Below are 54,508 nucleotides of genomic sequence, written 5' to 3' on the forward strand. Positions count from 1 at the left end.
ACATCGCCATCCTCGCCGGTGGCCAGGTCATCAGCGAGGAGGTCGGCCTCAAGCTCGACGCCGCGACCGTCGACATGCTGGGCCGCGCCCGCAAGGTCGTGGTGACCAAGGACGAGACCACCATCGTCGACGGTGCCGGTGACGCCGAGCAGATCCAGGGCCGGGTCAACCAGATCCGGGCCGAGATCGACAAGAGCGACTCCGACTACGACCGCGAGAAGCTGCAGGAGCGGCTGGCCAAGCTGGCCGGCGGCGTCGCGGTCATCAAGGTCGGCGCGGCCACCGAGGTCGAGCTCAAGGAGCGCAAGCACCGCATCGAGGACGCCGTTCGCAACGCGAAGGCGGCCGTCGAAGAGGGCATCGTCCCGGGTGGCGGCGTCGCGCTGGTGCAGGCCGGCAAGACCGCCTTCGACAAGCTCGACCTGGTCGGCGACGAGGCGACCGGTGCGAACATCGTCAAGGTCGCGCTGGACGCCCCGCTGCGGCAGATCGCCGTCAACGCCGGCCTTGAGGGCGGCGTCGTGGTGGAGAAGGTCCGTAACCTCGAAGCGGGTCACGGTCTGAACGCCGCCAACGGCGAGTACGTCGACCTGCTGGCCGCGGGCATCATCGACCCGGCCAAGGTGACGCGTTCGGCGCTGCAGAACGCCGCTTCCATCGCGGCGCTCTTCCTCACCACCGAGGCTGTTGTCGCGGACAAGCCGGAGAAGACCCCGGCTGCCCCGGCTGGCCCGGGTGGCGGGGACATGGACTTCTGAGTCCAGTTCCGACACCGAACGGGGCGGGCCGCTGACGCGGTCCGCCCCGTTCGTCGTCAGGTCGGCAGTGGGCGCTGGTTGCGCCGCTTGTGTGCCCGGCTGTACGGCGGGAGCAGCTGGATCGGTGCGTCCACCATCTCCTGCGACTCCTCGGCCACCGGCGGCTCGCCGTCGGTGGTCATCTCGGCCAGTTGCTCGGCGTCGCCGTAGTCGAGCCTGTCGAACGGCAGTTGGCCGGGGAGTTCACCCACCGGTTTCCAGGTGATCGGCGGGCCGTCCTCGGTCTGGTTGTCATCCGTGGTCATGGCTGCCTCCTCTACCGAAACGGTAGGGGGCGTCGTTGGCCGATGCGGGCGAATGGATCTATGTCCTGTTTGCCCCGGTTATCCCCCGGACAGGGTCCGCCGGTACAGGAAGAAGACCCGCTCGATCCGCGCACCCGCGCTGCCCGAGTAGAACGGCACCGGTCCTACCCAGCCGATCTGTGCCCGGTCCAGCCCCGCCGCCCGCTGGTCGCGCAGGCAGCGCCGCAACAGCACCCCACCGATGCCCGACCCCTCCGCGGCCGGTGCGGTGCCCATCGGCCCGAACCAGCTCGGCCGGGACGACCCGTACGCGGCGAAGCCGAGCACCTCGCCGTCCCGCTCCGCCAGGTGGCAACCGGCGTCGGCGCGCCCCACCGAACCGGCCAGCTCACCGTCCCACGTTCCGCCGAAGGTGGACCGGGCGAACGCGGCCAACGCTGGAAGGTCCGCCAGCTCCGCCCGGCGTACCGTGATGCCCTGGTCGGCCAGCCGCCGCTCCGTCGCCTCGGTGGACCGCAGTGCCGGCGACCCGTCGTACGACAGGTCCGCGGTCATGTTCCAGGCCGTCCGGTCCTGCTGGTAGCCCAGCGCGAGGGCGGCGCAGACCGCCGGCGTGTAGCGGACGTCGATCCCCGGCCACGCGTAGTACGGCGGGTTCCCGGCCAGCAGCACCTCGGTCGCCCCACGGTCGGCGAGCACCCGCTCGGCCCGCTGGAGCAGCGCCCGGCCGACGCCCCGACGCCGCTGGTCCGCGAGGACCGCGACCAGGTCGACGTGCCCGATCCCCGTCTCGACCGACGACACCGAGCAGATCAGCACCCCCACCAGGTCCGCACCTCGGTACGCGCCCAGCCCGACCACGGGCCGGTCGGCGGCAGCGGCCCGGGTCCAGAGCACGTCCACGATGGAAGCCGCCTCGGCGGAGTCCTCGGGCAGGTCGAGCGCCTGCTGGCAGAGCTGTACGACGCTGGTGACCAGGTCGGCGGTCAGCTCGGTGACGGTGATCTCGGCGTCCATGGTCGCCGACCCTAGATCACCGGATGTCGAGCCGCATCCTCGCCCGTGGGGCGACGATCACCCCTGGGCGGCGCGAACGGCGGCGTAGGCGTCGACCTCGCCGGCGCCGGTGACGTTCGCCGGAGCGCCGCAGGCGTCGGAGGGACTGTCGGAGCGATAGGTGGGCGTCACCTCAGTGGCGGTGTCCCGCAGGATCTGCCGGGTCCGGGTCACGTCGCCGACCAGCGCCGGGTTCGCCGACCACATCAGCGCGACCACCCCGGCCACCTGCGGCGTCGCCATCGACGTGCCGTCCAGCTCGGCGTACGTGCCGCCCGGCATGGCCGACACCACACCCACCCCCGGTGCCAGCACGTCCGGTTTACCCGAACCGCCCGGCACCGGCCCGCGCGACGAGAACTCGGCGACGCGCCGCTGGTCGTCCACCGCGCCCACTGTCAGCACATCCGGGTAAGGGGCGGGCGGATCGTCGATCGACGCGCACCACGGGCCGGTGTTACCAGCCGCGGCGACCACGAAGATCCCGGCGGCGTCGAGGGCGGCGGTGGCCGGCCGCAGAACGCGCTGGTCGCAACCCTCGATGGGCGGGCAGCCCCACGAGTTGGTCAGCACCTGCGGGGCGCGCTCCGGACGGCCGTCGGTGAACGGGTCGCCACCGGCCGGGAAGGGCGCCAACATGAACTGGAGACAGTCCAGGTAGTGCGCGGGGCTGCCGAGGTTGCGGTCCAGGTTCACGCAGCCCACCCACTGCGCGTCCGGGGCCACCCCGATGCCGTCCCGCCCGACCGCGCTGCCCACCGTGTGGGTGCCGTGCCCGCCCTGGTCGGTCGGGCTCCGGGTGTCGTCCCACGGGTCGAACCAGGAGTCGTCCCCACCACGGAACCCGGCTCGAAGCGCCGGATGGCCGCCGTCCACCCCCGAGTCGGAGCTGCCGACCACGATGCCCGCGCCGGTGACCCGAAGTTGGGACCACACCCGGTCGGCGCCGATCTGACGGATGTTCCACTCCGGGCCGGTCGGCTTGGGCAGGGTGCCCCGGCTCTGCCCGGCCGGGGCCGGCAACGGTCGCAGGCGCTGGCTGACCAGCACCCGCGCCACCTCCGGTCGGCGGGCGAGCCAGGCCCGCACCGCCGGGCCGCCGTCCACCTCGACCGCGTTGACCAGGTAGTACGACACCGGGTCGAGCCGCAGCCGGTTCAACCCCCGGAGCAGGTCGCCCTGGCTCTGCTCGGCGGTCGTCACCAGCCGCCGGTAGACCTCCGCCGCGCGGGCGTCCCGTCCGGCCCGGCCCGGCGCGGCGGCCGGGAGACCGCTCAGGTCGGCCTGCGTACGCAGCACCACGAACAGCCGCTCGCCGTAAAGGCCCGGCTGGCCGGGGCCGAGGTCGACCGCCCCGAACGCCACCAGCAGCACCACGGCCGCCAGCGCGGCCACCCGCCTGCTCGGGGTGCGGGCCGTCGGCCGGGCGAGCAGCACCGCGTACCCGATGGCGACCAGGACCGCGACGGCGAGCCCGACGCCGGCGGCGGCCGCCACCCAGAACGGGATGTCCCGGGTGCCGACCAGCAGCAGGCTGATCTCCTCCGGGTCGCTGAAGGCCAGCGGACCGAGCGCGACCAGGCCCACGAGCCAGCCGGTCGCCGCTCGGCCGGCGCGCACGGCCTCAGCCGGCTCGGCGGTGGGCCGCCGGGTCGCGGCCCGAGGCTCGGCCTCGGCCGGCTCGGCGGTGGGCCGCCAGGTCGCGGCCCAGAGCGCGGCCAGCGCGAAACCCACCGGCGGCAGGGTCAGCAGCGCGGGTAACTGCGCGCCGGACTGCCCGGTCCCGGCCGCGAGCAACAGCAACGCCACCCCGGCGACCAGACCGCCGACCAGCACCAGCCGAGCCGGCCGGGGTGGTCGCCCAACAGCGAACCGGGCCCAGAAGGGGGCGTCCAGCAGAGTCGCGGCGAGCACCCCGAGCGCGGCGGCCGCCGCCAGCGCGAGAGCGGTCTCCAGGAGGCCACCGAGCGCGCCCAGCCAGGCCCACGGCAGCAGCAGCGCCAGCCCGGCGGCCACCGCGAGCAGCGGCACCGGGCCGATACGGCGCGCGCGCCGTCCGACCGACTCGGCGCCTCGAGTGGCTTCGGGCGGGGTGGCGTCGCCGTCTCTGGCGGCCTCGGGCGGCGTGGTGTCGGCGCCTGCGGTGGCCTCGGGCCGCGTGGTGTCGCCGCTTCCGGTGGGTGCCGGGCTGCCGACCGAGCCAACCAGCCCGGGGTACGCCCACCGGCGCGCCGACCAGCGCACGGCGAGCGCGCTGAGGGACGCGGCGGCGGCCAGCGCGGCGAGGTACGCCTCATGGTGCACCGGCGGCACGGCCCGCAGCACTGTGAGCACGCCGAGCGCGATCGCCCCGATCAACCAGGCCCGCCCGGTGGCCCGGACCGCGCCCGACCGGGGCAGGACTGCCAGCAGGAGGGCGGGCGTGCCGGCCAGCACGACGGTGGCCAGGCCGAGCACCGGCCAGAGCCAGCCGAGCCGGTCCCGTCCGAAGCCCAGCAGCACCTGATCGGTGAGCCAGCCACCGGTCTGGGTGCCCACTGTGACCGCAACCGTCCAGCAGCCGACCAGGACGGCCGCGACCACCGGCCACGGGGAACTGCGATCGCTGGGGCCCTGGTACGCAGGTTGACCTTGCATCCGAGAACCTTACGACTAGGAGGAAGGGTTTCGACCCGACCGTCGGGTTCCGAGGCGTCGAGGAACCGTGCAGATGGGTCGGCCGGGATCGGGTGGCGGAACGTGTCGTGCGCTCCGGAGCAGGTAGGCGCGGTGCGGGGCGGGCGGCGAATGTCGACACGGTGGCTCGACGGTTACGGTGGACAGGTGCGCGACCCCAATGTCTCCCGATCCGTCGCCGGTCAGCTCTCACCGGTCCGCCGTGCGTCCGACCTGCGTCGACTGCGTGCCGAGCGCTTCGACGTGCTGGTCATCGGGGGCGGGGTGACCGGAGCCGGTGCCGCCCTGGACGCTGCGTCCCGTGGCCTGAAGGTGGCGCTGGTCGAGGCACGTGACCTTGCCGCCGGGACCTCCAGCCGGTCCAGCAAACTCATCCACGGTGGCCTGCGGTATCTGGAGCAGTTGGAGTTCCACCTGGTCCACGAGGCGCTCACCGAGCGCGGCCTGCTGGCCACCCGGCTCGCGCCGCACCTGGTACGCCCGGTGCCGATCATGGTGCCGCTGCCGCCCGGGCGGGGCCTGCGGGACCTGCCGGCCCGGGTCTTCCGGCGCTCGTACTACGGCGCCGGGGTGGCCGCGTACGACGCCTTCGCCGGGATTTTCGGCGGTGGTCGGGGAATGCCCCTGCACCGTCACCTGACCCGGGAAGGCGCCCGGCGGATCTTCCCGAGTCTGCGGGCCGACGCGCTGGCCGGGGCGATCCGCTACTACGACGGGCAGGTCGACGACGCCCGGCTGGTTGTCACACTGGCCCGCACCGCGGCCAGCCTCGGCGCCACAGTGGTGAGCAGTGCCCGCGCCGTCGGGCTGATCCGGCAGGCCCGCGAGGTGACCGGCGTCCGCGTCCGGGACCTGGAGGCGCCACCGGGATCGCCGGACGCGGAGTTCGAGGTGCAGGCCCGCACCGTCATCGCCGCCACCGGCGTGTGGAGCGACGACATGTCCCGGATGCTGAACGACGTCGGCCTGCGACCCGGCATCCGGGTACGCGCCTCCAAGGGGGTGCACCTGGTGGTGCCCCGCTCGGCGATCACCGGCGAGACGGGGCTCATCCTGCGTACGGCGAGTTCGGTGCTCTTCGTCATCCCCTGGGGCGGGCACTGGATCATCGGCACCACTGACACCGACTGGCGGCTGGACCGTTCCCACCCGGCCGCCTCGGCCCGCGACATCGACTACCTCCTCCAGCAGGTCAACACCGTGCTGGAACGGCCGCTGACCACCGCCGACATCGAGGGCGTGTACGCCGGGCTGCGTCCGCTGCTGGCCGGCGAGGCCGACTCGACCTCGAAGCTCTCCCGGGAGCACGCGGTCTTCGAGCCGATGCTCGGGCTGCTGCTGGTCGCCGGCGGCAAGTACACGACGTACCGGGTGATGGCGTCCGACGTGGTCGACCGGGCCGCGCGCCGACTCGGTGGCGCTCGCTCGTCGCGCACCGCCGACCTGCCTCTGCTCGGCGCCGACGGCTACCCGGCCATGTGGCGGGACCGGGCCGACCTGGCCCGCCGGCACGGCGTGCCGGTGGGCGTGGTGGAGCACCTGCTGGAGCGGTACGGCACCCTCACCCTGGACCTTCTGGCGCTGGTCGACGCCGATCCTCTGCTGGCGTCCCCGCTGGCTGGTGCTCCGGAGTATCTGGCGGCCGAGGTCGCGTACGCGGCGCGGGCCGAGGGCGCGTTGCACCTGGAGGACGTGCTGACCCGGCGGACCCGCATCTCGTTCGAGACCAGCCACCGGGGGCTGGAGTCGGCGGAGCACACCGCCGAGTTGATGGGGGCGGTGCTCGGTTGGGACGCGGCCACCCGGGCGCGGGAGGTCGAGCACTACCGGGTTCGGGTGGAGGCGGAGCGGCAGTCCCAGTTGATGCCGGACGACGCGACGGCGGACGCGGCCCGCCTCGGCGCTCCGGACGTCAGGGGTTACGCGGCCGACCGGGGCGACGACAACCAGGCGGAGCTGCGCTCGTCCGCTCGATGACGAATTGCGACGTTACCGATGGGTAACCATCGATACCGGCCCGGATGGTGGTTTCGGACGCTACCTACGGTGGGGTAGGTTTCCGCGCGTGCTAGCCCGCGCGCGCCCTCATCTGCTCCTACCCTTGCTCGCCGTCGCGCTCGCCGGTGCCCTGACCGGGTGCTCCCTCTTCGACGGAGACAAGCCGAGCACCCCGGTGGCGCAACCGACCCCTGGCACGGCGGGCGGCGGCTCGCAGCTGGAGATCCCCACCACCGTCGCCGCCGGTCAGGTCAGCCTGCTCCAGCGGCTCGGGGAGGACGGGCCGATGCGCACCCTGAGCGTCGAGCGGAACGGCGCGTGGCAGTGCGTCGACTGCGCCGGCGACGGCGTGACCTCCCGGGGCACCCTCGCACCGGAGCTGACCGAACGGCTCCAGGTGCTGCTCGCCAACCCGAAGCTGGCCGACGAGACCGATCAGGCCCGGCGGTACCGGACAACCTGCATCGACGCGCTGACGTCCAGCCTCATCACCTCGACCGGGCTGATCACCTCGCAGGACTGCCCGGGCGAGGAGCTCACGCCGGTCGCCGGGGAGATCCTGCTGCTGCTCACCCAGGCGACCCCGGCCGAGGTCAAGGGCTGACCGCAGCCGGTCAGAGCACCTTGCCCGGGTTGAGCAGGCCGGCCGGGTCGAGCGCCGACTTGATCGCCTGATGCACCCGGACACCGACCGGCCCGATCTCCCGGGCCAGCCAGTCCCGCTTGAGCAGCCCCACCCCGTGCTCGCCGGTGCACGTGCCGCCCAGGTCCAGGCCGAGCCGCATGATCTCGTCGAAGGCCCGCCGACCCCGCTCCACGCTCGCCGGGTCGGCCCGGTCGACAACGATGTTCGGGTGCATGTTGCCGTCCCCGGCGTGCCCCACCACGCCGATCGGCACCTCACACTCGGCCGCGATCCGGGCGACCCCGTCCAGGAGCGCGGCGAGCGCGCCGCGCGGCACCGCCACGTCGTCGATCACCAGACCGCCGATGCCGCCCGGGTAGGCGTCCGCCGCGAACTTCTCCATGGCCGGGTGGGCCAGCCGGCGAGCCTGGAGCAGCGCCGCCGCCTCCACCGCGTCGGTGGCCGCGTAGACCTCGTCGGCGCCGACGGCCTCGCACACCTCCGCCAGCACGGCCAGGTCGTCCGCCGCCCGGGAGCCGGTGTCGGCGGCGGCCAGCAACAGGGCCTGCGCGTCGGTCCGCAACCCCATCGGTCGGTACGCCTCGATCGCCCGCAGGTGGGTCTGGTCCAGTAACTCCAGCAGGCTGGGGGTGAGCCCGCGAGCCGCGATCTCGGCCACCGCCGCTCCGGCCGTGGCGGTGGATCCGAAGACCGCCACCAGGGTCAGTGAGTCAGCCGGGGCGGGGCGCAGCGCCACTGTCACCTCGGTGATCACGCCGAGGGTGCCCTCCGAACCGACGAACAGTCGGGTCAGGTCGTAGCCGGCCACCCCCTTGGCCGTACGCCGGCCGGTGCGCAGCACCTCACCGGAGGCGAGCACCACCTCCAGGCCGAGCACGTACTCGGTGGTCACTCCGTACTTCACACAGCACATGCCGCCGGCGTTGGTGGCCACGTTGCCGCCGATCGTCGACGACTGCCAGGAGCCGGGGTCCGGCGGGTACCAGAGGCCCTGTTTCGCCACCGCCCCGGCCAGGGCCGCGTTGACCACCCCCGGTTGGACCACGGCGATCCGGCTCACCGGGTCGATCTCCCGGATCTCGGTCATCGCGACGGTGCTGAGCACCACAGCGCCGTCCACCGCGTTCGCCGCGCCGGCCAGCCCGGTCCGCGCGCCCTGCGGCACCACCGGTACGCCGTGCCGCGCCGCCGCCTGGATCACGGCGACCACCTGCTCGGTGTCGCGCGGGCGGGTCACCACCAGCGGGACGCCGGCGGCGCACAGGTCGGCCTCGTCCCGCTGGTGCATGAGCAGCAGGTCCGGGTCGGTGAGCACGGCGTCGTCACCGAGCGCGGCGCGCAGGTCGTCGAGGAGCGCGGTGGGGGCCATGCAGCCGAGGTTAGGGCGGTACCGGGCGATCATCAACATGATCGACTGAGCGGGTTAACTTGGCACCATGCTCTACCTGGACCGGCCGGCCTGGCCGTGGCGCGGTCGGCTCTGGTCGCACCTGATCAGTGACGTCTCGTACGCCGAGCTGCACGTCTTCGCCGAGGCGCTCGGCGCGCCCCGACGCGGCTTCGACCGGGACCACTACGACATCCCGGCGGACCGGTTCGCGGCGGCGGTGTGGCTCGGTGCCCAGGTGGTGCCGAGCCGGGAGCTGGTCCGGTTACTCCGCGCCGCCGACCTGCGTCGGCCGAAGCACCTGGTCAACCCGCGTTCTCCGGTGCCCCGGTGAGGGTGGCCAGCTCGCGGCGCACATTGTCCCGGGCGGGCTCTTCCCACCGGCTCGCCAGCGGTGGCGACCGGAACAGCGCCGGCAGCGACAGCAGGCCGGTCAGCACGGCGGCCCGCCCAGCCCGGAAGGCCGGCTCCGGCACGTGGGCGTACTCCCGGCGGATCGCCGCCGCGTAACGCTCGTAGCTGGCCGGCGGCGCGGCCAGCACGGCCAGGTCCGCGTCGCAGAGCAGAACGCCGTCCCGGTCGCCCGGTGCCACAGCGTGCCCGGCGGTGAGCAGCACCAGCCGGCACACCTCGGCCACCGTGGGCCCCGGCACCCCGAGCCCGGTGAGCACGCTCTCGGCCAGAGCGGCGCTGTCCCGTTCGTTGGCGTCGCCGCTGGCACGGGGGTCGTAGACCGCGTCGTGGAACCAGGCCGCCAACCGGACCGCATCGGCCCGGGCAGCCAGGTCGGCGTGCTGGTCCACCACATCGAGCACCGCCGTCAGGTGGGCCACCGTGTGGTAGTGCCGATGCGGCTCCCGCCAGCGGGCGATCAACTGCTCGCCAGCCCTGGTGGTATCCAGCTCGGGCCCCGCGCCGGCACCCCGGGCCGCCGCCCGCCACCGGTCCAACAGATCAACCACCGCCCGAGTCTGCCGCATCCGCCCGCAACGCGCGGGAAGGGAGGGTTCAGCGGGGCCACCACGGGTAGTCGCGCCCATGGCCGTGGCCCGGGACAAGCGACAGCCGATGGTGCGACGCACCGCGCTGCGCGACGGTTTGGTGGACATCGACGGCGCACGGATCGCCGAGGCCACCGAACAACTGCGCCACCGCAGCCGGGCCACCCTGCACGATCGGCTGCACCGGGTACGGATGGCCGGCGGACTCGCGGTGCAGGCCGGGCTCGCCGCCGGGCTCGCGTACCTGATCTCGCACAAGGTGCTCGGCAACCCGCAACCGGTCTTCGCGCCGATCTCCGCGGTCGGCACCCTGGCCGCGTCGGTCGGTCAGCGGTTCCGCCGGACGGTGGAGCTGATCGTCGGGGTGGGGGTCGGGGTGGCCGTCGGCGACCTCCTGATCTACCTGCTCGGCACCGGGGCGTGGCAGCTCGGCCTGGTGGTCACCGTGGCGATCCTGCTCACCATCTTCGCCGGAGCGAGCGTGGCCATCGTCATCCAGGCGGCGGCCACGGCGGTGCTGATCGTGACGCTGAGCCCGTCGACCCAGAACCTGGAGATCCCCCGCTTCGTCGACGCGTTCCTCGGCGGTGGGATCGCGCTGCTGGTCACGGCGGTGCTGCTGCCACTGAACCCACTCCGGGTGATCAACCGGGCGGCTCGCCCCGCCCTGGACCTGCTCGCCGCCCAGCTCGACGCCACCGCCGACGGGCTGCGCAACCGGGACCGCGCCACCATCCAGGCCGCACTGGAGAGGCTGCGCAACAACAAGGAGGAGTTGGCCACGCTGGGCGAGGCGATCGAGGGGGCGAAGGAGACCGCCACCCTCTCCCCGGCCCGCTGGCACCGCCGCGACGAACTGACCCACTACGCCGAGGCGGCCGACCCGATCGACCGGGCGATGCGCAACAGCGGCACCCTGATCCGCCGGTCCGTCACGCTGGTCGAGGACGAGGAACCGGTACCCGATCCGATGCCGGACGCGATCGGTCACCTCGCCGAGTCGGTCCGGCTGCTCAAGCACGAGTTCGCCGCCGGTGAGGAGCCGGAGGAGGCCCGGGAGCGGTCGCTGCGGGCGGTCAGCGAGTCCAGCCGGGCGTACGGCGCCGGGGTGGGGTTCTCCGGCAGCGTGGTGATCGCCCAGATCCGGACGACAGCGAGCGACCTGCTTGTCGCCTCCGGCATCGAGCAGGAGGAGGCGAACCGGTGGATCCGCACCGCCTTCGGGGAGCAGGAGCGCCCGGTCGGTGAGCCCGCCGAGCCCGGCGAGACGCCGAAGCCACCCACCGCCCCGCCGGTCGGCTGAGCGGGAACGACCGCCGGGCGAGCCTCAGGCCAGCTCGGCCAGGGCCGCGAGCAGCCGGTCCACCTCGTCGGCCGTGCTGCCCAGCCCGATGCTGGCCCGCAGCGCGGTGGACGGCAGGTCCCGCCGGCCGGTACGCCCCGCCGCCTCGCCGAGCAGACGCCGGGCCAGGGGGTGGGCACAGAACAACCCGTCCCGTACGCCGATGTGGTGCTCGGCGGCCAGCCGGGTGGCCACCTCGGTGGAATCCCAGCCGGCCACCACGAACGAGACGATGCCGACCCGGGGCGCGTCCGGGCCGAAGGTGCGCAGCTCGACGACGTGCGGCAGGGCGGCGATGCCGGTCCGTAGCCGGGCCAGCAGGGCCTGCTCGTGGGCGGCCAGCGCGCCCTGGTCCGCCTCGTCGAGCGCCCTGCACACCGCCGCCAGCGCGACCGCTCCGAGCAGGTTCGGGGTGCCGCCCTCGTGTCGGGCCGGGCCGGTTGCCCAGGTCACGTCGTGGGTGGCCGGCCCGACGTGGCTGGTGGCGCCACCGCCGGCCAGGTAGGGCGGGGCGGCGTCCAGCCAGTCGGCGCGACCGATCAGCACGCCCGCGCCGAACGGCGCGTACAGCTTGTGGCCGGACACGGCCAGGTAGTCGACGTCGAGCGCGAGCAGGTCGACCGGGGCGTGCGGGGCGAGCTGCGCGGCGTCGAGCACGATCCGGGCACCGTGCCGGTGCGCCACCCGCGCCAGTTCGGCGACCGGCCATCGCTCACCCGTCACGTTGCTCGCACCGGTCACCGCTACCAGCACCGGCAACGCCGGGCTGCTGCCCCGGCGCAGCTCGGTGAGGGCGGCGGCGAGATCGCGTACCGCCCCGTCGGGGTCGCTGGGCACCGGCAGCCGCACCGACCCGCGCGGCCAGGGCAGCAGGTTGGCGTGGTGTTCGCCGGCGAACGTGACAACGGTGGTGCCGGCCGGCACGGCCCGTGCCAGCAGGTTGAGCGCGTCGGTGGTGTTGCGGGTGAAGATCACATGATCGTCGGCGCGAGCGCCGAAGAAGTCCCCGATCGTCTGCCGGGCCTGCTCGTAGGCGAGGGTGCAGCGCCGCGACAGCGCTCCCGCTCCGCGATGCACGCTGGCGTACCAGGGCAGCAGCTCTGCCACCGCGTCGGCTGCGGCCCGTGCGCACGGCGCAGTGGCCGCGTAGTCCAGGTTGATCTCGCCGGGCACGCCGAGGACGTCGAGCGACGCGGACGGCACGGTGGGCAGGCTGGGCAGCGAGGGTACGAGAGTGACGGACACGCCGGAACCTCCGGGGTCAGGGACCCCGGGTGCGACATCGGGACGGGGTCCGCGCTTGCCCAGCACACCGATCGGGCTGGGCCCGGTCATCACCCGGGGCACCCCACCGCGAACTCGACGAGGGTTGCCGGCCAGCAAGCCGGGGCTTGACGCTGGCGCTCGTGACCTGCCGGCAGCATAGCGGCTACCGATGCGACCGAACCAGCCGGCGGCGGATGGCTACGCTGACCGCATGGCCGACACCCCGCCCGGTTCACCGCTGCCGCCTGCGCCCGCCGCCCCGCCCGCGCCCGCCGGCCCTCCCATGGGTGCGACGCCGCGAATGCCGCTGCGCCGACTGGGCTGGCGGCGGTTCCTGGTGCTGGCCGGGGTGGTGCTGTTGATCGCGGCATGCGCGGTCTTCATGGTCTTCACGCTCGGCCAGTCGCTCGGTGCGCAGGCCCTGCTGATCGGGGTGGTCGCCGCCATTCTGCCGGTGCCGGTGCTGGTCGGCTGCTTCCTCTGGCTGGACCGGTACGAACCGGAGCCGTTGAAGTATCTGATCTTCTGCTTCGCCTGGGGGGCGTTCGTCTCCACCGCCGCCTCGCTCACCGTCAACGACTTCGCGGCCAACCGCTTCGCCGACTGGGGCCTGCCGTCGGCGCTCACCGGGGTACTGGTGGCGCCGTTCATCGAAGAGCTGACCAAGGCGCTGGGCCCGATCCTGCTGCTGGTGTTCCGCCGCCGCGAGTGGTCGGGGATCACCGACGGCCTGGTCTACTGCGGGCTCGCCGCGGTCGGCTTCGCGATGGTGGAGAACATCCTCTACCTGGGCGGGTTGGGCTACGCGTCCGGCGCCGACCGGTACGGCCCGGCCACCGGCATCCAGCAGGTCATCGCGATCTTCATCCTGCGGATCCTGCTGTTCGGGTTCGCCCATCCCCTCTTCACCTCGATGACCGGTGTGGGGTTGGGCATCGCCTCCCGGACGGCGGACCGGCGCATCCGGGTGCTCGCCCCGGTCGCCGGCCTGCTGCTGGCGATGATGCTGCACGGCACGTGGAACCTGCTGCCCACGCTGACCCAGGCCACCGGCGAGGCCATGATCATGCTGTACGGCTTCCTGGGCCTCATGGTGCCGGTCTTCTTCGGCACCGTGGGGCTGGCGCTGTGGCTGCGCGCCTGGGAGGGGCGACTCACCGAGCGGGTCCTGCCCGACTACGTACGCGCCGGCTGGCTCAGCCCGCCCGAGGTGGCCGCGCTGAGCAGTCTCGGCCGGCGGCACGCAGCCCGCAGTTGGGCGCGGCGGGTGGCCGGCGACGCCGGGGTGCGGGCGATGCGGGGTTACCAGTCCGCCGCCACCCGACTGGCCCTGCTGCGCGACGGAGCGCTGCGCGGCCTGGACCGCAAACCCGCCGACCAGGAGCGGACCGCCCGCGAGGAGCGGGAACTGCTGGACGCGATCACCGGATACCGGTCGTTCTTCGTGGGTCGGGACCCGCAGGCCCCGGCGGGGGTCTGGGACGGCAGCCGCTACCACCTGCGCTTCCCGGACGGCACCGAGCGCGCAGTGGACGCGCCGGACGAGCCGGTGGTGCCGATCCCGGTGGTGCTGGCTCCCGCCCCGGCCCCGATGGGTTACGCCCCGCCCGGTCGGCCCGGCCTGCGCCCGGCCTCTCCCTGGCCGCCAACGCACCCCTGACACCACCGGCTACCGCCCAACCGAAGCAGCGCGGCAAGGCAAGGCGGGGCTTGCTCGCCCCGCCCCCGCCCCCGCCCCCGCCCTCGCACGCGCCGATCTTGCAGTTTCGGTCGTCGAAAAGCGTGGAATGCCCTCTACGCCAGGACAGTAAGTGCGAGATCGCGGCCGACTCCGGTCGATCATGGAGTTGTGGTGCCTGGCTTGGCACTACTTGTGGACTTTGTCCGGCACCACAACTCCATGATCCGCGTGGCGTGGCGTGGCTGGGCGTCAGGTCATCAGCGAGGTTAGGAAATCACCGAGGCCCTGGAACATTGCGATCAGCGCTGCTCCGATCGCCCGGAACATCTGCGCGGCGCCGTCCGGCCGAAAGGCCATGAAGTAGATCAGGAACGCGACACTGCCCCAGGTCAAGAGCTTCTTCACGAATACCGGCATCGTCCCTCCCCAGGGCCACGGTCGCCGGATGGCTTCCCGTCGTGCGGCTGGGCAAACGGTGCGCGACGGGGCCTGATGGCCGAGGGAGGTGCGTCAGAGGTAGAGGCCGGTCGAGTCGTTTTCGATCCGCTCGGCGGCCACGGCGTGCACGTCCCGCTCCCGCAGCAGCACGTAACCGCGGCCGTGCAGCTCGACCTCGGAGCGCTCGTCCGGGTCGAAGAGCACCCGGTCGCCGGAGACGATGGCGCGCACGTTCGGCCCCACCCCGACCGCGGTGGCCCAGGCGAGGCGCTTGCCGACCGCTGCGGTGGCCGGAATGACGATGCCAGCGGTGGAGCGGCGTTCGCCCTCGCTGCCCTCCATCCGCACCAGCACGCGGTCGTGCAGCAGGCGGATCGGCAGGCCGGCGTCGAGATCGTTGTCGGCGGTCACGTCGCAGACGCTACCGTGTGGCCGAAGGTGGCCGGCCGGTGGTTACGCCGGAGGTGGTCGGGGCATTGTGTGGCGGAACCGCCCTACGGTGTCGGGAACGGACGTATGCTGTCCGACCTGTCGCCGTCGGCGGGCCGGGTTTTCTGCCAGGAGGTGCGCTTGAGCCGCTTCGAGCGGGTACGCGGGCGGCTTCGCCGCGCCTACCAGTCACGACAGGAGTCGGCGCCTGCCGACGAGGGCGCCGCGAGTGACGCGTTGACCGACGCGTCGGAGGCGGCGCGGGTGGCGTCGCCGGCCGTGCCGGGGCCGACCGCGCCGCCGAGCGCCACCGTCTACGGCGCGGAACCTCCGGCGGACCTGCACAGCTCCACCTCAAGCCGGGACGACGCCGACGTTCCGCACGGGCTGCGGATCGCCGCCGCGTGGTGTTGGCGACTGATCGTGATCGGCGTGGTGGCCTGGGCGCTGCTGCGGATCGTCGGCACGATCAAGATCGTGATCATTCCGCTGGCCATCGCGCTGCTGCTCTCCGCGCTGCTCGCGCCGGCGGTGGGCTGGCTGCTGCGAGTCCGGTTCCCCCGGTCTCTGGCGACCGCGGTGGTGCTGGTCGGCGGCCTGGCCGCGGTGATCGGCACGCTGACGCTGGTGGTCAACGAGTTCATTCGCGGCGTACCGGAACTGAGCGAGAAGTCGTCGGAGGGTGTCCGGCAGATCCAGAACTGGCTGAAGACGGGCCCACTGCACCTCTCCGACACCCAACTCGACCGCTACATCGACGAGGCGCAGGCCTGGATCAACGACAACACCTCGAAATTCACCAGTGGCGCGCTGAGCACCGCCGCGACGCTGGCCGAGGTGCTGACCGGCACGCTGCTGGTGCTCTTCGCGACGTTCTTCTTCCTGCGCGACGGCAACCGGATCTGGCGCTTCCTGGTCCGGCTGCTGCCGGTGGCCGCCCGGTGGAAGGTCGACGACGCGGGCCGCGCCTCCTGGCACACGCTCGGCGCCTACGTCCGCGCGACAGTGCTTGTCGCCTTCATCGACGCGGTCGGCATCGGCATCTTCCTGGTCGTCTTCGACATCCCGTTCGCCTTCCCGCTGGCCGCGCTGGTCTTCCTCGGCGCGTTCATCCCGATCGTCGGTGCGGCGCTCTCCGGTGGCGTGGCGGTGCTGGTGGCACTCGTCGACAGCGGCCCGGTCACCGCGTTGATCATCCTGGGCGCGGTGATCGGCGTGCAGCAGATCGAGGGGCACGTGCTCCAGCCGCTGATCATGGGCCGGGCGGTCGCCCTGCACCCGCTCGCGGTGATCATCGGTATCGCCGCCGGCGTCGTACTCGCGGGCATCACCGGCGCGCTGGTCTCCGTGCCGCTCATCGCGGTGCTGAACACCGCGGTCCGCCGGCTTGCCGCCCGCAGGGTGCCGGACACCCCGCCCGACGCCGTGGTCGTCGCCTCCCAGGCCCCCTAGGGCCGCGATCACGCAGGATCACGGAAAGAGTGGCCTCCCGCCAGCGGGAGACCACTCTTTCCTTGTTGTAGCGCGATCGTGGGCCGGCCAGAGCGGCCCGGCGCGGCGTGGCGAGGGTCAGGACTTGGCGAGGCGTTCCAGGGCGCCTCGGGCCACCTCTGGGCGGGTCGTGTACCAGAACGGGGGCAGCGAGCGGCGCAGGAACGGCCCGTAGCCCCGCGCCGTCTCCAGTCGGGAGTCGAGCACCGCGACCACGCCCTTGTCGCCGGTCGCCCGGATCAGCCGGCCCACGCCCTGCGCCAGCCTCACCGCCGCGATCGGCACGCTCACCGCCGCGAAGCCGGAGCCGCCGCCCGCGTCCACCGCCGCCGCGCGGGCCGCCGCCAGTGGTTCGTCCGGGCGGGGGAAGGGCAGCCGGTCGATGACGACGAGCTGACAGGCGTCGCCCGGCACGTCCACCCCCTGCCAGAGCGACATCACCCCGAACAGGCAGCTGGCGCGCTCCTCGCGGAAGCGACGCACCAGCAGCGGCAGCGCCTCCTCACCCTGGAGCAGGACCGGCAGGTCGGTCCGCGCACGCAACAGCTCCGCCGCCTGCTGCGCGGCCCGCCGGGAGGAGAAGAGCCCGAGAGTACGACCACCGAGCGCCTCGACCAGCCCGAGCAGTTCCTCCCCGGCAGCCTCGGGCAACCCGGAGACGCTGGGGCGGGGGAGGTGCGCAGCGACGTACAGGATGCCCTGCCGGGCGTAGTCGAACGGCGAACCGACGTCGAGTGACCGCCACCCGGGGCCCTCGGTGGCAGGGACGACGGCGTTCGGGGTGACCTCGCCGGCGAGGCGACGGCCGGGCGCTTCGGCAGCCGGCCGGCCGGGGCCGGTGCGGGCGGCCTGTGCGGCCGCGGCGGGGGTCGGCGGGGCGGGCGGTGGCGCGTCCAGTCCGAGGGCGCGGGCGACCGTGTCGAACCGGCCGCCCAGCGCCAGGGTCGCCGAGGTGGCCACGACGGTGCGTTCGTCGTACAGGTGGGTGGCGAGGGTGCCGGCCACCGACAGCGGCGCGACCACCAGCGCCCGGCGGTTGCCGCTGTCGTTCTTCTCCACCCAGGCCACGTCGTGGTCGCCCTCCTCCAGTAGCCGCTGCGCGGTGGTGGAGAGCTCGTCCAGGGCGGCCTTGGCCTGCTGCTTACGGACCGGGTCGGGGTCGTCGGCCTTGATGTCGCCGATCGCGTCCAGGGCGGAGCGGGTCGCCGCGTCGAGCAGCGTGCACGCCTCCCGCAGTGGCGTCGGCAGCCCCGCGGTGATCCGCCCGGCCGGCGCCTCGGCCAGCCCGACCGCCAGGGCGTCCCCGGCGGCGGTGAGCGCCTCGGCGGTCTCCGGGCGCAGCAGCGTACGGGCCCGCCGGGTGGTCCGGTCGATCAGCTCGGGCACCAGCTCCGCCTGGGCGGCGGAGGAGACCCGGTCGGCCAGCTCGTGCGCCTCGTCGACGATGAGCAGCTTGTGCGGCGGCACGATGTGCCGGTCGGCGAGCATGTCGACAGCGAGCAGGCTGTGGTTGGTCACCACGATGTCGGCCTCCCGGGCGCGGGCCCGCGACGCCTCGGCGAAGCACTCCTGCCCGAACGGGCAACGGGCCGCGCCGACGCACTCGCGGGCCGGCATCGACACCAGCCGCCAGGCCTGGTCCTCGACGCCCGGGTCCAGCTCGTCCCGGTCGCCGGTGGCGGTCTTCTCGGCCCAGTCGCGCAGCCGCTCGACCTGCTTGCCCAGCCGGCCCGCCTCACCGAGCCACTTCGTCCCGCCGCCGGGGCGCGCCGCGGGGGCGTCGAAGAGGGTGTCCTCCGGCTCCTCCTCGGTGGAGTTGTCCAGTCGGGCGAGGCAGAGGTAGTGATGGCGGCCCTTGAGCACGGCGAAGGTGGGCCGACGGCCGAGCACCGGCTCGACCGCGTCGGCGAGCCGGGGCAGGTCGTGGTCGACCAGCTGCGACTGCAACGCCAGGGTGGCAGTGGAGACCACCACCGGACCGTCCACAGTGAGCGCCGGCGCGAGGTACGCCAGCGACTTGCCGGTGCCGGTGCCGGCCTGCACGAGCAGATGCTCGCCGCCGGCCACGCACTCCTCGATCGCCGTGGTCATCTGCAGTTGGCCGGGGCGCTCCGCGCCGCCGGGCACCGCGCCGACCGCCGCCGCCAGCAGTTCGGTGCCACTGGGTCGGGCACCCCGCCGCCGGCCCTTGGCGCGGGCCGACGGGGTGGCGGAACCGGTGGCGGTGCGGGGCGGAGTCACCGTGCGACGGTACCCGGCGCCGCCGACACCGACCGCGCCCATCCGCCGCGTGGCGCGATGCCGACCGGGGCGGGGTGTCGCGGTCGACCCCGTCCGGTTACGGCCACGCTACGACGCGTTGGGCTGTATCGGTTAGGGTGCGAATCATGCCGAGCGACATGGTCCGAGTGATCTACCGCAAGTACGACGGCAGCGCCCACCGCGACTACCCGGCCCGTCGGCTCACCGAGGACGATCTCGGCGTCTGGCTCGGCGTGCCCGAGGGCACCGAGTCGGTCTACCACGGCCGGCCCTCGGTGGAGAAGATCCCGTTCGTGCTGTTGGTGCCACACCGCGCCTGGTGGACCGGCATGTTCAACCCCCCGCCCCGCACCAGCGAGGTCTACTGCGACATCACCACCCCGGCCCGCTGGGAGTCCGACGACACGGTCCACCTGATCGACCTGGACCTGGACGTCGTCAGGCGTCGGGCCACCGGCCTGGTGGAGCTGCTCGACGAGGACGAGTTCGCCGAGCACCGGGCCCGGTTCGGCTACCCGGACGACGTGGTGGCCGAGGCCGAGGCTGCGGCACAGCGGCTGCTGAGGGCGCTCGGCGACGGCACCGAGCCGTTCGCCACCGCGTACCGCAAGTGGTTGGCCCTGGTGGTCTGAGGCCGCACGGCCGGTCTGGCCGGCTCACCAGCGTGGCGGCCAGCCGTCGTCGGCGCCCAGTGGCGGCAGGTCGGTCAGTTTCTCCGGGTTGAGCTGGTTGTAGATGGCGCTGATCCGGCCCTGGTCGACAGCGAACGCGGTGACCAGGCGGATCGGTCGCCCGTCGCTGTGCGTGGTCTCCAGCTGGAGGCCGAGAATGCCGTCGACGAGCACGGGTCGAGCCAGCACCCGGCCGGTGTACCGGCCGGTCCGGCCGAACAGGCCGAGCGTGAGGCGAGCCACGGGGTCCGCGCCGAGCACCGGCCAGCGGGCGGCCGGGAAGTGCCCGCCCGAGTCGCCGACGAAGACCACGTCCGGCGCGAGCACCTGAAGCAGCTGATCCAACTCGCCGGACTCGGTGGCGGCGACGAACGCCTTGAGCACCCGACGCTGCTCGGCCGGGTCGGCGGTGTGCCGGGGGACGTCCGGCGAGGTGACCGCCCGCCGGGCCCGGGAGGCGAGCTGCCGGGCCGCCACCTCGGTGGTGCCGAGCACCCCCGCGACCCGGGCGAACGGCAGTGCGAACACGTCGTGCAGGACGAGGGCGACCCGTTGCTCCGGCGCGAGCCGCTCCAGCACCACCAGCAGCGCCGTGCCGACCTCGTCGGTGCGAACCGCCCGCTCCGCCGGGTCGGGCGCGTAGCCGTCGGCCGGGGGCCGGCCGCCCAATGGGCTCACCACCGGCTCCGGCAGCCACTGCCCCGGGTACGCCTCCCGGCGGACCCGGGCCGAGCGGAGCACGTCCAGGCAGATCCGAGCGCAGGTGGTGGTCAGCCAGGCGGACAGGTCCCTGATCTCGGCGCGGGCCGCCGGGTCGGCCAGCGCCCCGGCGTAGCGCAGCCAGGTCTCCTGTACGGCGTCCTCCGCCTCGCTGCGGCTGCCCAGCATCCGGTGGGCCACCGCGAGCAACCGGCCCCGCTCGGCCTCGAACTCCGTCGCCAGCTCCCGCACGACCCACCACCCCTTCCGGTCGGCGTCCCGGACTACATCCTCCCGCCGAGCGGGCTCGCCGGCTGCCCCGAGACGGCCCGGCAAACCGGTGCTCGCCGTCGGCGCAGGTCGGTCGGTGTCGATCGGCGGGCCAGGTTCGGAGGTGGGCCTCGGCGGGCGGAACGGCGGTGGGTGGGCGATGATCCGTGCATGAGCGCACCCCAGCAAGGGCAGGTCGTGGCACCCGAGGGCGGTTCCGTGCGGGACCTGCTGCGGGTCACCGCGCCGGTGGATCTCGGCGCGATCGACCCGCGGTCAATGCCCGGCCTACCGGAGCCCGCAGGCCGCGGCGAGCACCGTAAGACCTGGGCGCGGGAGCAGGTGGAACTGGTCGGCGAGGAGCTGGGCCGGCAGCAGGAGATGCTCTTCGCGATGGCCAAGACCGGGTCGGAGCGGCCGGCGCAGCGGGTGCTGCTGGTGCTCCAGGCCATGGACTGCGGCGGCAAGGACGGCACGATCAAGCGGGTGGCCGGCGCGATGAACCCGCTGGGCCTGCACATCCGCTCGTTCGGGCCGCCGACCCGCCAGGAGTTGCGGCACGACTTCCTCTGGCGGATCCGTCGGGAGCTGCCACCGCAGGGCTACGTGGGGATGTTCAACCGTTCGCACTACGAGGACGTGTTGATCGCCCGGGTCGGATCGCTGGTGCCGGAGACGACCTGGCGAGCCCGCTATGACGAGATCAACTCGTTCGAGCAGGAGCTGACCGAGGGCGGCGTCACCCTGATCAAGGTGATGCTGCACATCTCGTACGCCGAGCAGGGCAAGCGCTTGATGGATCGGCTCACCGACCCGCGTAAGCACTGGAAGTACAACCCCTCCGACATCGACTCGCGGGGGCACTGGGACGACTATCAGGCTGCGTACGCCGAGGCCCTGAGCCGGTGCGGCACGGACGCCGCACCCTGGTTCGTGGTGCCGGCGGACCGCAAGTGGTACCGGGACTGGGCGGTGGCCCACCTGCTGCGTGAGACGTTCGACACGCTCGAACTGGGGTATCCGGCTGCCGATTTCGACGTGGCGCGGGAGCGGAAGCGCCTCCTGGCTGGGGGAGCGGGTGCTGGTGGGGCGGCCGAGATGAACGGCAGGTGAACGAACGGTGAATGACGCCTGGCCAGGGGTGGGCCGGCGAATTCCCGGTTCCGCCGTTTCCTAGCATTCACCGAGCGGGCGCTCTCGGGCACCGCCACCCTTCCACCGACGCGACGAGGTCTGTGCTGTGAAGTTTTCCTTCCGCCCCACCGAGGGCGCCTTCTACGAGCTCTTCACCAGGGCCGCGCAGAACCTGGTCCGGGGCACCGCGCTGCTCAACGAACTGGCCCTGCCCGGCGTGGACGTGCAGTCCGTCAGCGAGCGGCTCACCGAGGTCGAGCACGACAGCGACCAGATCACCCACGACCTGTACAAGAAGATCAACTCGACCTTCATCACCCCGTTCGACCGGGAGGACATCTACCGGCTCGGCTCGTTGCTGGACGACGTGATGGACCACCTGGAAGCGGTGGGCGACCTGCTCTACCTGTACGGGTTGACCGAGCTTCCGGCGCTGCCCCGCGAGCTGCACGAGATGGTCAACGTGCTCGACCAGCAGGCCAAGCTGACCGCCGACGCGATGCCCCGGCTGAAGTCGATGAAGGACCTCGAGGACTACTGGATCGAGTGCAACCGGCTGGAGAACGAGGGCGACCGGATCAACCGGCAGCTGCTCGTCCGCCTCTTCTCGGGTGAGTACGACGCGTTGACGGTGCTGAAGATGAAGGAGGTCGCCGACGAGCTGGAGGCTGCCTGCGACGCCTTCGAGCACGTGGCCAACACCGTCGAGACCATCGCCGTCAAGGAGTCCTGAGCCGGTGTCCCCTGAACTCATCGCCGTGCTGGCGGTGATCGCGGTGGCCCTGGCGTTCGACTACACCAACGGCTTCCACGACGCCGCCAACGCGATCGCCACAAGCGTCTCCACCCGGGCGCTGACACCGCGGATCGCCCTCGGGCTCGCCGCGGTCGGCAACTTCATCGGCGCCCACTTCGGCGCCGGCGTCGCCAAGACCGTCGGTGACGGTCTGGTCACCCTCCCCACCGGGGTGAGCAGCCTCGGCGTGGTCTTCGCCGGGGTGCTCGGAGCGATCGCCTGGAACCTGATCACCTGGTACTTCGGTCTGCCCTCGTCGTCCTCGCACGCGCTCTTCGGCGGCCTGGTCGGCGCCACCCTGCTCTCCACCGGCGGCATCGTGCAGTGGGGCAACATCGGCGTGAAGGTGCTGCTGCCGATGGTGCTGTCGCCGATCGTCGGCCTCACCCTCGGTTACCTGCTGATGCTGGCCATCCTGTGGCTGTTCCGAAAGGGACAGCCGGGCAAGCTCAACCGGGGCTTCCGTTTGGCGCAGACCGCCTCGGCGGCCGCCATGTCGGTCGGCCACGGCATGCAGGACGCCGCCAAGACCATGGGCATCGTGGTGCTGGCGCTCTACACCGGCGGTTTCCAGGAGAGCAAGACGCACATCCCGGGCTGGGTGTTCTGGACCTCGGCGACGATGCTCGCCCTCGGCACCTACGCCGGCGGCTGGCGGATCATCCGTACCCTCGGTCGCAAGATCATCGACCTGGGTCCGCCCGAGGGCTTCGCCGCCGAGACCGTCGCCAGCGCGGTGCTCTACTTCAACGCCCTGGTCCTGAAGGCCCCGATCTCCACCACCCACACCATCACCTCGGCGATCATGGGTGTGGGCGCGACCAAGCGACTCTCCGCGGTTCGCTGGAACGTGGCCGGCAACATCGTGCTCGCCTGGATCATCACATTCCCGGCCGCCGCGCTGATCGCGTGCGTCACGTACCTGCTGGTCCGCCCGCTCTTCGGCTGAGTCTCCGGAAAGGCCCCCGGTCACGGTTCAGCCGTGGCCGGGGGCCTTCCGCCGTTCAGACGTAGCGCACGCCGATCTGCTCGCGGACCGTGTCCAGCAGGGTCATCACCTCGAGGGTCGTGGCGTGCGGCACCGCCGGGCTCTCGGTCAGTCCGGCGGCCAGGCAGCGCTGCACCTCGATCGCCTCGTACTGGTAGCCGTTGCCTGCCCCGTCGGCGACGATCGTCTCCGGATCCGCGCCGGCCCGGTGCAGGGTCACCGAACCCGGCCGGAAGAACGGCTCGGGCAGGTCGATCCGCCCCGTGGTGCCGGTGATCGAGGCGGTCTGCCCGCTCAGCCCGACCATGCCGCAGCTCAGGGTCGCCAGGGCTCCGGTGTCGTAGCCGAACAGCATGCCGGTGTTCTCGTCCGTCCCCTCGGGGCCGAGCTGCGCCCAGGACCTGATGTGCTGCGGCACCCCGAGCAGCAGGTGGGCCAGGCTGATCGGGTAGATCCCCAGGTCGAGCAGGGCGCCCCCGCCCAGCGCCGCGTTGCGCATCCGGTGCTCCGGCGGGAACGGCCCGGCCACCCCGAAGTCGGCCCGGACGCCGGTAACCGAGCCGATCGCCCCGTCCGCGATCAGCTCGACGACCCGCAGGATCATCGGATTCAACCGCATCCACATGGCCTCCATCAGGAAGACACCGGCGGCGCGGGCGGTCTCCACCAACTCGGTGCTGGTGGCCAGGTCGAGGGTGAACGGCTTCTCCAACAGCACAGCCCGACCGGCGGTGAGGCAGGTCATCGCCGCCTCGTAGTGCGCGGAGTGCGGGGTCGCCACGTAGATCGCGTCCACCTCCGGGTCGGCGGCCAGCTCCACCCAGGAGCCGTAGGCGCGCTTCGCGCCGTACGTGTCCGCGAAGCGCTGTGCGCTCTCCGCGGCGCGGGAACCGACCGCGACCAACTCGGCGTCCGGCACCAGCCGGAGGTCTTCGGCGAAACGGCTGGCGATGTGGCCGGTGGCCAGGATGCCCCAACGAGTCATGCCGGAACGCTAGCCCAGCCAGGTGAACCGCCCGCTGCCCGGCCTGCGACGCGACCACATCCCGGCCCGGCGCTTCCGGGCCTGACGCCGTGATGAGCGTGATGATTCTGAGACATATTGATGTCTCAGGGTCATCACGCTCGAATCGCCGACCGCGCCGACCGCCCAGCGCGCGGCTGGCGTTCCCAAGGCGGGAACTAGGCTCGCGGGCATGACGATCGACAGTGACGGCTTCCCCGCCCCGGCCGCCCTGGTCGAGCACGCCCGCCGGTTCCAGGCCGAGGGCGGCACCCCGGCGACGCCGCGGGTCGCGGCCACCGTGTTGCTGCTGCGTCCGACCGACGCCGACTTCGAGGTGTACGTCATCCGCCGGGTCGCGGCGATGACCTTCGGCGGGATGTACGCCTTCCCCGGAGGCGGGGTGGACCGCTCCGACTCGGAGGCGCACCTGGACTGGGCCGGCCCGACGCCGGGCGAGTGGGCGGACCGTCTCGGAGTGGCCCCGGAGGCCGCGCAGGCGGTGGTCTGCGCGGCAGCGCGGGAGGTCTTCGAAGAGGCCGGTGTGCTGCTCGCGGGCCCGGACCGGGAGACCGTGGTGGGCGACGTCAGCGGCGACGACTGGGAGGCGGCCCGACAGGACCTGGAGGGACGCCGGCTGGGCTTCGCGGCGCTGCTCGCTGACCGTCAGCTCACGCTTCGGTCGGACCTGCTGCTGCCCTGGAGTCGGTGGATCACTCCCGAGTTCGAGCCGCGCCGCTTCGACACGTACTTCTTCGTCGCCCTGTTGCCGGCGGGCCAGCGGACCCGCGACGTCTCCGGCGAGGCCGACCACACCCTGTGGATCCGCCCGGCGGACGCGCTGGCCCGCGCGCTGACGATGCTGCCACCGACCCTGGTCACGCTGGCCCAGGTGGCGGCTGCTGGTGACCTGGCCGGGGTGGCGCGGGCGGCGGCCGATCGGGACGCCGTCACTCCGGTCATCCCACGCCTTGACCTGCCCCCGGACGGTGAACCCCGCTTCGTCCTGGGCTGAGCCCACACACCGTGCCGCAGTCTCGGCCCGGCCCCGTTCGTTGTCTGCGCGCCCTCGATGCCCGCCACCGCGATCTTGGGACGGGGCCGGCGGCGTGATGGCCGGCCGCACCACGGGGCCCACCGGCCGGCCGGGGGGGTGTCGGCGGCGGACATGGCACCGGCGCCCACGCCGGGGAGGCGGGGCGCCGGTGACCGGACGAGGTCGGCTCAGCCGAAGCGGCCGGTGATGTAGTCCTCGGTCTTCTTCACGCTCGGGTTGCTGAAGATCTTCTGGGTGTTGTCGTACTCGATCAGTCGGCCCGGGTCGCCGGTCTTCTCGATCGAGAAGAAGGCGGTCCGGTCCGAGACACGCGCCGCCTGCTGCATGTTGTGCGTCACGATGATGATCGTGAACTTGTCCTTGAGCTGGAACATCAGGTCCTCGATCGCCAGCGTGGAGATCGGGTCCAGGGCGGAGCACGGCTCGTCCATCAGGACGACCTGCGGCTCGACCGCGATGGTCCGGGCGATGCAGAGCCGCTGCTGCTGACCGCCGGAGAGGCCCGCGCCGGGCTTGCCCAGCCGGTCCTTGACCTCGTCCCACAGGTTCGCCGAGCGCAGCGCCTTCTCGGCCGCGCCCTCCAGGATCGACTTCTTGCGGACCCCGTTGAGCTTCAGCCCGGCCACCACGTTCTCGAAGATGCTCATGGTGGGGAACGGGTTCGGCCGCTGGAAGACCATGCCGATGGTGCGCCGGACCGCTGTGACGTCCACGTCCCGGTCGTAGATGTCCTGGTCGTCGATGGTCAGGCTGCCCTCGACCCGGGCCCCCGGCAGCACCTCGTGCATCCGGTTGATCGACCGCAGGAACGTCGACTTGCCGCAACCGGACGGCCCGATGAGAGCGGTGACCGTCTTCGGCTCGACCGTCAGGTTGATGTTCTCGATCGCCTTGAAGCTGCCGTAATACGCGGTGACGTTCGAGGCGGAGACGCGCTTGGCCATGGTGGTACCTCCGGGGTTCATCGGCTGAGCCTGTTGCGACGGGCCAGCAGCTTCGCCGCGATCGTCAGGATGAGCACGAGGGCGACCAGGGTGAGTGCCGCGGTCCACGCCCGTGCCGGGGCGTACTTCGACGCGTCGCCGGCCTGCTGGTAGACGAAGAGGGACAGCGACGACTGGTTGTTCTCGAAGGGGTTGGTGTTGATCGCGGCGCCACCACCGGCGACCAGCAGCACCGGGGCGGTCTCGCCGGCCGCGCGGGCGATGGCGAGCATGACGCCGGTGACGATGCCGGGCAGCGCCGTCGGCAGGACCACCCGCAGGATCGTCTTCCACTTGGGTACGCCGAGCGCGTACGCGCCCTCGCGCAGTGGCGCCGGTACGAGGCGGAGCATCTCCTCGGTGGACCGGACGATGGTGGGCAGCATGAGCACGCTCAGCGCGAGCGCGGCGGCGAAGCCGGAGAAGCTGGGCCGACCGTCGTTGAACCACGGCGACACGATGAGCACCCAGAACGCCAGCACGAAGAGGCCGGAGACGATCGACGGGATGCCGGTCATCACGTCCACGAAGAACCGGATCGCGAAGGCGAACTTGCCCCGCCCGTACTCGACGATGTAGATCGCGCAGAGAACGCCGAGCGGGACGGTGATCAGGGTGGCGATACCGACCTGCTCCAGCGTGCCGACGATCGCGTGGTACGCGCCGCCGTTGGCGTCCCGGGCCCCGATGTTGTTCATCGAGGTCTGGAAGAAGTTGACGTCCAGTCGGTCGGCACCCTTGCTGACCAGCGTCCAGACCACCGACACGAGCGGCAGCACCGCCAGCACGAAGGCGGAGTGGATCAGTGCGCTCCAGGTGCGGTTGCGGGCCGATCGGCGTCCTTCGACCGCGTTGGCGGCGGCGAAGAGGCCGACCAGGTAGAGGATCGCGCCAAGGACGACCACGAGGACCGGGCCGCCGATGCCGGTGCCGTAGACGACCACGGCGGAGAGCGCCAGGGCTGCCACGGCGATGGCCGGGGCGGCGTACCAGGGAAGTCGCTTTGCCCGCAGCGAGTCGGGCTGGGCCGGCGGCCGGGTGCGGTGGGAGGTGGCGGTTGTGGTCATGCGGCCGACTCCGTGAACTCCCGGCGGCGGTAGATGATCGCCCGCGCCGTGATGTTGACGATCAGCGTGATGGTGAACAGCACCAGACCGGAGGCGATGAGCGCGCCCCGGCCGGTCTCGTTCGCCTCGCCGAACGCGTTGGCGATGTTGGCGGCGATGGTGTTGCCGCCGTTCTGGATCAGGTTGAACGAGATGCCGAAGGTGATGCCGAGGGTCAGCGCCAGGGCGATGGTCTCGCCGAGCGCACGACCGAGGCCGAGCATCATCGCGGCGATGATGCCGGGACGGCCGTAGGGGAGCACCGCGGTGCGGAGCATCTCCCAGCGGGTGGCGCCCAGGGCGAGGGCGGCCTCTTCGTTCGCCGTCGGCGTCTGGAGGAACACCTCGCGGGAGAGCGAGGTGATGATCGGCAGCACCATGATCGCGAGCACCAGGGCGCCGAGCATGACGGACGCCCCGAAGGGGCCGTCGCCACCGAAGAGCGGGATCCAGCCGAAGTGCTGGTTCAGCCAGACCGAGAAGTCCCGGACGGGGCTGCTGAACACGTCCCGCCCCCAGAGGCCGAAGACCACGCTCGGTACGGCGGCCAGCAGGTCGACAAGGAAGCCGAGCGCGGTGCCCAACCGGCGCGGCGCGTAGTGCGAGAGGTAGAGCGCGATGCCGAGCGCCACCGGCACCGCGATGAGCAGGGCGAGCGCCGAGCTGAGCACGGTGCCGAAGGCCAGCGCACCGATGCCGAACTTCGGCTCGGTGTCGTTGGGGGACCAGCCCTCGTAGGACCAGAAGTTCTCGGTGTTGGCGCGTAGGGCCGGCACCGCCTTGGCGACCAGGAAGATCGCGATGGCGGCGATGATGACCAGAACGGCGGTGCCGGCGGCCAGGGTGAGGCCGCGGAAGGCCCGCTCGGCGCCGAACTTGCGGCTGCGCGGCAGCGCGCCGCCGCCGCCCAGCCCGGTGCCGCCCGGGGAACGGGTGCTGACTGGTGCCTCGGCCACACGCGCCGAGGCACCGGCGGGCCACTCGTGACTCTGGGTCACGCGCGTCCCGCCGGTGCCGGCGTCGGCCGAGCGGTGAGGGGTTTCACCCATCTGCTCGCTCGATTCGGTTGCGGAGGTGTGGAATCGGGTCAGGAGAGGTTCTTGACCGCGGTCTCGACCTTGGTGCGGACCGTCTCCGGCAGCGGGGCGTAGCCCAGCTCGGTGAGAGAGGCCTGGCCCTCGGCGCTGGCGGCGTGGCCCAGCAGGCCCTTGACCAGCTTCAGCTTGTCGGCCGCGAGGCCCTTGCTGCAGACGATCTCGTACGTGGCCAGGACGATCGGGTACGCCCCGGCCTCCTTGGTGTTGTAGTCGATCTTCAGCTTGAGGTCGTCGCCCTGACCCTCGATGGCAGCGCCCGCGATGGTCTTGCCGGCCGCCTCGGCGGTCAGCGCGGCGAACTCGCCGTTGCCGTTGCCGATCTTCGACATCTTCAGACCGGCGTTCTCGGCGAACGACCACTCCATGTAGCCGATGGAGCCGTCGGCGCCCTTGACCCGGCTGGCCACGCCGTCCGAGCCCTTGGCGCCGGTGCCGCCCGGGGCCTTCCACGCCTTGGCGTTGCCCAGGGTCCAGTCGCTCTCAGCGGTCTTCGAGAGGTACTTGGTGAAGTTGTCGGTGGTGCCCGACTCGTCCGAACGGTGGACGGTCTGGATCGTGGTCGCCGGGAGCTTGGCTTCCGGGTTGTCGGCCTTGATCGTGGCGTCGTCCCACTTGGTGACCTTGCCAGCGAAGATCTTCGCCAGGGTGGCCGGCTTGAGCTGGAGGTTGTCCACGCCGCTGACGTTGTAGGCGACGGCCACGGGGCCGATCACCATCGGCAGGTGGATGGCCTTGCCACCGACGCACTTGGCGTCCGCCTGCGGCTGCTCCTCCGGCTTGAGCGCGGAGTCGGAGCCGGCGAAGTCGGCGGTCCCGGCGATGAACGCCTGGATGCCGGCACCCGAGCCGGAAGCCTCGTAGTTGATCGTGGTGCCCTGGCACTTCTGCTGGTACGCCTTGATCCACTCGGCCATGGCGTTCTTCTGCGCCGACGAGCCCTGGGCGTTCAGCGTGCCGGTAGCGCAGTCGACCGCGGCGGCCGAGCCCGAGGCGCTCGCGCCGGAGGCGGGCTCGTTGTTGTCCGAGCCGCATGCACTGAGGCCGAGCGTCGCGGCAAGAGCGAGGCAGGCAATAGTGCCGTACCGCTGGAGCTTCACCTGAGGGGTTTCCCTTCGCGTCTGACTTGGCGCCCCGATCCCGGGGCCCGAGGACCGGCACTGACCGGCTGACACGAAAGTTAGAAGTGCCAGGTAGCCGGTTCGCCGGTCGCAAGTGAACGCAGGGTGAACACGTGCGGCCCCTGAGGTGACCGCTTGCTGAGGGTGAGTTGTCCGTTAAGTGAACCGGGATACACCTGTCGGAAGTATGGGTATATTTCCGGTTCGGCGTTATCCCGCCGACGCTCGCCCGTTACCCATCGGTGACGCGGTCGGAGCGGCGGCCGACGGTCAGCCCAGGTGGTAGTTGATGTGCGCGGACCAGCGGGCGAAGCCCAGCCGCTCGTAGAGCGCGACGGCTCCGGTGTTCGAGTCGTCCACGAAGAGCATCACCCGGTCGAGGCCACGCTTGTCCCGCAGGTGTGCCAACCCGGCGGTGGTCAGGGCCCGGCCCAGCCCGCCACCGTGCGCGGTCGGCTCCACCCCCAGGACGTACACCTCGCCGATCCGGGCCGACCCCGGCCGCTCGTGCACCTTGGTCCAGTGGAAACCGAGCAGTCGGCCGGTCGCGGTCTCTTCGGCGAGCAGGAAGCCTGCCGGATCGAACCACGGCTCGGCGAGGCGGACCCGTAGGTCGTCCGACGTCCACCGGCCCTGTTCGGGGTGCTCGGCGAAGGCCCGTGCGTTGAGGGCCAACCAGGCCGCGTCGTCCGCCCCGGGCCGGAACGCGCGCAGCGCCACCCCGTCGGGCAGGCGCGGCTCACCCAGCGGGGCGGCCAGGGGCCGGCGCAGCTGCCAGAGCACCCGGGCGCGGGCGAAGCCGAGGTCGACGGCGAGCGCGGCGGCCGAGGGGTGGTCGCCGTGCGCCCACGCCCGCAGCGGCCCGGTGGCCGAGGCGAGTACGCCCCGGGCGAGCGCCCGCCCGGTGCCCCGCCGCCGGTACGCGGGGTGCACGACCAGCTCCACCCCGATTCCACCGACCGGGTCGGTGGTGTCCAGGTGCGCGTACCCGGTGAGGGTGCCGTCGTCGGCGCGGGCGATGAGATGCACGGCGGGGGCGTCGGGGTCGCGCAGCCGCAGCAGGACGTGTTCGTCGAGCGGGTCGGCTCCGTCCGTGTCACCTGCGGCGCCGGCGAGGGCGAGGACGTCGGCGATCTCCGCCTGCGCCAGCTGGTCGCTCCGGGTCACCTGGTCGCTGGTCGGCTCCGCGCTGCTCATCCCGCCACCGTATCCGTTGCGTGTCGTGACGCCCGGAGCGTCGCCGTAAAGCCCCGGCTCACGTCGGGTCGGTGGGGAGTGCCTCCAGCTCGAACCGGGCGGTCAGGTCGGGCAGGATGCGGCGCAGCGCGTCCATCGTGCCCTGTCGGTCCCCACCGGCGTCGTGCAGCAGCACCACCGAGCCCGGCGCGGCCTGGCTCAGCACCGTCGCGGTGATCTTGGTGGCGCCGGGTAGCTCCCAGTCCGACGGATCCACCGACCAGTGCAGCGGGGTCATGCCGAGCTGCCGCGCCACCGACACCACCGGGTACGTCCAGGCTCCGCCCGGCTGGCGGTACCAGACGATCGGCGCGTTCGGCACCGCCGCCCGGATCGCCGCGTTGGTGCGCAGAAGGTCGGAGCGGATCGCGTCGGCCGACCGGGTGCCCAGGCCGACGTCGTGGTGCCAGGAGTGGTTGCACAGGGTGTGCCCGTCGTCCACGATCGACTGGATCAGGTCGGGGTGGCTCTGCGCGTTCTCGCCGACGACGCAGAACGTGGCGCGCACGTCGTATTCGCGCAGGAGGGCGAGGACCTGCGGCGTGTAGCGCGGGTCCGGCCCGTCGTCGAAGGTCAGCGCGAGCCGCGGGGTGCCGGTGGTGGCGTGCGCGCCGAACAGGTTGTCGCCTCCGGCCACCCGTCCGGACCCGTCCTGGCCCGTCTCGGCCGGGCCGGTCTGAACCGCGCTCGCGCTGGCGCTGGCGCTCGGGGCTCCGCCCGGCTCGCCGACGCTGGGTTGGTCGGCGTAGTGCGGTCCGTCGGCGCTCGTGGTGACACCGGTGGAATGCCGCGGCGTCTGGTCGGGGACGAGGCTGCGGCCCAGCATGTACGCGGAGCCGAGCAGCCCCGCCACCACCAGCGTCACGATCCCCGCGGCCCGGGCGGTGGTGCTGCCCCGCGTCACGGCTTCCGCCTGGTTTGCCGGTCACGCCGGCCCGTCGCCCCCGTGGTCAGTGCGCGCACCGTCGCCCCTTTCTCCGACAAACCCGGCAGTCAGAATAGAGCTGCCAAGTCGCGCAAAAAGGGCATATGGGAAATCGCCCGGAGTCGTCTCCGGATCAGACCGGCAGGGGCGCGTGCTCCGCCTCGGCAAGCGACCGCGACGGGGGCACGACGAACTTGTAGCCGACCTGGCGAACGGTGCCGATCATCGACTCGTACTCCGAGCCGAGCTTGGCGCGCAGTCGCCGGACGTGCACGTCCACCGTGCGGGTGCCGCCGAAGTAGTCGTAGCCCCAGACCTCGCGCAGGAGCTGGTCCCGGGTGAACACCCGGCCCGGGTGCTGGGCAAGAAACTTGAGCAGCTCGAACTCCTTGTAGGTGAGGTCGAGCGGGCGGCCCTTGAGCTTGGCCGCGTAGGTGTCCGGGTCGATGGTCAACTCGCCGGCCCGGATCGAGCCACCCGCGCCAGCGGTCGCGTTGCTGAGCCGGCCCACAGCCAACCGCAGCCGTGCCTCGACCTCGGCGGGGCCGGCCGAGGCGAGGATGACGTCGTCCACGCCCCAGTCGGCGTTGAGTGCGATCAGGCCGGCCTCGGTCACCACCGCGACCAACGGCACGCCGAGCCCGGTGGCGTGCAACATCCGGCAGGTCGCCCGGGCCTCGCTCAACTCCGATCGGGCATCCACCATCACCGCGTCGGGGCTGGGGCCCGCGACCAGTGTGCGAACGTCACGCGGCGCGGTGCGGACCGAGTGCGGTAGCAGGTCTAGCGCCGGCAGCACAGCCGACGGTTCACCTGCGCGCGCGGTCACCAGCAGCAGGATCTCCACGATCACCTCCGTCCCGGCGGCGCGAGGCCGCACGCGACCAGTCGCACTCATCAAGGAGTGCGCTGAGAAATTGCGTGGTCCCGGCGTCGCTGACGGGCGGGTAACGCGTTGAGCCTAACCGATCGCCTCGGCCGCGCCGTCAGGCCATTTCCCGTTTGTCTAGCTTGCCCCTGATCGTGGCCCGGTTTTTAACGTCGCTGAAACCCTTGACCACCGCGTCGGGCCGTCGGTCTGGCACGATCGGGTCGTGTTTCCCTCCACCTCGCCCGAGGCCGGCCGCGAATCGTGGCCCGCCGGGCCCCAACCGGGTCCGGCCGCCGCAGCGACGCGCGGCCAACCGCCCGCGCCGCGTACCGGTCCGGCCACCACCGATGGCGACCGTCGCGAACGGGGTGGGCCGCGCCGTGCCCGCCGCTCCGGCGAGCCGGCCCGCCGATCCGAAGACGAGATCGACGAGCCGGAAGAGGAGGTCATTCCCCCGGTCGCGGTGCACCGTCAACTGGCGCTGACCATCGCCGGCTTCGCCGCCCTGCTCGGCGTCGGGCTGGTGCTCGGCGCGCAGACGTCGGGTCCCGGTCACCGGCTGCCGTTCGCCTTCATCATCTTCGGCGTCCAACTGCTCTTCGTGCTCGCCTGGACGATGGCGATGCGTCCGCCCGCGCTGTTGGTGGTCGCCGGGATCAGCGCCGTTGTCGCGGCGCTGGTCGACATCGCGGCGGTGCGGACCGACGTCGCCGGGCTGGCGCCGCTGGGCTACCTGGCCGCCGGTGGGTTCCTCGCCGCGGTGCTCGGTCAACTGGTTCGTCGCGTCGACCGGGTCCGCGTCACCGACTCCCTCGGTTCCACACTGCTCATCGTGGTCGGGGTGGTGGCCTTCGGCACCCTGATCGTGCTCAGCCGGATCCCGGCCGGCACCCAGGCGATCACCGTCTGCCTGACCGCGAGCGGTGTCGCGCTCACCGTCGCCCGGCTCACCGACGCCGTCCTGCCCTGGCCCCGGCTCGCACCGCAGGTGCCCCGGGGCGCCGCCGGCGTGGTGGCCGGCGCGATGGTCGGCACGCTGACCAGCGCCCTCCTCGGCAGCTACCTGGTGGCTCCCTTCACGCCGACCCGGGCCGCCGTGATCGGCCTGGTCGCGGCGGTCACCGCCGTCCTCTCCGATCTCGCCGTGGGGTACGCGGAGGCGGGCCGGTTGATGGCCGGCGAACCGCCCACGATGTGGGTGGCCCGGCACATGCAGGGCCCGCTCGGCGGCTTCGCCCTGGCGGCGCCCGCCGCGTACGCCATGTGCATGCTCTTCCTCTGAGTCGCGGTTGAGCGCTGGGCCGGTCGGGTACCTACGGGTGCGCCGCCCTGCGGCGTCGGTATGAACGACCCGTCGCGGCGCGACGGGCGGAGACAGGAGGCGGCGTGGCGCAGGACTATCCGGTGGACCAGGCGCGACCCCGACGGCGTGGCCGCAAGCTGCTCATCGGGCTGTTCGTGCTGCTCCTGCTGCTGGCGGGGTTGCTGGTGGTCGCCGACCGGGTCGCGGTCGGGGTCGCCGAGCGGATGATCGCCGACCGTGTCCGTCAGGAGATCACCAAGCAGGGCGCGCAGTCCGCCGCTCCTGAGGTGGAGGTGGGCGGGACTCCGTTCCTCACCCAGGTGCTTGATGGTCGTTACCAGCGGATCACCATCAACCTGCGGGACGTGCAGGCCCCGGTCGAGGGCGAAGCCGTTCGGCTCCCGGTGCTCGACGTGACCGCCCGCAAGGTGCGGGCCTCGCTGGACACCCTGCGCACCGGCCAGGGTGACATCGTGGCGGACAACGTCAACGGCGCCGGCACGATCAGCTACGAGAGTCTGGCCGCGCTGCTGAAGCGCCCGGGTCTCACCCTCGGCGAGCAGAACGGCAAGCTCACCGTCACGGCCCCGGCCGACATCCTCGGTCAGAAGCTCACCATCAGCGGCACCGCCGACGTCACTGTCGCCGACAACGGCGCTGTCGCCCTGCGGTTCAACGACCTGGACGCCGCAGGTCTGCCGAACCTGCCGCTGGCCCGAGCCTTCCTGAGCAACTACGCCAAGAGCATCTCCATCGACGTGCCCCTGCCGGAGCTGCCATTCCAGCTCGCGGTCCGCGAGGTCCGTCCGCTGCCGGAGGGGCTGGCGGTCACCGTCGACGCGAAGAACGTCCCGATCAACTCCGCTGGCTGACACCGGAGGCGCGGTGGGACGCGGGAATCCCCGGCGATCCCGGCGATTCCCGGATGGTGGTCGGCCCAGTGGCAGCGCGGTCACTGACTGGTAAGCTCCCTGGCCATGGGGACCCACCTCACCAAACGGCGCGCGGTCGACCTGTGCCGCGTGGCCACCTGCCTGTGTCGCCCCGTCATCTGACGGCGGGGCTGTCTCCGGCCGCCTGACGGCGGCCACCGGCACAGGGTTCTCACACCCTCCGGTCATCCCACCGAACGCCCGGCAGCGGCGCCGTCGCACGAACCCGTGATCCCGTCCTTCCGCTGGGTCCCGCGCGTGGTGCGACAGTTGCATCCATCGATCTCCGCGCGTTGGCTCACCATCCATCCTCACCAGGGAGTGATTCGATGAGTCGCGACACCGCACTCGTTTCGGCCGAGTGGGCCGAGAAGAACCTCGACGCCCCGGGCGTCGTCTTCGTCGAGGTCGACGAGGACACCTCGGCCTACGAGACCGGCCACATCGCCGGCGCCATCAAGATTGACTGGAAGACGGACCTCCAGGACAAGGTCCGCCGGGACTTCGTCAACAAGTCGCAGTTCGAGGCGCTGCTCTCCGAGCGGGGCATCAGCAACGACGACGTCGTCGTCCTGTACGGCGGCAACAACAACTGGTTCGCCGCGTACGCCTACTGGTACTTCAAGCTCTACGGCCACCGGGACGTGAAGCTGCTCGACGGCGGCCGTAAGAAGTGGGAGCTGGACGCCCGTCCGCTCGTCACCGACGCGGTGTCCCGCCCGGCGACGCAGTACGTCGCGCAGGAGCCGGACACCTCCATCCGGGCGTTCCGCGACGAGGTCGTCGCGGCGATCGGCACCAAGAACCTGGTCGACGTGCGCAGCCCCGACGAGTTCGCCGGTCGCCTGCTCGCCCCCGCCCACCTGCCGCAGGAGCAGGCGCAGCGGGCCGGCCACATCCCCACCGCGATCAGCGTGCCGTGGTCCAAGGCGGCCAACGAGGACGGCACCTTCCGGTCCGACGACGAGCTGCGCAGGATCTACGGCGACGCGGGGCTCGACGACGGCAGGGAGACCATCGCGTACTGCCGGATCGGTGAGCGCTCGTCGCACACCTGGTTCGTGCTCCAGGAGCTGCTGGGTCACCGCAACGTCAAGAACTACGACGGCTCCTGGACCGAGTACGGCTCGCTGGTCGGTGTGCCGGTCGCGCTCGGCGACGAACCCGGGGAGGCATGATCATGACTCTTCCCACCGCCGCGGGTTGCGCCGCACCTGACCAGGCCGCGCCGCTGCCGGCCAGCCTGGACCTGGAAAAGGAAACCGTGATCACCGGCATCGTCCGTTCCGCCGAGGCCGAGCCGGTGCCCGGCGCGTACGTCCGGCTGCTCGATTCGACAGGTGAGTTCACCGCCGAGGTGGTCACCTCGTCCGCCGGGCAGTTCCGGTTCTTCGCCGCACCGGGTTCCTGGACGCTGCGGGCGTTGTCCCGGCACGGCAATGGCGACACCGCCGTCACTGCCGGCCGAGGCGTCAACGAGGTTGCCGTCACCGTCGCCTGACCCACTGCTCTGATCGACCGGGGCCGGTCACCCTCCCGGGGGTGGCCGGCCCCGGTCGTTTGTCCTCGGCGTGCCGGCACGCCGGGGGCGGGTGCCGAAATCCATCGGCGTGCGTCACTATCTACTGGTGAATTTCAGGGATGAAAGCGGCGGGTCCGACGTAGCGGTCCCCATCGTCCTCTGCGTGGGCACCGACATGTCGCTGCGGGAGCGGGTGCTGAGCCAACTCGACGGGCGTGCCCCGGTGCTCAGCTGTTCCGATCTGACCGAGCTACGCGAGCTGTTGTCGTCGCCGGCGGGTCCGGCGCTGGTCAGTCCCACGGTCCTTCCACTCAACGAGGCGCGGGGCCTGGTGAAGTGGGGTGAGCTGGTCGTCGACCGGGCCGGACATCGGGTCACCTGGCGCGGCGAGGTGCTCCCGCTGACCCCCACCGAACGGGAGTTGCTCACTCTGCTCATCGGCCCACCGCTGGTGGTGTGGAGCTACGAACGGCTCTGCGTCGCCGCGTTGGGTGGCGCTGACACCGCAGCGCTGCAATCCACCGTCAGGCGGCTTCGCCGCAGGCTGCGGGGTCTACCGGGCGGCCCGCAGGTGCACACCGTGCGGGGCGTCGGCTACCGGCTCGACCCGCCGCCCCGGCTGAACGACCACTGACCCGCTGTCGCTCCGTCGGGCCGACCGCCTCCGCTGCCGGCCCGGCAGCGGGCGCGTGACACCATGGCCGGGTGAGCGGTGCTGTCCAGACGGGTTGGGCCTCTTCGGCCGGCCCCGCCGCGCCGACACCGGCCCGGTCGCGGCGGCGTTGGCTGCTGGCTGTGACAGTGGCCTGGGCGGTGCTTCTGGCCGGGCTCACCTGGATATCGGTGCGCAACGACCCGCCGACAGTCCGCGAGCAGCGTTCCCTCGATCAGGCTGGCCCGGTGGTCGACCGGGCGGTCGGCGAGTTGGCTCGCGCGGCCGGTGCGGCCGGACTGCTGGAACTGAGCCCGGCGCGGGTCGCGTCCGGCTGCCGGGTCACCCCGTTCGCCGACGGGGCGAGGTTGCGGCGCGAGGTCGGGGTGCTCGCTGCCACCGGTGACGAGCGGGCCGTGCTGGCCGGCATCGCCGAGCGGCTGCCGGCAAGCTGGCGGGCCGGGGTCGGGCCCGGGGTGGACGGCCCCGAGCTGCGCGCCGACGCTGGAGACTTCGTGGCCGTCGAGGGTCGGCCGACCGTCGACGGCCGGGTGCGACTGGTCGTCGACACCGGTTGCCGGCCCGTCGGCGCCGGCTACACGCCGGCTCCGGCCACCGCTGCCGGCCCGGAGGCCGCCGCGCTGACCGCCGCGCTGAAAGCCCTCGACCGGCCGGGCGACGCCGCGCCGGAGTTGGCCACCGCGCCCTGCCCGGGCGGCGGGATCGCCCGTACCGCCTGGTTCGTCAACGGTCAGGGCCCGGCGGCCTCGACGGTCGCCCTCGCCCCGCTGGCCGGCAACGCCCCACTGCTGGACCAACCCCCGGTGTACGCGTATCGCAGCGGTGGGGTCACGGTGCTGGCCGAGATCAGCCCGGACGCCACCCGACTCGCCGCCACCGTCGGCTGCCCGAGCTGAGCCGGGCCTGTCAGCGGCCGTCCGGCTGGTCCTCGGGGCCACGGCTGCGGCCCAACGCGTCGACCTTGCCCCACCGGCCGGGGATGTCCAGCAGCTCCACGCGGCCCATGCCCGGTGGCACGGCGGGGTCGATGATCAGGTGCTCGCCCTGCGGCTGCAACCCCAGCATCACCCGCAGCAGCAGCAGCGGGGTGCCTGCCGACCAGGCCTGCGGGCTGCAGGCGGTCGGGTACTCCACCGGATAGTCGGTGAGGTCACGGGCGTAGCCGGCGAACGCCTCCGGCAGCCGACCCTCGAAGTACCGGGACGCGGCCAGCATCGTCTCGCAGAGCAACCCGGCCTCCTCCCGGAAGCCGTACCGCCACAAGCCCCAGGCGATGATCGAGTTGTCGAACGGCCAGACGGTGCCCACGTGGTAGCCGATCGGGTTGTACCGCCCCTCGTCGGAGGCGAGCGTCCGCACCCCCCAGCCGGAGAACAGTCGTGGCCCGAGCAGGTGCTCGACCACCTTGCCGGCGCGGGACTCGTCCACGATGCCGCTCCACAGCAGGTGCCCGATGTTCGAGGTCAGCGCGTCCACCTGCCGGCCGTCGGCGTCCAGCGCGAGCGCGTAGTGCTCGCGGTCGGCGATCCAGAAGTCGCGGTCGAACCGCCGTTTCAGGTCGGCGGCCTGCCGCTCCAACTCGTCGGCGAACTCCGGGTCGTTCCAGAAGGTCCGAGCCAGCCGGGCGGCCCGGACCTTCGCGTCGTAGGCGTAGCCCTGCAACTCGCAGGTGGCCCGCGGAAAATCGGGCAGTTGACCGTCGGCGTACGAGATGGCGTCCCAGGAGTCCTTCCAGCACTGGTTCTGCAGGCCGGTCTCCGGGTTGCGGGTCTGGTACCAGAGGTAACCGGTGCCGAGCAGGTCACCGTAGGTGTCGATCCACTCCAGCGCCGCGCGGATCTGCGGTTCCAGCTTGCGGACGAGTGCCGCGTCGCCGGTCCACCGCTCGTACTCGTCGACCAGGATGATGAACAGGGGCGTCGAGTCGGCCGACCCGTAGTACGGCGAGTGTGGCTGCTCCTCGAAGCCGGCGGTCTCCCCGTACCGCAGCTCGTGCAGGATCTTGCCGGGTTCCTCGTCCCGGAAGTCGTCCACCCGCTGCCCCTGTAGTCCGGCCAGCATCAGGATGGTCGGCGGGACCAGTTCCGGCAGGAACGGCAGCACCTGCAACGAGGTGATGATGCTGTCCCGGCCGAACAGGGTCATGAACCAGGGGAGTCCTGCGGCGATCAGCCGTACGCCCAGGGCGATCGACTCGTAGCGCAGCGCGGCCAGGTCGTTGAGGCTGCGCCGGTACGCCCCGGCCAGCGGCTCGCAGTCGCAGCCGAGCTTCGGCGCCCGGTCGATGAGCTCCTGCTGTTCGGCCCGGATCGCGTCCGCGCTGCGGCTGCCGCCGTACGGCAGGGTGGCCCGGATGTCCTCGCCCCGTGCACCGAAGACGACGCTGGACACGTGCAGTCTGGTGGTCCAGCTGTCGTTGCTGGCTATCCGGATCCGGAAGGTCATTCCGGTGTCGTCGACCTGCGCCGGCGCGGTGGTGCTGACCACCATCTCCCGGTGGAACGCCTCCCGCCGGTACGACAGCCGCAATTCGTTCTCGGCGACCGTGATCGTGGTCCGTCCCCGCTTCTGCCGAGAGTTCTTGATCTCGAACAGGTCGGCGAAATCGGCCCCGATCTCGATCCGGAGGGTGCACTCGACCTCCGCGCCGAGGTGGTTCAGCACTGTCAGCTCCTCCTCGAAGCTGCCCACTATCGCCCGGCTGCGGATCACCGACGCCTTGGCGTCCAGATAGTGCGTGGGTTCGCCGGGGGCGAGGAAGAACCGGGTGCGGTACGACTCGGCATCGTCGATGGAGAGGGCGTGCAGCCGTTCGCCGTCCAGGGTGAGCACCCACGTGGACAGGAAGCGGGTGTCGAAGGAGAACAGCCCGGTGGGGAAGTCGTAGGACGGTTCGATGTCGCCACGCCGGTCGCTGACCAGGAAGGTGTTGCCGTCCAGGATGCTGACGAGGTCCTTCACCGAAGTCGCCCGGCTGCTCGGCGGGCCGTTTCGCGGGGGTCGCGGGTGCCGGGCGGGTTCGGAAAGAACCGGCGGAAGGCGAGGAAGAGCACCACGTTCCCGCTGAACGTGCTCTCGTTGCGCAGTACCGCCGCGACCCCCTGGGCCTCGCCGCTGATCAGCCGGTCGAAGAGGGCGGCGCTGCTGTACCAGATCGCGTCGGCCGGCCCACGCTCCCGGGTGACCTGCACCGACCCGGGCCGCATCCGGACCAGCCAGTGTTCGGTGCGGTGGCCGTCGCCGAGGTCGATCTGGAGGGTGCCGTCGGCCAGGCCGCCCAGAACCTCGGCTGCGCGCGACGGCAGTGTCTCGAAGAACCTCTCCGCCGCCTCGGTCACATCCGAATCGTAGGCAGTCGTCCGAGATGTCGGGTCGGTATCGACACTCCGCTCGGGTCGACAGGCCGCCGTCGTGCGGTCAGTAGACGAGCGCCTGCGCGCCCTCGGCCAACGCCTCCTCGACGAAGACCGCCGCACCGGCGATCCGGACGCCGGGGAGTACGTCGTCCGGGCCGATCTCCCGACGGGCCGCGCACTGCGTGCAGGCGGTCACCCGGCCGCTGGTCAGGATGACGTGCAACAACTCGGCCAGGGGCGCGGAGTGCGGCAGGTCGAACTGCTGGGCGCGACCGGGCAGCGCGAACCAGGTGGACTCACCGGTCAGCCAGAGCGAGACGTCCACCCCGGCCGCTACCGCCGTCGCGGCGACGGTGAATGCCTGCGCGCACCGCTCCGGGGCGTCCGCCCCTGCGGTGGCCTTCACGACGAGATTGCGGGCCATGTGGCCCAGCATAGGATGGCCGGGATGGTTACCGAGATCGGGTTTGTCAGCCTGCTGGTCGCTGGCCTGGGCGGGCTCGCCGGTGGCCTGGTCTACCTTGCCGTACGCATTTCGAGAGGACGCTGGTGAGCGCGAGGAGTGAGCCGGGCTTGCGAGCCCCGCAGTCGCGAACGAAAGAGGTGAGGTGACGCTGATGAGCGAGAACCCGCTGCAGCCGCCGTGGCTGAACGCGCCGCCGGTCGAGGAGTACCCGTTCGAGGAGAGCCACGACCTGCGGGTCGGGCCGAAGCTGCACCCCGCGCTGGACGCCCTGCTGCCGTACATCGGTCTGTGGCGCGGTCGGGGCAAGGGCGGCTTTCCCACCATCGAGGACTTCGACTACGCGCAGGAGATCCGGATCAGCCACGACGGCCGACCGTTCCTGCACTACGAGTCGCGTGCGTGGATCCTCGACGAGCAGAGCAAGCCGGTCCGTCCGGCCGGCCGCGAGGCGGGCTGGTGGCGACCGGTGCTGGTGGACGGGCGGGCGACCGACGAGCTGGAGGCGCTGATCACCACCCCGACCGGGGTGATGGAGCTGCACCTGGGCAAGCGCACCGGCACGCAGCTCGAGTTCGCCACCGACGCGGTGATCCGGACTCCGACCGCCAAGGAGGTCACCGGCGGGCACCGGCTCTTCGGCATCGTCGAGGGTGCGCTGCTCTACGCCCAGGAGATGGCCGCCATGGGGCACGGGCTCAGCCCGCACCTCTCCGCCCGACTCGTCCGGGTCGGCGGCTGACCGTTACCCGACGGGGAAGCCCAGCAGTGAGTGCAGGGCGGGGGTGCGCGGACAAGGGTTCCGGCGCACCCCGTCCAGCTCTCGGATTTCGGCGAGCCCGCGCACGGACGAGCTGAACCAGACCCCGTCGGCGGCGTGCAGCTCGGCTGGCGTGACCATCCGTTCGGCGGCGTCCAGGCCCAGCTCGTGAGCGTGGGCGAGCAGCCAGGCCGCTGTCGTGCCGGGCAGGATGCCGGTGGTCGCGGCCGGCACGGTGCAGAGCGTGCCCTCGGTGAGCCACACCACGTTCGCGATCGGCCCCTCCAGGGCGTACCCGTCGGAGGAGACCCAGAGCACGTCGTCCACGCCGGCCCGCTGTGCCCAGCGGCGGGCGGCGCTGTTGACCGCGTACGACGTGGATTTGATCCCTGCCGGCAGCCAGTCGAGCCCGGTACGCGCGTCGGCGGGCACCCCCAACGGCAGGGTGGCCACCGTGATCCCGTTCTGCCGGGCCGCCCGCGACGACGCCGGCACCTCGGTCAGCGTGGCGTAGACGGTCGGCGGCCCGCCGGCCTCGGAGCCCCGGGTGCAGACCAGCCGTAGCGCGCCCTCGACCGGCGCGGGCCAGCCCGCACGCACCGTGTCGAGCAGGTCGATGAGCGCGTCGGCGGGGGGCAGACCCAGGTCGACGGCCGCCGCGGCCGTGGTCATTCGGGCCAGGTGCTCGTCGCGCAACCACGGCCGGCCCTGGCGCAGGTGCATGGACTCGAAGAGCCCGTCGCCGTGCAGAACGCCCAGGTCGTCGCCGCGGAGCACGGGCTCGTCGGTCGCGATGAGGCCCCGCCCGAGCACGGCGATCCGCGGGCTGGGAGCAGCCGGGACATTGCCGACGGACGACGTCACCATGACCGCGAGCGTAGCGGTGATCGATCGCGGTGCGGGGAACAGCCTGGTGGCCGAACTATGATCGGAGCGTGTCCGAATCCTCCCTCGCGGAAATGCTGCGGGCCCGTGGGCTGCGGCTGACGGCCCAGCGGCAGCTCGTCCTCCAGGCGGTGCTCGATCTGGGCCACGCCACCCCGGAGCAGGTGCACACCGCAGTCCGGGAGGTGGCCGCCGGCGTCAACATCACCACCATCTACCGCACGCTCGAGCTGCTGGAACGGCTCGGTCTGGTCACCCACACGCACCTGTCGCACGGCTCACCGACCTATCACGCCGCCGGTGAGCACCAACACGTCCACCTGGTCTGCCGGGAGTGTGGCGCGATCGACGAGATCGATCCGGAGCTGCTCCGCCCGCTCGCCGACCAGTTGGCCGCGCAGCGCGGGTTCCGGGTGGACATCGGGCACGTGTCACTCTTCGGCGTCTGCGTACGCTGCGAGAACGGGGACGAAAAATGATCGACATCGCAGGCGCGGTGGCAGTCGAGAGCATCGACGAGGCCAGCCGTGACCAGCCGGATCCGGCACACGTCGCGGCCGGGGTGCGGGGGGTGGCCGCGCACTACGGCGACCCGCTGCGCGAGCAGCGCACCCTCGACACCGCTGTCGGTCTGGTCGACAGGTCGCACCGGGGGGTCATCGCGGTGCCCGGGGAAGAGCGGGCCAGCTGGCTGCACACTGTCACCTCGCAGCACCTGACCGCGCTCTCCGCGGGCGAGGGCACCGAGTTGCTGGTGCTGTCCCCGCACGGCCACGTCGAGCAGCACGCCATGGTCGCCGAGGACGGCGAGACCGCCTGGCTCGACACCGAGCCCGGTGCGACCGAGGGCCTGCTGACCTACCTGGAGAAGATGCGGTTCTTCAGCAAGGTCGAGCCACGCGACGCGACGGCCGAGCGCGCGCTGTTGTCGCTGGTCGGGCCGGCGGCCATGGAGGCGCTCGGCACGCTCGGCGTGACCGGGCTCGCCGCACCGGACGTGGTCGCGGTGCCGGGTCCGAAGTTCCCGCACGGCGCCGTGCCACCACGGGCGAGCGCACGGTACGACGTACGACCGCTGCCGATCGGCGGCTGGGCCCGACGTGGTCCGCTCGGGGTGGACCTGCTGGTGCCCCGGTCGGCGATGGACCAGGTGGTGGCGGAGTTGCGCGGCGCCGGCGTGCCGCTCGCGGGGCTGTGGGCGTACGAGGCGATCCGGGTGGCCGCCCGGCAACCCCGGGTCGGGGTGGACACCGACCACCGGACCATTCCGGCCGAGGTCGACCTGATCGCCCCGGCGGTGCATCTGGACAAGGGTTGCTACCGGGGGCAGGAGACGGTGGCGCGGGTGCACAACATGGGCCGCCCGCCGCGTCGCCTCGTACTGCTGCATCTGGACGGGGTGACCACCGATCAGCCGCCGGTGGCCGGTACGCCGGTGACGCTCGATGGCCGGGCGGTCGGCTTCGTCGGCACCGCCGTGCTGCACCACGAGCTGGGCCAGGTCGCGCTCGCGGTGGTGAAGCGGAACGTCCCGGACGACGCCGCGTTGCTGATCGGCGAGACCGCGGCGGCGATCGACCCCTCCTGAGCGGGCCGTCTAGGATCGCCGGCATGACGACAGGGACGTTGATCACGGTAGCCCCGACCGGCGCTGAGTCGGCCAAGGCGGAGGTGCCGGCGCTGCCGGTGACCCTCGACGAGTTGCTGCTCACCGCCAAGGAGTGCGAGGCGCTCGGCGCCGCCGTGATCCACGTCCACATCCGCGACGACGAGGCCCGACCGACGCTCGACCCGGTGCGGCTGGCCGACACCGTGGCGGCGCTGCGGGAGAGCACCGACCTGATCGTGCAGCTCTCCTCCGGTGGCGCGGTGACCGACCCGGAGGCCGCCCGGCTCGCAGTGCTCGACGCCCGTCCGGACATGGCCTCCTGCACCATGGGCACTGTCAACTTCGGCGACGACGTCTTCCTCAACCGCTGGGAGTTCATCGTCGACCTGCACACCCGGATGCAGGAACGCGGGATCGTGCCGGAGTACGAGATCTTCGACCTCGGCCACCTGTCCGCGTTGCAGCGGTTGCTCGGCAAGTACGGGCTGCCGGCCGGCGGGCACGTGCACGTCGACTTCGTGATGGGCGTGCCGGGCGGGATGCCGGGCACCACCGAGACCCTCGTCGCGGCCCACCGGATGCTGCGGGACCTGCCCGAGGGCACCACCTTCTCGGCCACCGGCGTCGGTCGCAGCACGATCCCGGTGATGCTGGCCGCTCTGTCGACCGGCGGGCACCTGCGGGTCGGCATGGAGGACACCGTGACGTACGCGAAGGGCCGTCCGGTGGAGTCGAACATGCAACTGGTGGCCCGCGCGGTGGGTTTCGCCCAGCTCGCCCAGCGCCCGCCATTGACCACCACCGAGGCTCGCGAACTGCTCGGGCTGTAAGGGCAGGTCTGTCCCGCGCCCCTGTCACCCGGGCGGTGGACCTCCTGGTCACCCCGCCGCCGGGCACCCCCGGACCGTCGGTACCGTCCAGCGCGTGACGAAGACGTACGAGGGTGGCGCGCCGCTCGCCGAGGTGGTCCGGTCCGGGTTCGTGGAGGGTGCGCACCGCGGCTCGGTGGTGGTGCTGGACGCCGCCGGTGTCGCGGTGGCGTCCGCCGGGGACGTGACCTCGCCGATCTTTCCCCGCTCGGCCAGCAAGCCGATGCAGACGATCGGGATGCTCCGGGCCGGCCTGGCCCTGACCGACCCGGCCGACGTGGCGCTGGTCTCGGCGAGCCACGCCGGCGAGGAGTTTCACCTGGCCCGGGTCGGTGCGCTGCTGGAGCGCGCCGGGCTGGACGGGTCGGCGCTGCACTGCCCGCCCGACCTGCCGGTGGGGGCCGCGGCCCGGGAGGCGGTGCTGCGGGCCGGTGGCGGCCCGACCCGGGTGCAGATGAACTGCTCCGGCAAGCACAGCGGGATGCTGCTGACCTGCGAGGCCGCCGGATGGTCGCGGGAGGGCTACTGGCGGCCGGAGCACCCGCTTCAGCAGCGGCTGCGGGCCGCCATCGAGGAGTTCACCGGCGAGCAGGCGGCGGCGGTGGGGGTCGACGGTTGCGGCGCGCCGGTCCTCGCGGTGTCGCTGGCCGGTCTGGCCGGGGCGTACCTCCGGCTGGTCGACGCCGAGCCCGGCTCGGTGCCGCGCGCGGTGGCCGACGCGATGCGGGCGTACCCGGAGATCGTGGGTGGCACCCAGGCCGACGACACGCGGCTGATGCGTGGTGTCCCGGGTGCGCTGGCCAAGGTCGGTGCCGAGGGCGTGATCGCCGTGGCGCTGCCGGGCGTCGGCGCCGTCGCGTTGAAGATCGACGACGGCGCCGACCGGGCCCGGATGCCGGTACTGGTCTCCGCGCTGCGCCGGCTCGGCGTGGATGCTCCGGTGCTGACCGAGTACGCCGAGGTGCCGCTCTTCGGTGGTGGGGTACCGGTCGGGGCGGTCCGCCCGCTCTGGTGAGCGCGCTCTAGCTCAGGAAGTCGAGCAGTGCGGCGTTGACCGGCTCCGGGCGCTCCAGCGGCAGCAGGTGGGCGGCGTCCGGCACGTCGGGCAGTCGTACCGCGCCGGGGACCTCGGCGGCGATCCGGTCGGCGAGCCGACTGATGTCCGGCACGTCGGCCGCGCCGGCGGTGACCAGGACGGGGATCTTCAGCTCACCGAGACGACCGATCGCCGGTGGCGACAGCTCTCCCACCTCGACCGCGCCGAGCGCCAGCTCCGCGGCGAGGGCACGCTGGTCCATCTCCTGCGCGAACGCGACCAGCTCCGGGTCGACGTCCTCCGGCTGGCGTCGCGGGCCGACCACCCAGAACCGCACCTCACCGGCCGCACCGGCGACGAAGTCGTCCGGGTCGACCTCGCCGACCAGGTCGTCCCAGAGGTCGTTCGCCTCGTCGGACCACTCGTTCCCGGAGACCGCCGTGTCGAACAGCGCGAGCGCGCTCACCCGGTCGGGGTGGGCCAGCGCGGTGTCGATGGCGACCGCCCCACCGAAGGAGCAGCCGACCAGGGCAGCCCGGGGCAGGTCGAGCGCGTCCAGCAGCCCGGCCACGTCGTCGTGGTGCGTGAACGGGGTCGGTGGGAGCTCGGAGTCTCCGTAGCCGCGCAGGTCCGGGACGATCACCCGGTGCCGGGTCGCGAGCGCGGACACCTGCCCCCGCCACATCCGCCGGTCGGCGATGCCGGCGTGCAGCAGGACGACGGGCGAACCGGTGCCGGCCTCGTCGTACGCGATGCTTGCTCCATTGACTGTGATCTTGTCCACGGACGGACCGTACGGATCGGTTGAGCGGCGCGCAAACGGGGTCCTGAGACCTTGCTAACTATGGTTAGCGTTTTGCTTGCAACAGCTAGCGCGGGCGGTTAGCGTCGCTGCCATGGCCACACCCAAGGACCTTCCCGACGTCGGCGGGTTCATCCGCGATCTTCGGCGCAACGCCAAGATCTCGCTACGGCAGCTCGCCGAGCAGGCGGGGGTCAGCAACCCGTACCTCAGCCAGATCGAGCGCGGCCTGCGCAAGCCCAGCGCCGAGGTGCTCCAGCAACTGGCGAGCGCGCTGCGGGTGTCCACGCCGGCGATGTACCTGCGCGCCGGTCTGCTCGACGACAAGGAAGGCCACGGGGTGCTCGCCGCCATCGCCGTGGACGCCGACCTGACGATGGCGCAGAAGCAGTCGCTCAGTCAGATCTACGAGACGTTCCGCCGGGAGAACACCCGGCTGGCCGAAGCCGAGACGGCGCAGGCCGACCAGCCCGCCGACCAGCCCGCCAGCCAGGCCGCCGACCAGCCCGCCAGCCAGGCCGCCGACCTGGCCAACGTGGCCGCCACCGGCCCCACCACCGTCGGCGGCACCCCGACCGAGGCCGTGCTCGAGTCGGTCGCCGTCACCGAGGCGGGCACCGCTCCCGCCCCGGGCAGCACCAGCATCCCCCAGAAGAAGAAGGCCGCCGAGGCGGCCGAAGAGGAGACGTCATGAGCGAGCCGAAGACCAACCGCATCCCCGCCCCGATCTACGCCGCAGCCGGCGCCGGTGAGCTGGCCATCGAGCAGTTGCGCAAGCTGCCGGCCGTGGTCGGCGTCCTCAGCACCCGGGTCGTCGCCGACCTGGGCGGCCGGGCCGTGCTGACCGGCTTCGAGCTGAAGCAGAAGGCCACCGAGACGCTGCGCACCGCCAACGAGACCGCCGACCTGGCGAAGCTGCGCGAGGCCGCCGACATCGACAAGCTGCGCGCCGCCGCGACCCGCAACGCCGCCCTGGTGGTCGCGAGCGCCCAGGTCGCCCAGGAGCGCGCGTTCGCGGCGTACGGCGCGCTGGTCGCCCGGGGCGAGCGGGTCGTCGGTGCCGGCGTGCTGGAGGCCGCCGAGACGGTCAACGCCGACATCGAGGCCACCGAGGCCGTGACGCCGGCCGCCACCCCCACCGCTGCCGCCACCCCCACCGCTGCGGCCCCCACCCCCACCGCTGCGGCCCCCACCGACGCGCCGACCCCGGCCGACGTGGCGGAGATCGCCGAGGCCAAGCCGGCCGCCGTCAAGAAGGCCGCCCGCGCGCCGAAGGCCGCCAAGCCGGTCGAGGCCCCGTCGGCGAAGCTTCCCCGGGCCACCAAGCGGACCCGTCCGGCAGCCGAGTAGTTCACGTGGCCGCGACCCCGGTGGCGTCCTTGTCGGACGTAGCCGGGGTCGTGGACATAAACTGGCCGGCATGGCCAACGCCGCGCCGATCTTCGCCTTCGCCGTCCGTGAAGTGATCCAGCTGATCCTGCTCGTCTTCGCGCTGATCGTTCAGGGTGTCGCCCTGGTGCACGCGATCACGCAGCGCTCCGACGCCTTCCCCGCCATCGGGACGCTGCCCAAGGGCGGCTGGATCGCCATCCTGGCGGTCTGCCTCGTGCTCACCCTGCTCGGCTTCGGTCCGATCAGTCTCTTCGGACTGGTCGGCATCGCCGCCGGTCTGATCTACCTGCTCGATGTCCGAATCGGCCTCCGCGAACTCGGTGACGGCAAAGGGTTCTGGTGAGAGGTTTTCGCTGGCCGCCCCCACCCGACAGCGGGCCCCGCACCTGGGGTCCCGGGCCGGGTGGGCCGCGTACCGGCCGGCCGGCGCTGCCGGAGCCGGAGACCGAGCTGATCACCACCCCGCACGGCGTGCGGCTGGAACGGCTGGTCACCGGCACCGGTGATCCGGTCACCGTGTTCGCGCACGGGTTGGGCAACGGCATCGCCACCACCCGACCGTTCGGCAGTGGGGTGAACGGTCGCAAGGTGTTCTTCCAGTTCCGCGGTCACGGCCGTTCCGAAGCCCCGGACGGGCCGTGGGACTATCTGGACCTGGCCCGGGATCTGCGGGCGATCGCCGACCTTGGCGGCGCCAGCCGGGCGTTCGGCGCGAGTCTCGGCGCGGGTGCCCTCTGCCGACTCCTGGTGGAGAGCCCGGAGCGTTTCGACAAGCTGGTCTTCTTCCTGCCGGCGGTCCTCGACGAGCCACGCGGGCCGGCCGCCCGGGAGCGCATCACCGACCTGCTGGAGGCGGTGGAGAGCGGCGACGCCTCGGCGGTAGCCGACATCGTCACGCTGGAGTTGCCCCCGGCGGTGCGTAACACCCCGGCCGGCTGGGCCTACCTGCGACAACGGCTCGACCAACTGCTCCGCGACGGTCTCGCCGACGGTCTGGCCACGCTTACCGACCAGACACCGCTGCGCCAGATCGGTGACCTGACGGCGGTCACCGCACCGGCGCTGGTGATCGGTTGCGCGGGCGACGACCTGCACCCGGTCGAGGTCGCGGAGCGGCTCGCCGTGGCGCTTCCCCAGGCCACCCTGCACGTGTACGACCGGCCCGGCGTGCTCTGGTCGGAACGCGCCGATCTGCGGGACCGCATCTCCGGCTTCCTTAACGAGTAACCTGCCCTGTCATGGGCGTCACACAGCACGGCCGGACGCACCGGCTCGACCTTGCCGACCCGACAGTGCGCGAATGGACGTGCACCGTCCTGCACTCCGATGCCGAGCAGGGCATCGTGTTGGACCGTTCGGCGTTCTACCCGGGCGGTGGTGGCCAACCACCCGACCACGGTGTGTTGCTCTGGCAGGGCGTGCAGACCCGGATCGTCGGCACCCGCAAGGGCGACGACCCCTACCTGATTCCCGCCGAGGGTGACCCGCTGCCGCCGGTCGGCACCGAGGTCGTCGGCGCGGTGGAGGACGAGCGCCGCACCCGGCTGATGCGTACCCACTCCGGGCTGCACGTGCTCTGCGGTGTGGTGTTCCGCGACTTCGGCGCGCTCGTGACCGGCAACTCGATGGAACCGGGCGAGGCTCGGATGGACTTCAACCTCCCCGAGGTGCCCCCGGACTTCAAGAGTCGCATCGAAGAGCTGGTCAACGCCGAGGTGGCCGCCGACCGCTCGGTCGCCACCCGGGTGCTGCCGCGCACCGAGGCGCTGGCCCTGCCGGACATCATCCGTACCCAGTCCAACCTCATCCCGCCGGATGAGCAGGAGGTCCGGATCGTCGACATCGTCGGGCTGGACGTGCAGGCCGACGGCGGCACCCACGTCGCCTCCACCGCCCAGATCGGCAAGGTCCAGGTGGTGAAGGTGGAGAGCAAGGGCCGGGCCAACCGCCGGGTCCGGGTCCGACTGGTCGACTAGATCGAGTACCGAATTCGGACGTCGGTTGTCAGGTATCCCTGACAACGTCGCAGGCATGACACAACCGCTAACCGGAAAGATCGCGCTCGTCGCCGGTGCCACCCGTGGCGCCGGGCGGCAGATCGCCGTTCAGCTCGGCGCGGCCGGGGCCACTGTCTACGCCACCGGTCGTAGCTCACGGGCCGGCCGCTCCGAGATGGATCGACCGGAGACCATCGAGGAGACCGCCGAGCTGGTCAGCGCGGCCGGCGGCACCGGCATCGCCGTCCAGGTCGACCACCTGGTGCCCGATCAGGTCCGCGACCTGGTCGCCCGGATCGACGCCGAGCACGGCCAACTCGACGTGCTGGTGAACGACATCTGGGGCGGCGACCCACTGGTCACCTGGGACAAGCCGGTCTGGGAGCAACCGCTCGACGCCGGCTTCCGTACCCTGCGACTGGCCGTCGACACGCACATCATCACCAGCCACTTCGCCCTGCCGCTGCTGATCCGCAAGCCCGGTGGCCTGGTGGTGGAGATGGGCGACGGCACCAAGGCGTACAACGACGAGAACTACCGGCTGTCGGTCTTCTACGACCTGGCGAAGGTCTCGGTCAACCGGCTCGCCTTCAGTCAGGCGCACGAACTGAAGCCGCACGGCTGCACGGCCGTGGCACTGACCCCCGGCTGGATCCGTTCCGAGGCGATGCTGGAGCACTTCGGCGTGACCGAGGAGAACTGGCGCGACGGGGCCGCCACCGACCCGAACTTCCTCATCTCGGAGACCCCGGCCTTCGTCGGCCGGGCGGTGGCCGCGCTCGCCGCTGACGAGGAGAAGGCCCGCTGGAACGGCAGGTCCGTCGACGCCGGCAGCCTGTCCAAGGTGTACGGCTTCACCGACCTCGACGGCAGCCAACCTGAGGGTTTCCGCTACATCACCGAGGTGGTCGACGCGGGCAAGCCGGCGGACGTGACCGGCTACCGGTAGAGCGCGGCGAGCCGCTCGGCGCTCTCCGCGAACAACCGCCGCAGCTCGGGTGGGTCGATGACCTCGACCTCGGGGCCGAGCCCCAGCAGTTGGTGGTACGCCACCTGGACGGACTCGACCGGCAGCCGGGTTACGACCCACCCCTGCCCGTCGGGCTCGTCGGCGGTGGCGACCAGTTCGTCGTACACGTTGGGGGCATCGACCAGGTGCCGGAGCTGGCGCAGGCCGGCGGGGCTCAGCCGGACGGCGACCTCGGCCCGCAGCATGGTCCGCAGGAACGACCCGGCCTGCTCGCGCCAGTGCCCGGCCAGGTCGAAGCCCTCGTCGCGGTCGAAGCTCTCCTCGCCCACCTCGACCCCGGTGACCCGGTCCACCCGGTAGGTGCGCACATCGTCGCCGACGCGGCCGACCAGATACCAGACCCCACTCTTGAGCACCAGGCCGTACGGCTGGACCTGGCGGGTCACCTCCTGGTCGCCGCGTCGGTAGCGCAGCTCCACCACGGTGTCGCCCCAGACCGCCCGGGCCAGCTCGGGCAGCCAGGGCGGTGGCGTGCTCTGCCGGAACCAGCCCGGTACGTCCAGGTGGAACCGCTGCCCGGCCCGGGCCGGCGCGTCGCGCAGGGCGGGTGGCAGCGCGGCGAGCACCTTCAGCTCGGCGGACGCGACGGCGTCGGCGAGCCCCATCTCGCCGGCCGGTCCGGGCAGCCCGGCGAGGAAGAGCGCCTCCGCCTCGTCCCGGGTCAGCCCGGTCAGCCGGGTGCGGTACCCCCCGAGCAGGCGGTAGCCGCCGGCCCGCCCCCGGTCGGCGTAGACCGGCACGCCCGCCGCGGAGAGCGCCAGAACGTCCCGATAGACGGTCCGCTCGGAGATCTCCAGCTCCCGTGCCAGCTCGCCCGCTGTCATCGACCCGCGCGACTGCAACAGCAACAGCAACGAGATCAGTCGGGACGCGCGCATCCGCCCATCCTGCCCGGTGCCGCTCACCGCCCGCCGGGCGTCAGCAACCCCCGGTCGTACGCGGTGGCCACCGCGGCGGCCCGGTCGTTGACCCCGAGCTTGGCGTACAGGTGCAGCAGGTGCGTCTTGACGGTGGCCTCGCTGATGAACAGGCGGTTCGCCGCCTCCCGGTTGGAGGCGCCCCGGGCCACCAGGGTGAGCACCTCAAGCTCCCGTTGACTGAGCGGTTCCTCGGCGGGAGCGCGCAGCCGACCCATCAGCCGGCCGGCGACGCTCGGCGCCAGCACCGACTCGCCCCGGGCCGCGGCCCGGACCGCCCGAACCAGATCCTCCCGAGGTGTGTCCTTGAGCAGGTAACCGGTCGCACCTGCCTCAATCGCCGGCAGCACGTCCGCGTCCGTGTCGTAGGTGGTGAGCACCAGCACCCGGGCGGTGCTGCCGGTGCGAGCCAGCCTGCCGATGGCGGTCACCCCGTCCATGCCGGGCATCCGCAGGTCCATCAGCACCACGTCGGGTCGCAGCGACGCGACCAGGGCCAACGCCTCCGAGCCGTCCGCCGCCTCGCCCACCACCTCGAAATCGGGGTCACCGGTGAACATCCCCCGCAGGCCGTCCCGCACCACCGGGTGATCGTCGACGATCAGCAGCCGAACCGGGGCGGTCAACCGGCACCTCCGGGTAGCGCGGGGACGGACGCCGAGATGGCGGTGCCGTTGCCCGGCTCGGATTCGACTGCCAACTCGCCACCGACCCTTGTCACCCGTTGCCGCATGGCGGTCAACCCGTACCCGCCGCCCGGCTCACGGGGCGCTGGCTGGTCGGCGACGTCGAAGCCGGCCCCGTCGTCACGGACGTCGAGCGTGACCACGTCCGCCATGTACGACAGGGTCAGCCCGACCCGCGACGCGGCGGCGTGCCGGGCCACGTTTGACAGCGCTTCCTGGGCGGCCCGTAGCAGGGTCACCTCCACCTCCGGGTGCAGCGGGCGGGGCGTGCCGGTGGTGGCCACGTCGGCCCGTACCCCGTTCAGGGCCGACCAACGCCCGCCCAGATCGACGAGGGCGTCCGGTAGCCGGGCCGTCTCCAACGGTTCCGGGCGGACCGCCTGCACCGAGCGGCGGGCCTCGGTGAGGCTCTCCCGAGCCAGGGCGAGCGCGTTGTCGACGTGCCGGCGCCAGTCGGCCGACCGGTCGCGGCTCTGCTCGGCCGCCTCCAGTTGAGTGATGATGCCGGTCAATCCCTGCGCCAGGGTGTCGTGGATCTCCCGCGCCATTCGTTGCCGCTCGTCCAGCACGCCGGCCTCCCGGGCCTGGGTGAGCAGTTGGGCGTGCAGCCCGGCGTTCTCATTCACCGTCTCGGTGAGCTGGCGGTTGGTCTCACCGAGTTCCGCCACCAACCGCTTGCGCCTGGCGTCCTCCTGTTCGGCGATCACCGCGAACCAGCTCGCCGAGCCGGCCACCACCAGGTTGAACAGCACCAGCAACAGCCAGAGCGGCAGGTGCGACGCCACGACCGACAGACCACCGCCCTGCGACGTGGCGACCAGGGTGGCCGTGGTGACCACGCCCGCGACGCGCCAGCGCCCGGGCAGCACCGGAAAGGCGTGGATGTAGCCGATCCAGGCGAAGAAGCCGTACCACGGGCTGACGGCCACCAGCGCGGCGGCGAACGTGAGCAGCCCGGCGTAGTAGACCGCCATCGGTCTGCGCCGGCTCTGCCAGCCGGGGTGCACTGTGACGAACCAGGCGACCCAGCCTCCGGCCGCCACGGCGACGGCGAGGGTGGGCAGCGCCCCGGGCTGGTCAGGTGCCGGTGCGACGAGGGCCAGCAGGGTGCCCAGAGTCAGCCCGCCGAAGGGGAAGACGCGGTAAAGGATCGCCTCGTGCTCTCGCCATCTGGTCAGACGGTCGTGCCCACCGCTGCTGGTCATCGCATCTCCGCTCACTCCCAGCGGAACAGTTTCGCCGCGCCGGCGCCGGCCGCCACGGCGATCATCGCCATTATTCCCAGGTGCAGCGGCTGTGGCGCAGTGCCGGTCCAGGCGTCGAGGAGCGCCTGCACCCCGGGCGGCGTGTAGTCGCCGATCCGCGCCACGACATCGGGGAGCAGGAACCGGGGGAGGTAGACCCCGCCGAAGAACATGGTGAGCAGGAACAGTGGGACGGCCAGGGCCTGTGCCGCCTTAGTGGTTTTGGCCACGGCGGCGACCAGCAGGCCGAGCGCCAGCAGCGCCGCCGTGCCGAGGACGAACGCCAGGGTGAAGCCGAACGGGTGCCGGGGGAGCGGCACCTCGAACGCCAACCGGCCGACG

The 54,508-nt window shown here is 72.2% G+C and carries 58 protein-coding genes and 1 riboswitch (2 of these 59 only partly in view); of the genes, 31 read left to right on the plus strand and 27 right to left on the minus strand.

Annotation, left to right across the window (positions count from 1 at the left end; all coding sequences use genetic code 11):
• Nucleotides 1-758: the 3' end of a chaperonin GroEL gene (gene groL, locus ACFYPG_RS13775; RefSeq protein ID WP_355005842.1), read on the plus strand. Its footprint begins 865 nt before the window's first position; only the last 758 of its 1,623 coding nucleotides appear in the window; its start codon lies off the left edge, out of view; the stop codon is at nt 756-758.
• Nucleotides 759-814: 56 nt separating this feature from the next.
• On the opposite strand, the gene ACFYPG_RS13780 is transcribed toward groL, so the two are convergent.
• The 3 genes from ACFYPG_RS13780 to ACFYPG_RS13790 form a co-directional block, all read right to left on the minus strand.
• Complete coding sequence (locus tag ACFYPG_RS13780) at nt 815-1,063, minus strand: hypothetical protein (protein WP_355005841.1); 249 nt, start codon at nt 1,061-1,063, stop codon at nt 815-817.
• 78 nt (nt 1,064-1,141) lie between these two features.
• Nucleotides 1,142-2,080: a GNAT family N-acetyltransferase gene (locus ACFYPG_RS13785; protein WP_387352126.1), complete on the minus strand. Its 939-nt coding sequence runs from the start codon at nt 2,078-2,080 to the stop codon at nt 1,142-1,144.
• 57 nt (nt 2,081-2,137) lie between these two features.
• Nucleotides 2,138-4,756, minus strand: a complete 2,619-nt coding sequence (locus ACFYPG_RS13790; RefSeq protein ID WP_387352127.1) for a S8 family serine peptidase — start codon at nt 4,754-4,756, stop codon at nt 2,138-2,140.
• Between the two features lie 150 nt (nt 4,757-4,906).
• Here ACFYPG_RS13790 and ACFYPG_RS13795 point away from each other — a divergent pair, with 150 nt between their 5' ends.
• Both ACFYPG_RS13795 and ACFYPG_RS13800 read left to right on the plus strand, forming a co-directional pair.
• Entirely contained in the window at nt 4,907-6,772 is a 1,866-nt protein-coding gene (locus ACFYPG_RS13795) for a glycerol-3-phosphate dehydrogenase/oxidase (RefSeq protein ID WP_387352128.1), read from the plus strand.
• 88 nt (nt 6,773-6,860) lie between these two features.
• Nucleotides 6,861-7,397, plus strand: coding sequence for a hypothetical protein (locus tag ACFYPG_RS13800; protein ID WP_355005837.1), 537 nt, complete (start codon nt 6,861-6,863; stop codon nt 7,395-7,397).
• A gap of 10 nt (nt 7,398-7,407) precedes the next feature.
• Here ACFYPG_RS13800 and ACFYPG_RS13805 read toward each other — a convergent pair whose 3' ends face one another.
• Nucleotides 7,408-8,808 (minus strand): FAD-binding oxidoreductase, encoded by a 1,401-nt coding sequence (locus ACFYPG_RS13805; protein ID WP_387352129.1) that lies wholly within the window; start codon nt 8,806-8,808, stop codon nt 7,408-7,410.
• Between the two features lie 67 nt (nt 8,809-8,875).
• Between ACFYPG_RS13805 and ACFYPG_RS13810 the strand changes: the two genes are divergently transcribed.
• The gene (locus ACFYPG_RS13810) at nt 8,876-9,160 is read left to right on the plus strand and encodes a DUF4031 domain-containing protein (RefSeq protein WP_355005835.1); all 285 of its coding nucleotides are present in this window, start codon (nt 8,876-8,878) and stop codon (nt 9,158-9,160) included.
• On the opposite strand, the gene ACFYPG_RS13815 is transcribed toward ACFYPG_RS13810, so the two are convergent.
• Nucleotides 9,132-9,788: a metal-dependent phosphohydrolase gene (locus tag ACFYPG_RS13815; RefSeq protein WP_387352130.1), complete on the minus strand. Its 657-nt coding sequence runs from the start codon at nt 9,786-9,788 to the stop codon at nt 9,132-9,134. The two genes, ACFYPG_RS13810 and ACFYPG_RS13815, sit on opposite strands and share 29 nt — an antisense overlap.
• A gap of 106 nt (nt 9,789-9,894) precedes the next feature.
• On the opposite strand from ACFYPG_RS13815, the gene ACFYPG_RS13820 reads away from it, so the two are divergent.
• Nucleotides 9,895-11,130, plus strand: coding sequence for an FUSC family protein (locus ACFYPG_RS13820; protein WP_355005833.1), 1,236 nt, complete (start codon nt 9,895-9,897; stop codon nt 11,128-11,130).
• A gap of 24 nt (nt 11,131-11,154) precedes the next feature.
• Here ACFYPG_RS13820 and ACFYPG_RS13825 read toward each other — a convergent pair whose 3' ends face one another.
• A complete protein-coding gene (locus ACFYPG_RS13825) occupies nt 11,155-12,414 on the minus strand; it encodes an aminotransferase class V-fold PLP-dependent enzyme (RefSeq protein ID WP_387352132.1) in 1,260 nt (419 codons plus the stop codon).
• A 46-nt stretch (nt 12,415-12,460) separates the two neighbouring features.
• Nucleotides 12,461-12,581, minus strand: a riboswitch (SAM riboswitch).
• Between the two features lie 23 nt (nt 12,582-12,604).
• Here ACFYPG_RS13825 and ACFYPG_RS13830 point away from each other — a divergent pair.
• Complete coding sequence (locus ACFYPG_RS13830; RefSeq protein ID WP_387352133.1) at nt 12,605-14,095, plus strand: PrsW family intramembrane metalloprotease; 1,491 nt, start codon at nt 12,605-12,607, stop codon at nt 14,093-14,095.
• Nucleotides 14,096-14,365: 270 nt separating this feature from the next.
• On the opposite strand, the gene ACFYPG_RS13835 is transcribed toward ACFYPG_RS13830, so the two are convergent.
• Both ACFYPG_RS13835 and ACFYPG_RS13840 read right to left on the minus strand, forming a co-directional pair.
• Entirely contained in the window at nt 14,366-14,533 is a 168-nt protein-coding gene (locus tag ACFYPG_RS13835) for a hypothetical protein (RefSeq protein WP_167337262.1), read from the minus strand.
• 93 nt (nt 14,534-14,626) lie between these two features.
• On the minus strand, nt 14,627-14,965 hold the full coding sequence (locus ACFYPG_RS13840) for a co-chaperone GroES (RefSeq protein ID WP_091402887.1): 339 nt from the start codon (nt 14,963-14,965) through the stop codon (nt 14,627-14,629).
• A gap of 105 nt (nt 14,966-15,070) precedes the next feature.
• Between ACFYPG_RS13840 and ACFYPG_RS13845 the strand changes: the two genes are divergently transcribed.
• Nucleotides 15,071-16,435 (plus strand): AI-2E family transporter, encoded by a 1,365-nt coding sequence (locus ACFYPG_RS13845; protein WP_387352134.1) that lies wholly within the window; start codon nt 15,071-15,073, stop codon nt 16,433-16,435.
• A 117-nt stretch (nt 16,436-16,552) separates the two neighbouring features.
• Here ACFYPG_RS13845 and ACFYPG_RS13850 read toward each other — a convergent pair whose 3' ends face one another.
• Complete coding sequence (locus tag ACFYPG_RS13850) at nt 16,553-18,757, minus strand: ATP-dependent DNA helicase (protein ID WP_387352135.1); 2,205 nt, start codon at nt 18,755-18,757, stop codon at nt 16,553-16,555.
• A gap of 104 nt (nt 18,758-18,861) precedes the next feature.
• On the opposite strand from ACFYPG_RS13850, the gene ACFYPG_RS13855 reads away from it, so the two are divergent.
• Nucleotides 18,862-19,368: a DUF402 domain-containing protein gene (locus ACFYPG_RS13855; protein ID WP_355005828.1), complete on the plus strand. Its 507-nt coding sequence runs from the start codon at nt 18,862-18,864 to the stop codon at nt 19,366-19,368.
• A gap of 24 nt (nt 19,369-19,392) precedes the next feature.
• On the opposite strand, the gene sigJ is transcribed toward ACFYPG_RS13855, so the two are convergent.
• Complete coding sequence (gene sigJ / locus ACFYPG_RS13860; protein ID WP_387352137.1) at nt 19,393-20,358, minus strand: RNA polymerase sigma factor SigJ; 966 nt, start codon at nt 20,356-20,358, stop codon at nt 19,393-19,395.
• A gap of 189 nt (nt 20,359-20,547) precedes the next feature.
• Here sigJ and ACFYPG_RS13865 point away from each other — a divergent pair, with 189 nt between their 5' ends.
• From ACFYPG_RS13865 to ACFYPG_RS13875, 3 genes are all read left to right on the plus strand, one after another.
• Nucleotides 20,548-21,489 (plus strand): PPK2 family polyphosphate kinase, encoded by a 942-nt coding sequence (locus tag ACFYPG_RS13865; protein ID WP_355005826.1) that lies wholly within the window; start codon nt 20,548-20,550, stop codon nt 21,487-21,489.
• A 127-nt stretch (nt 21,490-21,616) separates the two neighbouring features.
• Nucleotides 21,617-22,243 (plus strand): DUF47 domain-containing protein, encoded by a 627-nt coding sequence (locus ACFYPG_RS13870; RefSeq protein WP_053655020.1) that lies wholly within the window; start codon nt 21,617-21,619, stop codon nt 22,241-22,243.
• 4 nt (nt 22,244-22,247) lie between these two features.
• On the plus strand, nt 22,248-23,255 hold the full coding sequence (locus tag ACFYPG_RS13875) for an inorganic phosphate transporter (protein ID WP_355005825.1): 1,008 nt from the start codon (nt 22,248-22,250) through the stop codon (nt 23,253-23,255).
• Nucleotides 23,256-23,310: 55 nt separating this feature from the next.
• Here ACFYPG_RS13875 and ACFYPG_RS13880 read toward each other — a convergent pair whose 3' ends face one another.
• Nucleotides 23,311-24,279, minus strand: a complete 969-nt coding sequence (locus ACFYPG_RS13880; protein WP_387352140.1) for a Gfo/Idh/MocA family protein — start codon at nt 24,277-24,279, stop codon at nt 23,311-23,313.
• A gap of 211 nt (nt 24,280-24,490) precedes the next feature.
• On the opposite strand from ACFYPG_RS13880, the gene ACFYPG_RS13885 reads away from it, so the two are divergent.
• Complete coding sequence (locus ACFYPG_RS13885) at nt 24,491-25,312, plus strand: NUDIX hydrolase (protein WP_387352141.1); 822 nt, start codon at nt 24,491-24,493, stop codon at nt 25,310-25,312.
• A 209-nt stretch (nt 25,313-25,521) separates the two neighbouring features.
• Here ACFYPG_RS13885 and pstB read toward each other — a convergent pair whose 3' ends face one another.
• The 7 genes from pstB to ACFYPG_RS13920 all read right to left on the minus strand — a co-directional run bounded on the left by pstB (nt 25,522) and on the right by ACFYPG_RS13920 (nt 32,672).
• Nucleotides 25,522-26,298 (minus strand): phosphate ABC transporter ATP-binding protein PstB, encoded by a 777-nt coding sequence (gene pstB, locus ACFYPG_RS13890; protein ID WP_387352695.1) that lies wholly within the window; start codon nt 26,296-26,298, stop codon nt 25,522-25,524.
• 17 nt (nt 26,299-26,315) lie between these two features.
• Nucleotides 26,316-27,404 carry a phosphate ABC transporter permease PstA gene (gene pstA / locus ACFYPG_RS13895; protein WP_355005820.1) on the minus strand — a complete coding sequence of 363 codons (1,089 nt, stop codon included), beginning with the start codon at nt 27,402-27,404 and terminating at the stop codon, nt 26,316-26,318.
• The gene (gene pstC / locus ACFYPG_RS13900; protein ID WP_355005819.1) at nt 27,401-28,492 is read right to left on the minus strand and encodes a phosphate ABC transporter permease subunit PstC; all 1,092 of its coding nucleotides are present in this window, start codon (nt 28,490-28,492) and stop codon (nt 27,401-27,403) included. Before pstC ends, pstA begins: the two co-directional genes overlap by 4 nt.
• A gap of 38 nt (nt 28,493-28,530) precedes the next feature.
• Nucleotides 28,531-29,637, minus strand: coding sequence for a phosphate ABC transporter substrate-binding protein PstS (gene pstS / locus ACFYPG_RS13905; RefSeq protein WP_355005818.1), 1,107 nt, complete (start codon nt 29,635-29,637; stop codon nt 28,531-28,533).
• 291 nt (nt 29,638-29,928) lie between these two features.
• On the minus strand, nt 29,929-30,855 hold the full coding sequence (gene mshD, locus ACFYPG_RS13910) for a mycothiol synthase (RefSeq protein ID WP_355005817.1): 927 nt from the start codon (nt 30,853-30,855) through the stop codon (nt 29,929-29,931).
• A gap of 58 nt (nt 30,856-30,913) precedes the next feature.
• Nucleotides 30,914-31,720, minus strand: coding sequence for a polysaccharide deacetylase family protein (locus ACFYPG_RS13915; protein ID WP_355006082.1), 807 nt, complete (start codon nt 31,718-31,720; stop codon nt 30,914-30,916).
• A 232-nt stretch (nt 31,721-31,952) separates the two neighbouring features.
• Complete coding sequence (locus ACFYPG_RS13920) at nt 31,953-32,672, minus strand: response regulator transcription factor (RefSeq protein ID WP_184188346.1); 720 nt, start codon at nt 32,670-32,672, stop codon at nt 31,953-31,955.
• Between the two features lie 241 nt (nt 32,673-32,913).
• Here ACFYPG_RS13920 and ACFYPG_RS13925 point away from each other — a divergent pair, with 241 nt between their 5' ends.
• From ACFYPG_RS13925 to ACFYPG_RS13955, 7 genes are all read left to right on the plus strand, one after another.
• Complete coding sequence (locus ACFYPG_RS13925) at nt 32,914-33,972, plus strand: hypothetical protein (RefSeq protein ID WP_387352144.1); 1,059 nt, start codon at nt 32,914-32,916, stop codon at nt 33,970-33,972.
• A gap of 104 nt (nt 33,973-34,076) precedes the next feature.
• Nucleotides 34,077-34,865 carry a DUF2993 domain-containing protein gene (locus ACFYPG_RS13930; protein ID WP_387352146.1) on the plus strand — a complete coding sequence of 263 codons (789 nt, stop codon included), beginning with the start codon at nt 34,077-34,079 and terminating at the stop codon, nt 34,863-34,865.
• 105 nt (nt 34,866-34,970) lie between these two features.
• Complete coding sequence (locus ACFYPG_RS13935) at nt 34,971-35,048, plus strand: Ms5788A family Cys-rich leader peptide (RefSeq protein ID WP_310503780.1); 78 nt, start codon at nt 34,971-34,973, stop codon at nt 35,046-35,048.
• 206 nt (nt 35,049-35,254) lie between these two features.
• On the plus strand, nt 35,255-36,103 hold the full coding sequence (locus ACFYPG_RS13940; protein ID WP_387352147.1) for a sulfurtransferase: 849 nt from the start codon (nt 35,255-35,257) through the stop codon (nt 36,101-36,103).
• A 2-nt stretch (nt 36,104-36,105) separates the two neighbouring features.
• Nucleotides 36,106-36,426 carry a DUF1416 domain-containing protein gene (locus ACFYPG_RS13945; RefSeq protein WP_355005813.1) on the plus strand — a complete coding sequence of 107 codons (321 nt, stop codon included), beginning with the start codon at nt 36,106-36,108 and terminating at the stop codon, nt 36,424-36,426.
• 196 nt (nt 36,427-36,622) lie between these two features.
• Nucleotides 36,623-37,081: a winged helix-turn-helix domain-containing protein gene (locus tag ACFYPG_RS13950; RefSeq protein WP_355006081.1), complete on the plus strand. Its 459-nt coding sequence runs from the start codon at nt 36,623-36,625 to the stop codon at nt 37,079-37,081.
• 71 nt (nt 37,082-37,152) lie between these two features.
• Nucleotides 37,153-38,016, plus strand: coding sequence for a hypothetical protein (locus ACFYPG_RS13955; RefSeq protein ID WP_387352149.1), 864 nt, complete (start codon nt 37,153-37,155; stop codon nt 38,014-38,016).
• A 10-nt stretch (nt 38,017-38,026) separates the two neighbouring features.
• On the opposite strand, the gene ACFYPG_RS13960 is transcribed toward ACFYPG_RS13955, so the two are convergent.
• The 3 genes from ACFYPG_RS13960 to ACFYPG_RS13970 all read right to left on the minus strand — a co-directional run bounded on the left by ACFYPG_RS13960 (nt 38,027) and on the right by ACFYPG_RS13970 (nt 40,912).
• The gene (locus tag ACFYPG_RS13960) at nt 38,027-40,081 is read right to left on the minus strand and encodes a glycogen debranching N-terminal domain-containing protein (RefSeq protein WP_355005811.1); all 2,055 of its coding nucleotides are present in this window, start codon (nt 40,079-40,081) and stop codon (nt 38,027-38,029) included.
• Nucleotides 40,078-40,458 carry an SCP2 sterol-binding domain-containing protein gene (locus ACFYPG_RS13965; protein ID WP_355005810.1) on the minus strand — a complete coding sequence of 127 codons (381 nt, stop codon included), beginning with the start codon at nt 40,456-40,458 and terminating at the stop codon, nt 40,078-40,080. Before ACFYPG_RS13965 ends, ACFYPG_RS13960 begins: the two co-directional genes overlap by 4 nt.
• 79 nt (nt 40,459-40,537) lie before the next feature.
• Nucleotides 40,538-40,912 carry a DsrE family protein gene (locus ACFYPG_RS13970; protein WP_124820325.1) on the minus strand — a complete coding sequence of 125 codons (375 nt, stop codon included), beginning with the start codon at nt 40,910-40,912 and terminating at the stop codon, nt 40,538-40,540.
• 12 nt (nt 40,913-40,924) lie between these two features.
• On the opposite strand from ACFYPG_RS13970, the gene mtfM reads away from it, so the two are divergent.
• Both mtfM and ACFYPG_RS13980 read left to right on the plus strand, forming a co-directional pair.
• On the plus strand, nt 40,925-41,029 hold the full coding sequence (mtfM, locus tag ACFYPG_RS13975; protein ID WP_030327764.1) for a small membrane protein MtfM: 105 nt from the start codon (nt 40,925-40,927) through the stop codon (nt 41,027-41,029).
• A 61-nt stretch (nt 41,030-41,090) separates the two neighbouring features.
• Complete coding sequence (locus ACFYPG_RS13980; protein WP_387352698.1) at nt 41,091-41,681, plus strand: FABP family protein; 591 nt, start codon at nt 41,091-41,093, stop codon at nt 41,679-41,681.
• A 3-nt stretch (nt 41,682-41,684) separates the two neighbouring features.
• Here the strand turns inward: ACFYPG_RS13980 and ACFYPG_RS13985 are convergent, their stop codons facing one another.
• Nucleotides 41,685-42,566 carry an aminotransferase class IV gene (locus ACFYPG_RS13985; RefSeq protein WP_387352152.1) on the minus strand — a complete coding sequence of 294 codons (882 nt, stop codon included), beginning with the start codon at nt 42,564-42,566 and terminating at the stop codon, nt 41,685-41,687.
• A gap of 68 nt (nt 42,567-42,634) precedes the next feature.
• Here ACFYPG_RS13985 and ACFYPG_RS13990 point away from each other — a divergent pair, with 68 nt between their 5' ends.
• The 4 genes from ACFYPG_RS13990 to ACFYPG_RS14005 all read left to right on the plus strand — a co-directional run bounded on the left by ACFYPG_RS13990 (nt 42,635) and on the right by ACFYPG_RS14005 (nt 46,077).
• A complete protein-coding gene (locus tag ACFYPG_RS13990) occupies nt 42,635-43,063 on the plus strand; it encodes a Fur family transcriptional regulator (protein WP_091402843.1) in 429 nt (142 codons plus the stop codon).
• The gene (locus tag ACFYPG_RS13995) at nt 43,060-44,172 is read left to right on the plus strand and encodes a folate-binding protein (RefSeq protein ID WP_355005808.1); all 1,113 of its coding nucleotides are present in this window, start codon (nt 43,060-43,062) and stop codon (nt 44,170-44,172) included. The genes ACFYPG_RS13990 and ACFYPG_RS13995 overlap by 4 nt, the downstream gene beginning before the upstream one ends.
• A 23-nt stretch (nt 44,173-44,195) precedes the next feature.
• Nucleotides 44,196-45,023 carry a 3-keto-5-aminohexanoate cleavage protein gene (locus ACFYPG_RS14000; RefSeq protein ID WP_357229734.1) on the plus strand — a complete coding sequence of 276 codons (828 nt, stop codon included), beginning with the start codon at nt 44,196-44,198 and terminating at the stop codon, nt 45,021-45,023.
• A 94-nt stretch (nt 45,024-45,117) separates the two neighbouring features.
• Entirely contained in the window at nt 45,118-46,077 is a 960-nt protein-coding gene (locus ACFYPG_RS14005) for an asparaginase (protein ID WP_387352155.1), read from the plus strand.
• A gap of 7 nt (nt 46,078-46,084) precedes the next feature.
• Here the strand turns inward: ACFYPG_RS14005 and ACFYPG_RS14010 are convergent, their stop codons facing one another.
• Complete coding sequence (locus tag ACFYPG_RS14010; protein WP_355005805.1) at nt 46,085-46,882, minus strand: alpha/beta hydrolase; 798 nt, start codon at nt 46,880-46,882, stop codon at nt 46,085-46,087.
• A gap of 112 nt (nt 46,883-46,994) precedes the next feature.
• Between ACFYPG_RS14010 and ACFYPG_RS14015 the strand changes: the two genes are divergently transcribed.
• From ACFYPG_RS14015 to ACFYPG_RS14040, 6 genes are all read left to right on the plus strand, one after another.
• The gene (locus ACFYPG_RS14015; protein WP_387352157.1) at nt 46,995-47,594 is read left to right on the plus strand and encodes a helix-turn-helix domain-containing protein; all 600 of its coding nucleotides are present in this window, start codon (nt 46,995-46,997) and stop codon (nt 47,592-47,594) included.
• Nucleotides 47,591-48,250 carry a hypothetical protein gene (locus tag ACFYPG_RS14020; protein WP_387352159.1) on the plus strand — a complete coding sequence of 220 codons (660 nt, stop codon included), beginning with the start codon at nt 47,591-47,593 and terminating at the stop codon, nt 48,248-48,250. Before ACFYPG_RS14015 ends, ACFYPG_RS14020 begins: the two co-directional genes overlap by 4 nt.
• Before the next feature lie 70 nt (nt 48,251-48,320).
• Nucleotides 48,321-48,635, plus strand: a complete 315-nt coding sequence (locus ACFYPG_RS14025; protein ID WP_334507220.1) for a DUF2516 family protein — start codon at nt 48,321-48,323, stop codon at nt 48,633-48,635.
• The gene (locus tag ACFYPG_RS14030) at nt 48,632-49,519 is read left to right on the plus strand and encodes an alpha/beta hydrolase (protein ID WP_355005802.1); all 888 of its coding nucleotides are present in this window, start codon (nt 48,632-48,634) and stop codon (nt 49,517-49,519) included. Before ACFYPG_RS14025 ends, ACFYPG_RS14030 begins: the two co-directional genes overlap by 4 nt.
• A gap of 11 nt (nt 49,520-49,530) precedes the next feature.
• The gene (locus ACFYPG_RS14035) at nt 49,531-50,268 is read left to right on the plus strand and encodes an alanyl-tRNA editing protein (protein ID WP_355005801.1); all 738 of its coding nucleotides are present in this window, start codon (nt 49,531-49,533) and stop codon (nt 50,266-50,268) included.
• A 55-nt stretch (nt 50,269-50,323) separates the two neighbouring features.
• Nucleotides 50,324-51,238: an SDR family oxidoreductase gene (locus ACFYPG_RS14040; protein WP_355005800.1), complete on the plus strand. Its 915-nt coding sequence runs from the start codon at nt 50,324-50,326 to the stop codon at nt 51,236-51,238.
• Here ACFYPG_RS14040 and ACFYPG_RS14045 read toward each other — a convergent pair.
• The 4 genes in view from ACFYPG_RS14045 to ACFYPG_RS14060 are tightly spaced (at most 23 nt apart) and all read right to left on the minus strand, a layout consistent with a single transcriptional unit that may run on beyond the window.
• Nucleotides 51,229-52,197 (minus strand): YafY family protein, encoded by a 969-nt coding sequence (locus ACFYPG_RS14045; RefSeq protein ID WP_355005799.1) that lies wholly within the window; start codon nt 52,195-52,197, stop codon nt 51,229-51,231. The two genes, ACFYPG_RS14040 and ACFYPG_RS14045, sit on opposite strands and share 10 nt — an antisense overlap.
• Nucleotides 52,198-52,220: 23 nt before the next feature.
• Nucleotides 52,221-52,862: a response regulator transcription factor gene (locus ACFYPG_RS14050; protein WP_355005798.1), complete on the minus strand. Its 642-nt coding sequence runs from the start codon at nt 52,860-52,862 to the stop codon at nt 52,221-52,223.
• Nucleotides 52,859-54,127 carry a sensor histidine kinase gene (locus tag ACFYPG_RS14055; RefSeq protein WP_387352162.1) on the minus strand — a complete coding sequence of 423 codons (1,269 nt, stop codon included), beginning with the start codon at nt 54,125-54,127 and terminating at the stop codon, nt 52,859-52,861. Before ACFYPG_RS14055 ends, ACFYPG_RS14050 begins: the two co-directional genes overlap by 4 nt.
• An 11-nt stretch (nt 54,128-54,138) precedes the next feature.
• Nucleotides 54,139-54,508, minus strand: the 3' portion of a protein-coding gene (locus tag ACFYPG_RS14060) for an ABC transporter permease (protein WP_387352164.1). 365 nt of this gene lie beyond the right edge of the window; only the last 370 of its 735 coding nucleotides appear in the window; its start codon lies beyond the right edge, outside the window — the gene reads right to left on this strand; it ends in the stop codon at nt 54,139-54,141.

It is taken from the genome of Micromonospora sp. NPDC005553, from assembly GCF_042871765.1.
Lineage (GTDB): Bacteria > Actinomycetota > Actinomycetes > Mycobacteriales > Micromonosporaceae > Micromonospora.

Bases quoted from the DNA above. Each gene is read 5' to 3' on its own strand.
- ACFYPG_RS13780 (WP_355005841.1), bottom strand. From the start codon at position 1,063: ATGACCACGGATGACAACCAGACCGAGGACGGCCCGCCGATCACCTGG.
- ACFYPG_RS13785 (WP_387352126.1), bottom strand. From the start codon at position 2,080: ATGGACGCCGAGATCACCGTCACCGAGCTGACCGCCGACCTGGTCACC.
- ACFYPG_RS13790 (WP_387352127.1), bottom strand. From the start codon at position 4,756: ATGCAAGGTCAACCTGCGTACCAGGGCCCCAGCGATCGCAGTTCCCCG.
- ACFYPG_RS13795 (WP_387352128.1), top strand. From the start codon at position 4,907: ATGTCGACACGGTGGCTCGACGGTTACGGTGGACAGGTGCGCGACCCC.
- ACFYPG_RS13805 (WP_387352129.1), bottom strand. From the start codon at position 8,808: ATGGCCCCCACCGCGCTCCTCGACGACCTGCGCGCCGCGCTCGGTGAC.
- ACFYPG_RS13810 (WP_355005835.1), top strand. From the start codon at position 8,876: ATGCTCTACCTGGACCGGCCGGCCTGGCCGTGGCGCGGTCGGCTCTGG.
- ACFYPG_RS13820 (WP_355005833.1), top strand. From the start codon at position 9,895: ATGGTGCGACGCACCGCGCTGCGCGACGGTTTGGTGGACATCGACGGC.
- ACFYPG_RS13830 (WP_387352133.1), top strand. From the start codon at position 12,605: ATGCGACCGAACCAGCCGGCGGCGGATGGCTACGCTGACCGCATGGCC.
- ACFYPG_RS13835 (WP_167337262.1), bottom strand. From the start codon at position 14,533: ATGCCGGTATTCGTGAAGAAGCTCTTGACCTGGGGCAGTGTCGCGTTC.
- ACFYPG_RS13845 (WP_387352134.1), top strand. From the start codon at position 15,071: ATGCTGTCCGACCTGTCGCCGTCGGCGGGCCGGGTTTTCTGCCAGGAG.
- ACFYPG_RS13850 (WP_387352135.1), bottom strand. From the start codon at position 18,757: ATGGGCGCGGTCGGTGTCGGCGGCGCCGGGTACCGTCGCACGGTGACT.
- ACFYPG_RS13855 (WP_355005828.1), top strand. From the start codon at position 18,862: ATGCCGAGCGACATGGTCCGAGTGATCTACCGCAAGTACGACGGCAGC.
- ACFYPG_RS13865 (WP_355005826.1), top strand. From the start codon at position 20,548: ATGAGCGCACCCCAGCAAGGGCAGGTCGTGGCACCCGAGGGCGGTTCC.
- ACFYPG_RS13880 (WP_387352140.1), bottom strand. From the start codon at position 24,279: ATGACTCGTTGGGGCATCCTGGCCACCGGCCACATCGCCAGCCGTTTC.
- ACFYPG_RS13885 (WP_387352141.1), top strand. From the start codon at position 24,491: ATGACGATCGACAGTGACGGCTTCCCCGCCCCGGCCGCCCTGGTCGAG.
- pstB (WP_387352695.1), bottom strand. From the start codon at position 26,298: ATGGCCAAGCGCGTCTCCGCCTCGAACGTCACCGCGTATTACGGCAGC.
- pstA (WP_355005820.1), bottom strand. From the start codon at position 27,404: ATGACCACAACCGCCACCTCCCACCGCACCCGGCCGCCGGCCCAGCCC.
- pstC (WP_355005819.1), bottom strand. From the start codon at position 28,492: ATGGGTGAAACCCCTCACCGCTCGGCCGACGCCGGCACCGGCGGGACG.
- mshD (WP_355005817.1), bottom strand. From the start codon at position 30,855: ATGAGCAGCGCGGAGCCGACCAGCGACCAGGTGACCCGGAGCGACCAG.
- ACFYPG_RS13915 (WP_355006082.1), bottom strand. From the start codon at position 31,720: ATGCTGGGCCGCAGCCTCGTCCCCGACCAGACGCCGCGGCATTCCACC.
- ACFYPG_RS13935 (WP_310503780.1), top strand. From the start codon at position 34,971: ATGGGGACCCACCTCACCAAACGGCGCGCGGTCGACCTGTGCCGCGTG.
- ACFYPG_RS13940 (WP_387352147.1), top strand. From the start codon at position 35,255: ATGAGTCGCGACACCGCACTCGTTTCGGCCGAGTGGGCCGAGAAGAAC.
- ACFYPG_RS13945 (WP_355005813.1), top strand. From the start codon at position 36,106: ATGACTCTTCCCACCGCCGCGGGTTGCGCCGCACCTGACCAGGCCGCG.
- ACFYPG_RS13950 (WP_355006081.1), top strand. From the start codon at position 36,623: ATGTCGCTGCGGGAGCGGGTGCTGAGCCAACTCGACGGGCGTGCCCCG.
- ACFYPG_RS13970 (WP_124820325.1), bottom strand. From the start codon at position 40,912: ATGCTGGGCCACATGGCCCGCAATCTCGTCGTGAAGGCCACCGCAGGG.
- mtfM (WP_030327764.1), top strand. From the start codon at position 40,925: ATGGTTACCGAGATCGGGTTTGTCAGCCTGCTGGTCGCTGGCCTGGGC.
- ACFYPG_RS13985 (WP_387352152.1), bottom strand. From the start codon at position 42,566: ATGGTGACGTCGTCCGTCGGCAATGTCCCGGCTGCTCCCAGCCCGCGG.
- ACFYPG_RS13995 (WP_355005808.1), top strand. From the start codon at position 43,060: ATGATCGACATCGCAGGCGCGGTGGCAGTCGAGAGCATCGACGAGGCC.
- ACFYPG_RS14000 (WP_357229734.1), top strand. From the start codon at position 44,196: ATGACGACAGGGACGTTGATCACGGTAGCCCCGACCGGCGCTGAGTCG.
- ACFYPG_RS14015 (WP_387352157.1), top strand. From the start codon at position 46,995: ATGGCCACACCCAAGGACCTTCCCGACGTCGGCGGGTTCATCCGCGAT.
- ACFYPG_RS14020 (WP_387352159.1), top strand. From the start codon at position 47,591: ATGAGCGAGCCGAAGACCAACCGCATCCCCGCCCCGATCTACGCCGCA.
- ACFYPG_RS14025 (WP_334507220.1), top strand. From the start codon at position 48,321: ATGGCCAACGCCGCGCCGATCTTCGCCTTCGCCGTCCGTGAAGTGATC.
- ACFYPG_RS14035 (WP_355005801.1), top strand. From the start codon at position 49,531: ATGGGCGTCACACAGCACGGCCGGACGCACCGGCTCGACCTTGCCGAC.
- ACFYPG_RS14040 (WP_355005800.1), top strand. From the start codon at position 50,324: ATGACACAACCGCTAACCGGAAAGATCGCGCTCGTCGCCGGTGCCACC.
- ACFYPG_RS14045 (WP_355005799.1), bottom strand. From the start codon at position 52,197: ATGCGCGCGTCCCGACTGATCTCGTTGCTGTTGCTGTTGCAGTCGCGC.
- ACFYPG_RS14055 (WP_387352162.1), bottom strand. From the start codon at position 54,127: ATGACCAGCAGCGGTGGGCACGACCGTCTGACCAGATGGCGAGAGCAC.